Here is a 56811-nt window from a genome sequence, read left to right as displayed (position 1 = left end):
CATTACTTTTGTTAACCATCTTTCTATAGAATTTTTGATTATGACGCTCCATTTATGCTTATTAAAAAATAATCCCTCTAGCTACAAGGAATTAGTCATAGAATTTTTTATCTAAAAAAACTGACAACTGGTTGCTATACGTGATCGCTTAAAACTAGCCACGTAGTTGCTTAGCCTTTTACTTGCAATCAACCTTATAAAGGTTGACTTGAAGGGTGATAGTAAGTAGCCAGTAAAACAAATTAGTACGGCCCATAGTATTAACTAGTTAAATATATCACATTTTTCCTAGATAAACCAAATATTTCACTGAGTATCTGAAAGAGTCCTCTGGCTGACTTCTAAATTGAATTCTATAATTGCTTTATCTTCCTTAGTGTACTTATTGCTGAAATTATGATAGAATTATTTTAATTGTAACAAACACGTATTTTATCAAACAGTTGACTATGTATGAGTACATACTGACAGATTGGAACAAAGACGAGGTTCCATGGCACTATTAACCCAGAGTTATAGTGAGTTTAATAAAAAAAGCAGGTGAATTTCACCTATCTTTCGTGTGTTCAAATTAATATTTGCACGTCTTAACGTGTATAACATATAGGGTTTGCCATAAGATTTGCTAGTCAGATGAATCCTATGGCGCCTAATAAAAAGGAGAAATGATACATGATTTTTAAAGTTTATTACCAAGAAACAAAAACAAGAAACCCAAAGAGAGAGCAAACTCACTCTCTTTATATTGAGGCAGAAACAGACGTTATCGCTCGCCAACTTGTTGAAGACAATACCCCATATAACATCGAACTAGTCCAAGCGTTAGAAGGTAACCACCTAGACTACGAAAAAGAAAATGCTGAGTTTACGCTTACGGAGTTTAACTAAATGAAGCCCACAATAAAAAACAATGAAACAGGTGTTTTTGGGATTGGTGGATTAGGTGAAATAGGAAAAAATACATACGGGGTACAATTTCAAGATGAAATAATTATCGTAGATGCGGGGATTAAATTTCCAGAAGATGATTTACTTGGCATTGACTATGTTATTCCTGATTACAGCTATATTGTCCAAAATATTAAGAAAGTTAAAGCGCTTGTCATTACTCATGGTCACGAAGATCATATTGGTGGCGTGCCTTACTTATTAAAACAGGTCAATATCCCCATCTATGCTGGTCCACTTGCACTAGCATTAATCAAAAATAAATTAGAAGAACACGGGTTATTACGAGATGCTGAGCTTCATGAAATTAATGAAGACACAATCATTAAATTCCGTAAAACTGCCGTCAGTTTTTTCAGAACAACCCACAGCATACCAGATGCTCTCGGTGTTGTCGTAAAAACTCCTTCAGGTAACATCGTCTGTACCGGAGATTTTAAATTTGACTTCACGCCAGTTGGTGAGCCACCAAACTTACAAAAAATGGCAAAAATTGGCGAAGAAGGCGTTCTTTGCATGCTATCTGATAGTACAAATGCAGAGGTACCTGAATTTACTAAATCAGAAAAAACAATTGGACAATCAATTGAACATATCTTTGAAAAAATCGAAGGGCGAATTATTTTCGCTACCTTCGCTTCTAATATTTTCAGATTACAGCAAACTGCTATGGCTGCTGTAAAAACGGGTCGTAAGGTAGCTGTTTTTGGTCGTAGTATGGAAAATGCTATCATCAATGGACAAAAACTTGGGTACATCAATGTCCCAGACGATACCTTTATTGATGCCCGTCAAATTAATAGTGTACCCGCCAATGAGATGCTGATTCTTTGTACAGGGTCTCAAGGTGAACCCATGGCCGCTTTAAGCCGAATCGCAAACGGAACTCATCGTCAGATTCAAATTCAACCTGGCGACACCGTGATCTTCTCTAGTTCTCCAATTCCTGGAAATACGATGAGTGTCAATCGTGTGATTAACTTGCTTTCCGAAGCTGGTGCAGAAGTCATTCATGGCAAGGTCAACAATATTCACACCTCTGGTCATGGCGGACAACAAGAACAAAAACTAATGCTTAGCTTAATGAAGCCTAAGTATTTCATGCCTGTTCATGGTGAATATCGAATGTTGCGAGTTCATACTCAACTAGCTCAAGATACTGGTGTGCCAAAAGAAAATTGCTTTATTTTAGAGAATGGGGATGTCCTAGCCCTCACGGAAGAAAGTGCTCGAGTTGCAGGTCACTTTAATGCAGGTGATGTTTATGTCGATGGCAACGGCATTGGTGATATTGGAAATATTGTCTTAAGAGACCGCCGAATTCTATCTGAAGAAGGACTTGTCTTAGCGGTCATTACCGTTAATTATGATAAACAGCAAATTATGGCTGGCCCTGATATTCTATCTCGTGGCTTCATCTACATGCGTGAATCAGGTGATTTGATTAACCAATGTCAACGAATTTTAGCTCGTGCCGTAAACAAGGCTTTGAAAGAACCTGACTGTAATGAGGCTAAGTTAAAAGAAGTCATTACAAGTACTCTAGATCCTTTCTTAGTAGAAAAAACAGAGCGTCATCCGATGATTCTGCCTATGGTACTAACCGCTGATAATTAATTAAACTAAACAAAGAAGCACTGACAATTTTCCCTAAAATAATTGTCAGTGCTTCTTTTCATTTTAGCCCCCTAACTCTGGATTCTTTACAACTAAAACATTGCACTTAGCATGTTGAACAACATAACTCGTTGTCGAACCAATTATCAAACGATTAACGACTCCTTTCCCTGTCGCACCAATGATTATCAGCTCTATATCATATTGTTCAGCCACAAATGTTGATATACTCGTCTTAGGATTGCCTAACCTGATTATTGGCACAACATTATCAAGATCATGAGATTTAGCCAGTGCCAAGTACTTATCCATTTCTTTCTCAGCAGCCTCCTCCTCTTCTCTGATGATTTCTCCATACGCAAAAGGACTATAAGAACCTGACTGATCGTTGATCACCTGTAAAATGTGTAAAGAGGCATGATTGCGTTTAGCAACTTCTACAGCATGCTTAAAGGCTAATTCTGAATTCTCGGAACCATCAACAGCAACTAAAATCCGTTGGTAATTACTTAACATAGGAAACAACTCCTCTCTTTTGATACTTATAGTATATCACTAAATAGAGAACGGTTACATTTTAAAGTGGAAATCGCCCATCTATTCTCAACAGAACGAAAATAGATGGGCGACATTTACTATTTCTTTTTAATTTTTCCAGTCCAACCGTTATAGCCACCTTTTAAAATATAGATGTCAGTATAACCATTTTTCCGCAAAATATTAGCTGAACGAATGCTCAACGTCTTCTTTTGATCATACAAAAAGACTGGCAAGTCTTTTCTAAGAGACGAATGAACTTGTTTAAAAGTCGAATAAGGAATACTTCTTGCACCCAAAATATGGCCAGCATCAAAAGCATCTTTTTCACGGACATCAATAATTTGTCCCTTACGCATAATTTCTTTAAACTCTGCTTCTGTTATTGTCTTGGCAGATTTTTTCGCCATCAATCGAAGATATAGTTCATTTCCTGCCATCCATAAAATAATGGCAAATAAAATAATATTGATAATTAAAAATGGGCTAATAGTCACGATATTGCTTCCTCTCTAATAAAAAACTTGATTACTTAAATTGCAAAGCCAAAGAACTCGCACCAATGACTCCCGCTTCGTTCCCTAATTGTGCCAACTTGATTTTGGTACTTTCTCTAACCTGAGGGAATGTAAATTGATCAAAATAACCTTGCACTCGACTTCTTAAGAACTCACCTGCAGCAGATACCCCTCCACCAATAACGATATCAGTTGGATTAAGCATGTTTCCAATATTGCCACACGCTAGACCTAAGTAAAAGGCTACTTTATCCACTACCAATAAAGCAAAATCATCGCCTTCCTCAGCAAGCTCAAAGACCGACTTACTACTCACATCCTGTCCGTCATCTATGATATATTTCAATTTAGAATCACCTGAATATTCCTCCGACATAGTTCGAGCAAGACGAACCACACCAGTTGCACTTGCAACTGTCTCTAAACAGCCTTTTTTACCGCAAGTACAATCAAAGCCATTGATTGGTTCAACTGTAATATGACCAATCTCTCCTGCCGCTCCAACAGCACCATGTAACAAGTTCCCTTCGGCGATAATACCGCCACCGACACCAGTTCCCAAAGTAATAAACGTTACCTCTGGACTGTTCTCACCAGCGCCCTTCCAGCGTTCGCCCAATGCGGCAACATTCGCATCATTGTCAATTGCAAATGGAATCCCTAACTCTGATTCAATTTGCTTCTTAACTTCTTGAAGAGTCTTCCAGTTTAAATTATAAGCCCCGATCACGGTTCCAGCAACGCGGTCAACCGTCCCTGGTGTGCCCATACCAATGCCAATAAAATCCTCTGGTTTCATTTTATACAAGTCAAGACGATGACGAATCGACTGAATGATTTCAGGAACAATCAAACTTCCCTCTTCTTCAATATTCGTTTCGATACTCCATTTTTGCTGAACGTCACCCTCTACTGTTAAAATCGCAAACTTAACAGTCGTTCCTCCTAAATCAATGCCAATTAATTTGCCATCCACAACTTGTTCCTCCTTATTCTTCTCACGCGCCGTTTCAATTCTGTGTTCACGTGTTAAAATTAGTTTCATTTGTTGATATACCTTTAATTCTAAGATACCTGCCTCATACAAACTATCAATCTCAATTCCCATCATCTCGATATCCCATAAACGCTTACCAAGATAAACGATAGTTCCATATGATTTTAAGACTTGCTGGACATCATAAAGTGTTTCCATTTGATGACACTTCCTTATCTTAATTTCTCGCTTCACTGACCCTTTCTCACAAAAAAAGAGCCGACAAGAAAAAGTAAGCTAGTGCTTATTATACCTAATAAGAAGGAGCTTTGGCAATGGTTAACCGAAGAATTACTAGAATTAGTCCCTATTTCAGCAGATTGCTCATAAAAAGAAACCTGAATGGCTAACTGACCACTCAGGCTTCCTCTTTTAGGCTTTAGTTGCTTCTGAACTTCGTTCGATAAAAAACTTAATAAGTAACGGTGAAATTAATGTTGAGATAATAATCGCGACCACAATAGCAGAGTAAATACTGCCAGTAATCAGATCTAGACCTCGACCAAGCTGTACGATGATTAATGCCATTTCTCCGCGGGAAACCATCCCAGCCCCAACAATCCACGAACGGTTGGCCTCAATCTTAGATAAACGACCACTGATATAGCCCCCCAATAATTTGGAAAGAACTGCCGCTACCGATAAGATGATAATAAAAATCGCATGCTCCTTAAAAGCAGAAAACTGTAAATCTAACCCAATTGACACAAAGAAAATCGGAATAAATAGAGAATAGCCAATAGTTGACACTCGACTCTCGACAATATGCTTTGAGCTATGTGAGGAAAGTAATAACCCCATAAAGAAGGCACCAATTACATCACTCATTCCTAATTTTTCAGATAATAAGGCAAAAGCAAAACAAAGGACTAAGGCAACAGCTACTTCTGCTTCCGTCGCAATCAGTTTTTTAGCCACTTTCATAATTGGGTTGAGTAAAAACTTAGCAAACAAATAGATGATCACAAAAAATAATAGTTTAGTTCCGAATAAGTCCCAGAAGAACTGCCCATTAAAAGTAATCACACCATTCATGTTGACAATCGTTGAAAAAATACTGACTAATAATACAACCACAATATCATCAACCACAGCAGCACCTAGAATAATAGAGCCTTCTTCCGTATCCAGACGACGATATTCTTTTAGTACTTGGACAGAAATACTCACAGATGTTGCACTGAACACTATACCTAAAAAGATGGAACTAATCAGTGACAAGTTAAATATCGTCCCCACAAGTCCGCACAAAATTAGTGGAAAAAGGATTCCTAAAATGGCAACGGAAATTGACGGCTTTAGATATTTTTTCAATAAATTGAAATCACTCTCCAAGCCCGCCAAGAACATCAATAAAACAACACCAATCTCTGAAAATAAATGTAACGCATCTGTCGGTTGAACCAAATTAAATAAAGCAGGTCCGACTATAATCCCGACTAACAATTCACCAATAACAGCAGGTATCCCAATCCTGCTACACAGATGGCTAGCAACTTTGGTTCCTAAAAGAATCACGATAATAGCAATAATCATTGTTTCAAACATTGTAAAACTCCTTTCTCTACACAAAAATAGACAGTCTGACTTTCTGTTTTCTTCCCGCCCTTTGAAGAAAAAACCTTGAAAGCATAGCTGCCCAACCGAAACGCCTATTTACTTTTTATTTTTATCACTTATTTAGTATGCCATGAAAAATGAAAAATATCAAAATTTTTGCGTGTTTTTTTTCAATTCTATTACAATTATTAAAAAAAACCTTTAACGGCTTCTCTTAAGAAGTCTGTTAAAGGTCATTATTAAAAACCTAACACATCTCTAAATCCATACAATAAACAAAAGACAATCAAGAAAACAAACATCAAACCAAATCTAATTCGCCGATGGATATCATGAGAACTCGCTTCATAATGAGTTCCTTTGAGTGCTGGGATAGAGATCACGAAGCCCAATAAGAATCCTCCTAGCGCTCCGCCAACATGACCTAGTATATCAATCCCACTACTAAATAAATTCATCACTAAATTTAGAATAATTAATGTTAACATTCGTTGAGACATCAATTGGATCATTGGATGATGAGGATATACTCGGCCAAGTGCAACAAAAATACCAAAAAGACCAAATAAAGAGGTACTAGCCCCGGCAGAAATTGAATTAGGATTACCAAAAGCAAAACTCAACGCATTTCCAGCAACACCCGTAAGTAAATAAATAGCTAAAAATCGCCAATGCCCTAATATTCCTTCTAATTGTATTCCAATAAAATAGAGGGTTACCGAATTAATAATTAAATGCATAAAACCAATGTGAACAAAAATCGGCGTAATAAAACGCCAGTACTCATGAAGATGGGTCACCATCACTTTAACCATCGCCCCATGAGAAATCAAAATACTGACATCCTCAGAACCATTAATTCCTAGTCCCGATCCTAACCCAACAATTGTCATCGAAAGAAAAACAATGATTTGAATCCCTAATAACAACCAGACCATCAAGGGCATGTTTTTAATTCTTTTCAACTTCATTTCTGTTTGATAATTCATTAAATCCTCCTTACATCTCTAGCTTATTCTAAAAATAAGTTGGCAACAGCTATATCAAAGCTCCCTGGTTCCCATGCTTGATTAACTTGTTCTTTAAAAACTAAGCTACAGGTTTTACCAGAATAATCAGCCAAGTAACGATCATAATAGCCTGCTCCAAACCCAATTCTGTAACCGTCTAGCCTAAAAGCCACGCCTGGTACAATCAATAAATCAAGATGACTTCCCTCCATTATATCACCTTTCACTGGTTCCTTGACGCCAAAGTTACTTTCTTCATAAATTGTTCCAGAAGTAATCTTAATAAAATCCATTTTCCAATTTGAACCGGTTTTTGGAACCGCAATCACTTTATTTTCTTGCCATCCTTTCTCAATAATCTGCTGAGTCGATAGCTCTAATCCCATACTAAGTGTTACCCCAACACTTTTGGCTTCTTGCCAAATTGGTGATTGAAACAATTGACTAATAAGAGAATTTTCTTGCTGTTGTTTGCTTTTTTCATCTAAACTTAACACTCTTAATTTGCCGAGTACCAATTGGCGAACGCTTGCCTTATCCATATCACACCTACTTTCAAGTTAATGGTAACTTGTAACTACTACGATTATCTATCACAAAGAATATAAAAACAACTACTAAAGATAAATTTCTTTTGCTAGTATTAGTAAAGTAATTGTTTTAGATAACGAAACAAAAAATTATATTCTTGCTTCGCGACTTATCATATAATGGAAAGATAATACTTTTCAGAGTATGGAACAGGAGTGTGTTTTATGATTTTAATAGGGTCATTAGTAAATGGATTAGCTATCATTTTTGGAAGTTTAATGGGGATTGTCTTACGTAATATCCCAGAAACAACAAAAGAATCAGTCACAAAAGGAATTGGCTTAGGTGTGATTGTTTTAGGCATACAAATGGCTTTCAAAACAACGTCTTTTATTGTTATTCTAATCAGTCTTTGCCTAGGTGTGATGATTGGTGAGTTTTTGAAAATTGAAAACCGGATGGAACAACTTGGAATGTTTTTAGAAAAACGCTACGCAAAACCGGGCAATAATTTTGCAGAAGGCTTTGTGACTGCCTCTCTTATTTTTGTCATTGGCTCCATGGGGATTATTGGCGCAATTGAAAGTGCCGTCTCATTCAACCATCAAACATTATTTACTAAGTCCGTAATGGATGGTTTTATGGCTATTATGCTAACAGCAACCCTCGGCTCAGGCGTGCTTTTTTCGGCCTTTCCAGTTTTTCTATATCAAGGAATGATCACATTATTTGCTAGTGTCATTGTTCGATATATTCCAAAAGAATTATTAGATCTTATCATGCTAGAAATTAGTTCAATAGGTGGTTTAATGATCTTAGGGATCGGCTTAAATATTATGAATCTAACAAAAATTAGAGTCTCAAATTATTTACCTGGCCTGCTTATATTAATTATCATTGTCACAGTTAAATTCTACTATTTTTAAATAAGAATGACATGCTCTAACAAACAGAAAACATCACAGATCGACTAAATCAAGCCTCATAATACAATAAGGAGTTATATAGCAGACATGTTAACAATCAAAAAATTACGAACGAAACTACTGCTTATCGTAGTGGTGGGGACTTTATTTTGTTTTACGATGATTGCAATTCCCTTATTTCATCCACAGCAAATAAACAATTTCTTTGCAAATAATTACGGAGCCATCGTTGGAGATAGTCGTGGTGATTGGACAGATTTTGATTTTAAAAAGCAACAAGCATTTAGCTTAACTAATAGTGATATGAGAATTTATTACGCCAAAAATGGAAGTTTCAGTTTAGAACCTGGGCCATATAGAACGGATCACGTCTCTTATGATGTCACTTATCACTCAATCTATGATGACTATTTTAAGCATTTTTCTAACCAGAAAGTTTCTAAATGGGAAATTATTTCTCATCACTATCTCGTTACAAAAAAACTATCTAGTGATGACCTATTAAAAATTTATTTTGATCATGACTACTTGCCTGAAAAAGCCGAGTTCTATACAAATGGACAAGATGAACTATTCACAATAGAGTACCAATTTGTTGAGCAATCAGACTATGATACCGTCCAAGTAGATGAAACAGAAGTAAATGCGGATATATGGGAAAAACTAACTGAAGATTAACTTTTCTCTCTCAAAAAGTAAAAAAGCTAGAAACCTTAATACATAAGGCTTCTAGCTCACTCTTGCAACTAATTATTTTGTTTCACGGTGTAGCGTTACTTTACGCTCACGTGGACAATATTTTTTCACTTCCAAACGATCTGGATTGTTACGTTTGTTTTTATTTGACAAGTAGTTACGCTCTTTACACTCTGTACATTCTAAAGTAATATGAACTCGCATGATATTCCCTCCAAACATTTCAAGACTATGAGTAGATTCTCTCACCTCAAATATCATATCATTTTTTTTTATCAATTACTAGCCTTTTGGGAAAATTTGTTAAGTAGAACTACTTTACAAGCAAAAATCGTAGTAATCAAAACAACTGTCTCATCTATTCTCTTCTAATCACTCAAAAAAAAAGGCAAATCACTAGGATTCACCTCTCATATTGTCACTTATTATTTTTCATAAAAGTCATAATACGCATTTAGAATTTCTGCCGTAATATTTGTATTCAAACGATCTTTTTCATCCTTTATATGAGGAATGATAATCGTCACCGCCACTTTTGGGTCCTCATAAGGCGCATAAGCCACCATTGTGCTATTGATAAGTTCAATTGGATTCTTCGGATCAAGAGGATTTTCTTTTGGTACTTCAGCTGTTCCTGTTTTACCAGCTGCTGTGTATCTTGTCGCAGGCATGCTTGCAGCGGTTCCGCCACCATTAATTACTTGATACATCCCCTGTTGAATAATCGATAACTGTTCCGGTGTCCCAACTGATGTCATCTCTTTAGGCTCAATTTTCTGCTCTAATTCTCCTAACGCCCCGTCTGGATCATTTCCATAAATCCCTTGAACTACATGGGGAGCAACTTTAACACCATTATTAGCAATTGTGGAAATATACTGTGCCACCTGCATCGGTGTATAAGAATCAAAGTTACCATAAGATAAATCGAGTAAGTTACCCATTCTACCTGCTTTCAAATTTCCATCACTGTCAAAGTTTGTTCTAGAAATAAAGCCGGCACTTTCTCCCGGTAAATCAATCCCTGTCAATGTCCCTAAGCCAAAATCTTCATACGTCGTTCGCAAAATATCAAAAACCTCAGGATGCGAGCCTAAAATCATATTTGGCGTATAAGTCTCTCCCATTAAAGCAAACGCAATTTTCATCATATAAACATTGGAAGATTCTCTTAAAGCGTCTATCGCCGTCATTGAGCGTGCGCCATAGGTGAAAACCGATTTCTTAACCGGGTCACCTTGTAACTGAATCACTTCATCAACTAGAGCTTGGTTACCAGAAATAACACCATTGTCATAGCCTGCCATAATGGTTGCTCCCTTAATAGAAGAACCGGGTGTAAAGACGCTGTTAATTGTCCCTAGAGTATCATCTTTCAACTCTCCTGTCTCCTCATCACGCTTCAAGCCAACCATTGCGTTAACTTCGCCCGTTCGAGGATTATTTACAACCGCGTAAATGCCTTCTGAATACTGAGTTTTTCCACTGGCTTCGATAATACTGTAATTTCGACGAAGGATCTCTTCAATCCTTTTCTGAAATTCCATATCAATCGTTAAAACCAAATTTTTTCCTTTTTCTCCTTGATAAACTTTCTTTTCTGATTCAATCGCATTCTTTTGAGTATCAATAATGATTTCAGATTGAGATTTAGTCCCTCTTAAGACCGGTTCATATTCTTTTTCCAAATAGCTAAGTCCAACTCGGTCATTACGCGCATATCCTTTAGCCAGATATTTCTCGCTTTCCTCTTCTGGAAGACCCGTTTTTTCTGACGAAACAATCCCTAAAATACTACTCATAAAGTCACCTTTAGGGTATTCACGTTCCCAATCCATCCCTGTCGAAACGCCAGGGATATCTGTCGTATGTTCGCCAATAATCGCAATTTCTTCTTTAGTCACGTTTTTATTTTTAATATAGACAGGCGTCATCGCATAAGCACCGTTTATTTTTTTAAAGACAGTCGCCGCCTTCATAGTAGCCTCGTCAAATTGAATTTCTTCTGGCTTAACCTTTGCCACTGTATTTTTATAAACCTCTGAATTAGATAACTTAGGATCACTTTCTTTATCTGATAAACGAGATTGAGCTTCCTTCAAATTGGCTTCGTCTGCTAACCAAAAGTCCTTTTTGTCTCGTTCAGTCAAATCCTCTGGCTCAATCACAATGAGTTCAGCAATTTTTCTCGATGCCTCTAGCATCTCCTGAGATTTCATAGTTTGTTTTTTAGTATAAATAATGGCTTGATTGGCTTGATTTCCTACCAGTACTTCGCCTTTAGCATCGTAAATCATCCCCCGAGGCGCATTTCCTTGAACCACTGACTTTTGTGTCCATTCAATTTTTGTCTCAAAATAAGCCCCATTAGCAATTTGTAAATAAGCAAGTTGGACAAGTAATGTAACAAATAACGCAAACACAATGAAAAAGAGAAAGTTTAGACGGAAAGGAATATGTGATTTCCTATTTCCCTCCTTATTAGTAGCTTTTTGTAGTGATTTATTAGATAATTTAAATTGTTTTTTTTGTGTTTCTTTCATAAGATCTTTTTCCTTCCAATCAGATGACTAACTTTATTTAGCATCTTTTATTTTACCTAAAAAGGACGTCAATAAAAAGCCTAATAGAAAAATTTTAAGGCAATTTAAAGAAAAGTTAGACACTCCCAAGAAGTATCTCATTTATTAAGGTAAATGGCAAATAGAAATAGAGCCATTTTCATTCTAAATTAATTAAACGAAATGACGTTCTATCTCTCATTTTTTGTATGACTCAAACACTTAATACGTGAAAATCAATCCAGCAAAAAAACATTAACGGTCACCCCCTCATCCTCAATACTTTTAGTTGTCCTCTCCCCTGTTATCTTTGAAAAATAGAAACCCAAAATCATGCCTGATACTGTCACGCATATAATAACACCTTTCAATCTCGCTTTGTATCATTTAAAAGAACAAATGATCCAATGCGTGAAATCATCACTCATCACTGTTTTTTCACAAACAACACACTCACTAATCGTAACCTTATCGAAGGTTTTCCGCACATTCTAACCTATCCACTTATACCTAAAAGAAACGTTTGAAAAATAGAAACCCAAAATCGTGCGTGATACTATCAGGCATATAATAACACCTTTCAATTTCACTTTATATCATTTAAAAGAACAAGTGGTCCGATGCATGAAATTATCACTCATCACTGTTTTTTCACAAAAATCCTCGTTATATATCCGCTGACTTAGCTAATGTCTTGTTATGACTAAAAATTGTTCATTAATTATAGCACGTATTCTCTTATTTTAGTGACTTTCTGTCAACCTTTCAAAAGTTACACAATCGCCTCTCAGAAACGCCATAGAACTTACTTTCTAGTTCTAAAAACAACGAGTTTGTGCATCATTCAGTATCATACTTTTAAGAATGGAAAACTCTCCTTCACTTTCAATTTGATTCTGCCTATCAAAGTGGTCTGGCTTTTTAATACAAAAAGCATGGTGAGAGTGACTAAATCTAACTCTCACCATGCTTTTATCTTAGCTTTACCCTTGGCGACTAAAGTTGTTAACCTCAGCAACTACACTATCAACAAACATAGATACTGACAATGAATTAGTTTCTTTACTACCATAGCGACGAATATTTACTTCGCCAGCGTCAACTTCTTTATCGCCTACTACTACTTGGTAAGGAATCTTATTTGTCTGAGACGCACGAATCTTATAGCCCATTTTCTCATTACGTTCATCTACTTCAAAACGAAGTCCCTGTTTAGACAATTGTTCTTTAATTTCATACGCATAGTCCATATGCAAGTCATTATTAACTGGAATAATGGTTCCTTGCACAGGAGACAACCATGTAGGGAATGCCCCTTTATGGACCTCAGTTAAATGAGCCACAAAGCGTTCCATTGTTGAAACAATTCCTCTATGAATTACTACAGGACGATGAGAGTTTTCGCCATCCTCACCAACATACGTTAAATCAAATCGTTCTGGTAATAAGAAATCGATTTGAACTGTTGAAAGAGTTTCTTCGATTCCCATCGCAGTCTTAACTTGAACATCTAATTTTGGACCATAAAAAGCGGCTTCTCCCTCAGCTTCAAAATAGTCAATCCCAGCTTCATCAGCTGCTTCTCGTATTAAAGTCTGTGCCTTTTCCCACATCTCGTCATCATCAAAATACTTATCTGTATTTTTAGGATCACGTAAGCTCAAACGGAAACGATAATCAGTAATATTGAAATCAGCATAAACTCCAGTCATTAATTCCAAGGTACGAATAAACTCATCTTTAATTTGATCTGGTCTTACAAATGTATGACCATCATTCAAAGTCATTTCACGAACTCGTTGTAAACCTGATAAAGCACCACTCTTCTCATAACGGTGCATCATTCCCAGCTCAGCGATTCTAATCGGTAACTCACGATAGCTATGAATATCATTTTTATATACCATCATATGATGGGGGCAGTTCATCGGACGTAAGACTAACATCTCACCGTCACCCATATCCATTGGCGGGAACATGTCCTCATGATAGTGGTCCCAATGACCTGAAGTTTTATAAAACTCAACATTTGCCATGATAGGTGTGTAAACATGTTGATAACCAAGAGCTACTTCTTTATCAACAATATAACGTTCAATTGTACGACGGATTGTTGCACCGTTAGGCAACCAGAAAGGCAAACCTGAGCCAACATCAGAGTTAGTCATGAAAATGCCTAATTCTTTCCCTAATTTACGGTGATCTCGTTCTTTCATCTCTTCACGGAATTGTAAATAATCTTTCAACGCTTTTTTATCAAAGAACGCTGTCCCGTATACTCGTTGCATCATTTGATTATCAGAATTACCACGCCAGTAAGCTCCTGCTACTGACAATAACTTAAAGACTTGAATACGACCAGTTGAAGGAACATGAACCCCACGACATAAATCAACAAAATCCCCCTGATCATAAACCGTGATTTCCTCATCAGCCGGCAAATCAGTAATTAACTCAACTTTATAAGGGTCTTCTTTGAATAACTCTAAGGCCTCTTCCTTGGAAACTACTTTACGGACAATTGGGTTATTTTCCTTAACAATCTTCATCATTTCCGCTTCGATTTTTGGTAAATCTTCTTCAGAAATCGGATTCTCGCCATTGTCAGTATCGTAATAAAAACCGGTATCAATTGCTGGTCCAACACCAAAATGAATCTCAGGGTACAAACGACGAACCGCATTTGCCATTAAATGCGCTGTTGAATGACGTAAAATTTGCAACGCATCTTCGTGATCTGGTGTCACGATTTCAATCTCCCCATCTACCTCTAAGGGACGGATCAAATCCACCAGCTCACCATTGTATTTTCCAGCCAAAGCTTTTTTAGCTAAACTTTTGCTGATACTTTCAGCAATTTCAACTGTTGTTGCGCCAACAGGAAACTCCTTTTTAGCACCATCTGGAAATGTAACATTAATCATTGACATCTAACTTCCTCCTTTATTTGACAAGTCTTTTATTGGAATGACTGCTTCACACTTAAAAACTAATCGCCAATACACTCTCTTAACTATTAAAGATACTCCCTCACAAATAAAAAAACGTCCTAATATGCTGCAATTGCAACATATTAGGACGATAAATTCGTGGTTCCACCTAACTTCAGAATAACATCTAATCAGACTTACTCTCTCACTTCGCGATAACGGAGCGACCGACTTAGTTTCAAACTAAATTCTCAAAAGTGGTCAACTTGTATGCTTATCTAGGAAACTTTCAGCTGTGTTTTCCCTCTCTGATTGACAGTTCATAAAGTTGGTGTCTTTCTCATTGATAGTTAATTGGTTGAATTAATTTAAACACGAATTCAGATTAATTGCAAGACTAACGTCATAATAAATTTAATTTGTGACGTCTCCCCCGTGACCATAGTCTTCTTTTTTCATGTCGCTAATCACAATCGTAACAGCCTCTTTCTTAGCACCTGTCGTTCTAACAACTGCTTCGGTCACTTCTTTTATCAAATTTCGCTTTTGCTCAGCTGTTCGACCTTCCATCATTTGAATATTAACAATCGGCATACGCTTTTCATCTCTTTCTATTTAGTATTATCTACAAGTTTACCATAGCCAAGCCACCTCTGCTACAGCTGATTTTTCACTTTACTAACGCCATTCTTTGCAAATTGGACAAAACCAAAGGCGAATGAAACCATAGAAAAAAGAAAGAAAAAAATAACAGCTAGTTTCAAATTAGCAACCGTCGCTAACGTAGTAAAGATAACCGTTGTAATAGGTGGAGTTACTAATAGAAGGGTATTGACTCCACCACTAATTGTTCCTAATTTTTCTACCGGAAATTGACTGATTAATAGAGCATTTAGTTTGGGAGAGGCCGAGCCAATCAACAAACCAAGCACAATTAACAAAAGTAATAATAACCATAATTGCTTACCAAACATGGCTATTGCGATCCCTGTGTTTGCAAGAAACATACCTTGACAAAGGCTGCTCAAAGAAACGGCTGACAACACACGCGGCCCCCACAAGCTTCCAAAAATAACACCTGTGCTGATTAGCCCCTGAGTCAAAGCAAATGTAAAAGCAAAACTTTGAATAACTAATTGAGGATTTTGTGACAACAAAAGGCTTATTAATGGAACCAAAACAGACAGAGCCCCATTAGCAATCGCAAATAATATAATCACTCTAAAAACAGAACGATTTTTGGTTATTTCTTGAAGTGAGCTTACAATTTGCTGAAACAGCCTCCTTAATGAAAATTTTTCGCTTTTTGCTTCACTAAGATGATCTTTTTCAATCATTTCTAATACTTTTTTCATGGAAAGTATTAGGCTAACACTAATAAAAAAAGTGCCACTATTTATCCAAGCTAACACATCATAAGAGACAATACCAATCAAATAAGCGCCAATAAACTGTGCCAATAACCCTACTAAATTAGTCACAGCCCCATTTAATCCTTGTGCTTCTTCAAGTTCATCTCGCTCTACTATAAACAAAATAAATGGTGTCATCAATCCACTTGAATACTTGCCAAGACAATCAGAGAAGAAGTTGAGCAGACAAATCCCAGCTAATAACTGAAGCGATGGCTGAAAACCAATCATGATCCCCACTACCACATACAAAAGACCACGAATAACACCATTAACCATCGTTTTTACTGTTTTATTTCGACTCATATCTGCTAGACTTCCTGTTACAATAAAAAATAAACTTGGTATTGCTTCTGATAAACTAACCATCGAAATTGCTAGACCAGAATTAGTAAACTGACTAGCATAGCTCATCAAAGCCACATAGTACATTGAATCTCCTAAGGTTGAAATAAAATTATTAGTAAGAAATTTACGATAGACCGGGTTCTTTTTTAGTACATTCATTTGGCATCCTCCTAGGCTTAACCACTCACTTTCATGCAAATGGCTAGTTAATAATAGTAAGTCTACCGTGCTTCAATCTGTTGTAGAAAAAAAGTCTTATATTCTGGACCAAGTTTTCAAAATGTATGATACAATTTAACAAAATAACTTAAAAGGACCGCTGACTATGATAAACTACGGCGAGACAATTCGTAAAATCCGTCTAAATAAAGGCTTCTCTCAAAAAGAAATCTATACTGGAATCGTCTCAAAATCATATACAATTGAATTTGAAAAAGGAAAGCATGATATGGGGGTTACTTCTTTTGTCCAAGTTCTTGAACGTCTTTACATTAGCTTTGAAGAGTTTTCTTTCATTCATAATAATTATCAGAGAGAGTCTGAATCTAGCTTCTTATCTCGCTTTGGTGATGCTGCTAATCAAGGAAATTTAGAAGACTTAAAACAAATTGAGAGAGAGTTAGTTAACACTTCTAGCGAGCAAAATCGCCTGATTATGGCCTTAACTCGACTGTCGATTTATTCGATCGAGCATCAAGATGAGGAACTCCTTCAACACTATCCTCCCAAAGAAGTTAAATTGTTACAAGACTTTTTAATGAGGTTAGATTCATGGACTTTTCAGGAGATTATTATCTTCGTCAATAGCGGAGTCTACTTTGACTATGAAGTTCGCTGCCAATTAATGAACACTGTCACTAAAAAAATAACCAAATATCAAGAATTCAACTTATACGGTAAAGCCTTCTCCGCTTTAATTGTTAATTTTTTGAGTGACGCCTTCATGCTTGAGGATCGGATTCACATTACGCCCTATCTAACATTACTTGACGATTTAACCCACGATATTACTTTGTCCTTTCAACGGGATTTTTACCTTTTTTATACCGGGCTATACGATATTTTATGGGGAGACTATGAAGCTGGACTCGCGCTCTGTCAGATGATTATTAGTCATATAGACTGTTTAGGTCATGATTTTTTTGCACGAAGCTTAACCCAACTTTTGGAAAGTATCTGCCGAAAAAAAACTGACTGATACTTTACAATTAAATTGAATAGTCTTATACTTCTTATTAGACAGCTTTTAGTTGCCGGCTTAGCTCAGTTGGTAGAGCATCGCACTCGTAACGCGGAGGTCACAGGTTCGACTCCTGCAGCCGGCATACTGTAATATCGAGCGGTAAAAATTGATTTAGTCCATGATTTATCAAACAAGAAATAATAAAAAAACAAGAATCTCAATAATTCGTAATTTATCGAGATTCTTGTTTTCTATTTTATCACTGCTTTAAAAAATGAATCAGATAAATACTCTTTTCCAGTGGTTAAATCGTATTGAATTAATTGGTAATCTTTAAGAATTTCTTTGGTTTGATCATCAAGTTCACTATAAGCTTTTGCTTGGCCATTAACATAATAAACTTCTCTATTGTATGCCTGTACATGCTTAAATAATTCTTCTAAGACAGCATAATACGCTGATAGCTTAGCACTATTTTGTTGGGCTACTAAATTAGTAAAGAATATAGGACTCACGATAGGAAAATCAATTGACTGACTTCTTCCATGATTGGAATATATAAAGAAGTCTGTACCAAATTTTTCAAAATCATTCATTTTATCAGCGTACTTGCTCATAAATCCAGGAATGTGATCACCATATAACAGTACTGTTACATCATCAGCCATGAGCTCTATTTGATCTAAAAAGTTTTTAGTAGCTTCATCTGTTGCTTTAACCCTATCTAAATAATTATTAAACGTCACCTTATCCTCAGCTTCCAAATTGAAAGCAGGCTCTTCCTTGCTTCGTCTATCGATAAACTCAGTTCCATACGGTAAATGGTTTTGCATTGTTGTCAATTGAATGAATCCAACTTCATCTTTTTTTAGCTCATCTAATGTTTCCTGATACGCCGATTCATCTGTAATATTCACGCCATTATGAGTGTCTGTATAAGTTAAATTGCCTTCATATATGAACTCATCGAAACCAAAATTTTTAAAAACATCTATCCGTTTATACAATCGAGGTGAAAAAGGGTGTATAGCAATTGCTTGATCTCTAATCGAATTTCCATTTTTATAAAAACTCACAACAGTTTCGTCATTTGCCTGACTATGTGCAAATGAAATATAGGCACTAGATATTTGAGGTTGAAAATTAGCCATTGCTAATCCTGTCAAAGCTGCATATTCCGTATTCGCAGTCCCTCCCCCAAGATTTGTAGATAGCATCTTTCCAGAATATGTCTTTTCCATAATTTTATCAATTTCTGGCAGAGGAGAATCGTTCATTTCTAACAACTCAACCTTACTTGGGTTGAACAGACTTTCACTTAAAATATAGACCAGTTTAGAATCTGAAAAATTCCTCTCTCTTGTCAGGTTAATTTGAGAAGCAGCTTCCAAATACTTGGCTTCAATTTCTTTCATCTTTTTTTTAGAATACTCAGGTATTACCGCCATAGGTTTAACTGGCATATTATATAGAAATCCTGTTACGAAGCCATTAACTTGATAATTAAGTAACTGATTGTATCCAACAAATTGGCTAGTATCAGCATTTAGCATCTCAGCAGCCTTGGGTGAGTCATTAAAATTATACGAAAAATATAAAATATACCCTGAACTAATTATTGCAATAAATCTACCCACGGAATAGACGTACTTTCCAATACTTTGTTTTATTTGAATATCCCGCAATCTAAGAATTGTTGCATATTTTTGTAAAAGTACTCTTTTAATTAAAAAGTAATAGATAGTTGTTCCTAAACTAGCCAGAATTAATATATTGACACCTAGTTCAATATATCTAGATTCAATCATTTCTAATAATTCTTGAGATTGGCCAATCATTTGAAGTTCCTGTGGAAACACAGGTTCTTGTCTCAGTTCAACCTTTTGATTATTTGCAAAAACTAGTAAACTCATCAAAAGACTATACCAAACTGTCGTAAAAAAAATTTTCCTGTTAAGCTCCAGAAAAAAATAAATACTACAAAAAGAATCAAAAAACCTTTAAAAACACTCGTCTGAAATTCAGACACGCGCATTTCGATTTCGAAACCAACAAACAAGCTTTTCTGCAAACAAACATTAAAATAAACTGAAAGAGCTAAAGCTACAAATAATTTTATAATAAGTAATAGAAAACGACTAGCTTCATATCCTATAATGCCAGGCGTGATTTTTTGAATCATTAGTCTATTTTCAATTTTTTTTTCTTGCCGATAATTACTGGCTTTTGTTATTTTTTTAGAAAAAAAATAACAAATTTTTCCTATTACATTCTTAATAATCTCTTGTATCTTGATTCTTTTCACCCCTTTTCCCCCGACTCCTTAAGTAACCTCGATTTTTGTTCTTTCTGACTGAAGATTACAATTGGAGTCAATTATAAATTAACATTATTAATATACCATCATTCTCAATATTATCAACCTTTATTTCAAATTAAATTTATATTTATCTCAATTTATAGAATCAACCTCATGGCTCATCATACATAACTAATTCCCTTTCTATTTTACTTATCTAAAAAATATCGCTACTTATTCTTACCTTTCCCCACCCACAGTTTAACAAAAATTTATCGTTTAAATAATAAATACTTCATAACTTTACGCTATTATATGCACATTATACCAGTAAACTACCCCTTACTTTCAGTTTACAAAGGAGATGAATAGATGAAAAAAATCAAAAAATGGCTAATTGGGATAATCATTATCGGTCTCGCATATGGTGGCGTGGTCTTTGGTTTGATTATGAGCGATGTTAAAGAGCAACCTGCTCCCCATGCTGACTCATTAATTATTTTAGGCGCTCAAGTACGGGGGACTCCTGCTAGACCAAGTGCCGTTTTAAAAGAACGTCTTGATGCCGCTTTAAACTATATTGAAAAAAATCCTGAAACGACAATTATCGTTTGTGGTGGAAAAGGAGAAGATGAATCTGATTCTGAAGCTAACGTAATGGCTAATTATCTGATTGACCATGGTGTGGCGGACACTCGAATTATTCGGGAAGATGATTCCACCCGAACTATGGAAAATTTGATGAATGCTGAGCGGAAGACTACCTTAGGGGAAACGGTTATTGTATCAAATGATTTTCATATTTATCGAGCAAAAATGTTAGCCAAGCGTATTGGAATTGATAATGTTAGCGGCTTAGCGGCTAAATCTACCTCTTCTGCCAAATACAAAACCTACGCCAGAGAAATAATTGCTCTCGGATACGGTCTCATCTTTGACTGGTAACTAGATAGTCCTACAAGATAAAAAGAATCTTACTTTTAGTGAGCATTTAATTTTACTTATTATTTGTAAGATTATATACTGTAAAAGTATTAAAAATTCAGAAAAAAAGTAAGGAACTTTCAATTCAGAAAATTGAGAGTCCCATAACACGATGAGGAGAAATTAATCATGACAACATTTATCGACACACTAAAAAACAGACGTTCAATCTACGGGATTGGCAAAGACATTTCTATTTCAGAAGCTGAATTAGAAACATTAATTCAAACAGCCGTTAAAGAAAGCCCATCTTCATTTAACTCACAAACATCACGAGTTGTAATACTTTTGGATGATGCTCATGCTAAATTGTGGAATATTGTTGAAGCTGCCTTAAAACCATTAACACCTGCAGAAGCTTTTCCAAGTACACAACAAAAATTAGCTAGCTTTGCTGCTGGTAAAGGAACTGTACTATTTTTCGAAGATACTGATATTGTGAAATCATTACAAGACCAATTCGAATTGTATGCTGAAAACTTCCCAATCTGGTCAGATCAATCAACTGGAATTGCTCAACACTCTGTTTGGGTAGCTCTTGCTGAACAAAATATTGGGGCAAGTTTACAACATTACAACCCAGTTATCGACGCTGAAGTAGCTGCAACTTGGGATATTCCAGCTAACTGGAAATTAACAGGACAAATGCCATTTGGTTCTATTGAAGCACCTGCTGGCGAAAAAGAGTACATGGACGACAGCGCTCGTTTCCGTACAATTAAATAGGCTGCTGACTCTCTTTACATAAAAGTAAGTGGAGGATGAGGACAATTGTCCTTATCCTCCACTTATTTTACGTCTATTAGGCGAGAATTGAGCTGAAATATCTACTTTTTTCTCCCTGCTTCACAAAATCATTTTACTTAAAAATAGCAAATGAAACAACTTGTCCTTGATCACACGATTTAAACCCATGTTTCTCATAGAAATAACGAGTATCAGGCTTCTCCTCTGTCATTAAAACAATTTGACGAACCGTTTGATACTCATCTAAAATTCGCGTAATCAACTCAGAACCTAGCCCCTGACCTTGAAGTCTTGGTATCACTAAAATATCTTGAATATAAACAATTGTTTGTCCATCTCCAATCACCCTAATTAATCCCACTAGCTGATTATCCTCCCAAGCAGTCACCACCTTCAATGAATTAGCAATTCCCTTTTGCAAAGTAGCTAAATTCTCAGTATACGCACGCCACCCTACACTTTTGTACAATGACAACAATTGTTCAGAATCAATCTGGCTTGTCTCTTGGTAAACTCTAGCCATCTTCTCCGATCACCTCCACATAACCTTCCGAATTAATATTAACAATTTGGCCAGTAAATTGCCGAGCATTCTCTACATAAGCCTCAGCGTTTTTAGTAATCCCAACAATTTCTTCTGCAGATAAATGGCGGATGAATTTCGCTGGACTTCCCATAATCAATGAATTTCCAGGTAGTTCTTTATTTTCAGTTACCAATGAATTAGCCCCAATAATCGTGTTCTCCCCAATAACAGCATTATTCATAATTGTCGCACCCATTCCCACTAAAACATTGTCCTTAATTTGACAACCATGAATGATACAATTATGCCCAACGGTTACATTTTTTCCAATTACTGTCGGACTATCAACATCCACATGTACGACAGCTCCATCTTGAATATTAGACCCTGCGCCAACTTCAATCTCATTATAATCCCCTCTTAAAACAGCTTGAAACCAAACATTACTCGTTGATGCTAATTTTACCTTTCCTACAATATCAGCACTTTTAGCAACAAATATTGACTTATCTATCATTTTTTAGTCTCCTTGTATTCGTAGTGTGATAAAAATTGGCTTTCTAGTTAGAGGTAGCTCATCTTCTTCAATCTCCATCACCTTTTTAATATCCTTTATTTGAATGACACTCATCTTTCCAGAAGCCTTTAATTCAACCGCAAGTATCTTTTTGGCATTCATTTCATCCACTAATTGCATAAAAAGAAGACGAATGGCTTCTTTAGTGTCTCCTTCAGTAAAGTAACGGTCGTTCTCAATCGTTGAAATTTCAATATAATGCAAGATAATCTCTCCTATTCTCATATCTTCTTTATTCTTAGCTATTTCCAGTTACTTGGGCTCCATAAAGAACCATCTAGCTCCCCTTCAAGCTGCTCTTGTCGTTGGTCTTGCTCCAAAACCAGTTCAATAGCCGCCAAAAATAACGCTTTTTGTTTATAATCTCGACTAACCTCTTCCATCTGTTGAAGCTCTGCTACTAACCACTCTGTCACGCTCATCACCTTCTCTTTTTAATACTCATCCAACGTCATTTTCAGCTCTGCCAATGTCGTTTGGCGTTCAGCAATTTCAATAATAAGCGACTCCAAAAGCTCATACTTATCATTTGGCAAATACGTTCTATCTACACGTTCTAATTGATTAATTAACCACGTTGTACGATTATTGAGCGAGCTTGGTTGCTCACCAGTCAAATAATACTGATAATTTACTAATAATCTCTTCTTTTCTCGTTCTGATAAATAGGCGAACTGATGAATGGCTAAAGCAGGCAAATAAGTCATGCCCATATGATTAGCAATCGCCTGATAAGGACGAGTCAGCTCATCAATGGTATAGCCCTCTTTACCACCAGCTCGATAGGCCATTTCATTGATCCCAACCGTAAGTACTAACCCAAAATCCTTTCCTTTCAACATACTTCCTTCTAATTCATAAAAATCCTCTCCTGAAAAAACCACATCTTGCCACTCTTTCAACAACGCTGGAGAACTATACCAATAAAAAGGAAATTGAAAAATGAGACGATCATGGCTTCTTAAAAGCTGTTGTTCAGCTTCTCGATCAATTTTTCCATCTGGATAACAACTCTCTAAATGATGAAAAGTCACTTCTTCAAAATAATTGACAGCATTCATTAAAAATTGTTGACTTCCTGATTCACTTAAATTAGGATGTGACACTATGACTAACGTCTTCATTCTTCTCCGCCTTACTTTCTTAATCTTTCTTCGCTCTATTATAACTCACTTAAAGGAGTTGATGATACTCTTTCGCTTACTTACAATAAAAACATATTATTATCTGCATATCTCCTTGACAGCTATAGAATAAAGGGGCTTTTTATAATATAATCAAGAGTTGTCAGAGGTAGAAAAAGGGCAGCCTAGCTGCCATTCCCTCTTTTTCTACCCACGACAAAAAACCTCTTAGTCAGAGGAGCAGGTTCATATTAGGGTTTTCAGGCATAGAAATAGGCCCAGCAGGATTTTTTAACGTTATACGCTTCTTAATCGAGTCTCTTACGTCTTCACGATTAGCAATTGGTTATACCTGCCAGACCATATTCTGTTAATAAGGAGTTACTCAAATTCCCACGTCCTTTTCAAATTGAAATCATTTAGATTCCGTGAAGCAAGTACTTACACCACTACTAAACTACTTGCTTTAACAGCCACCCACTTTTGAAGCGAGTTTCTTCTAACTGTCCTTTAGGGAATTACTATGACTCCTTATATATTATTTATATCATAATAAGGTCGAAAAAGCAAGCGATTTAATTTAGACAAATAGAATACACAGCAATTATCTGCCAAACATGGTACAATAAATGTCTGATCTCTCACGCAGAGCAAGAAAGACAGTAAGTAGGTGTAAAACATGACTATTAACGAATTTATTGATTACATTGACTCGTTCTTAACGAGCAAAGAGTCTTTCTACAGCAAATCAATGGATGATCAGCTCGCTAGAAATTCTCGCAGGGCACCAGCTAAAAGATGGAATGACGTTAAAATGACCCGAGCAATTGATAAACAATGGAAAGAATTATTAACCAATATCTATAACCAAATTCGACCAAAAATCTCAAAATCCCTGACTCCTGAAGAGGGATGGATTGCTTTTATTAACCAAGAGGACTTTGTTGAGTCACTCAATGAATCGATTTATGAAATTGAATTCGAATAAACGTTTACCATAAGAACCACTCGTTTAAGAATGTCGTTCAAGTAATCTTTACTTCGTCCTCATTCTTTTTTAGTTTATATCAACAGTATAATTCTCCAACTTTTTTATTAAAAAGCCAGAAGAATAAAAGAAAGAAAGCACTAATCTCCTCGGAGATTAGTGCTTTCTTCAATGATCCGTTTATAAACGAGCTTCAAGCTCTTTTTGAAGAGCTTCAAAGCCAGGTTTACCTAAAAGAGCAAACATGTTTTTCTTGTACGTACATACTATTTCACTAGTTGCATTAGTAACAAAAAGCTGATATAACAGCTTTTTTCTCTCTACAAATTGTTTCACCAATTACACATTTTGAATATAGGTACCACCAATAGTACCACCAGCCAATTTTACAATTTCATAGATTGTTCCCCTTGACAAAAGCGAACATACATTCGTATAATTGTTTAACAAAGGAGTGTGGAATTTTATGAAAACGAACCAGATTGGCATTGTAGATAAGATTAGAGTTATTAAGTCGTACCCTGATATGCTAGTACGTTTTACACTTAACACATCAGAAGGACAAATTAATTGTATAGTCACTAAAAAAGAACTAGCACAGCAATTATTGTTTATTGAAAACGGCCAGACTGAGATTGCTTGCTTTGGTCACTACAGCAAACACAATCAGCTAGTGATAGACAAAATGACCATTAGAAATCCTACTTCATTCTTATATGAGTTCGCTATGAAAGTGTAGGTGTATTTATGTGAGGTTTGTCAAAAAACTAGAAGTTGGCGAAGATTTTTTTGCGCCCCGTTACCTGGCTAAACATACGAAGAAATTTAGACGGCTATCTGCTGAAAAAAGAATCATTGAAGATATCCCCTACTATGTCTGGTCTTTTTCTAGTAAACGTATCCCGATAGGTATTGCGTTAATACCTTCATCGAAACCTACTCATATAGTATTACTCAGCTTAGAAAAAACTGAAAATTTTTATACAGCAGATTATCGATTCATTAATTTTTTGAAGATTAATAAGAAAGATATTAATAGTTTAATCCCAGGTCAATCATTGTATGTAGGTATGGATGATTGGGATAAAATTGGAAAGATTTAATTATAGAGGGGTTGTTATGATGGACTTGGAGGATGCAGAAATAATTGAAAAGACGTTGGATCTGATTCTGAGTATTGTTGTTCAAGTTGACGGCTGGAATGTCCTTACTGGTGACTTAATAGAGAGAAAAGAAACTCATCGCTATTGGTCTAAGAGAGAAGCACAAGATGCTGCAGAAAAATTCAGAGCGGCTGCAAGAGACTACTATGAACCAAAAATAAAGGCTAACATACCAGAATTTAAAGAATTAATTAGGCTACAGAAAAGCTAAACTAAATTTAACAGTCTAGCTTTTTTATTTACATTTAAAAAAATGAAATTAGAGATTAATACGTATATAGTATTTGAAGGGAAGTCTTTTCGCCATCCCTCTCCCCTTCAAATATCAAAAGCCTAGCTACTCCCTTCATGAGCGGCTAGGCTTTTTAATTTATGCAATATTACTTAAATTCTAAGTCACGAATCCTTTTAATATCATTTTTTATTAAATGTCTATTTTCATAAAAATACTGGTTTTTTGTACTACTATTTCTGTCCAAAAAATAGACCTCACTCTCATTAATCGAATCAAAATGAAGTTTTTCATTTAACTTCTTTAATTCTACATCATTTTTTTTTAAATGCAATGTAGCAACTTTTTTTTCATCATCAGCATCATCAGAATAAAAACTGTAAGGTATCGGTAGTTCACGTTTATTAAAAACTAAAAGACTAATATTTTTTTCGCTTGTCTTTTTATCGATTAGCACCAAATAAAAAGAAAAATCGGATTTAAAACTTGGATTCACTGCTTGTGGATAAAATTTTATTTTATTTCCTTTGGCTCTCACACTATATTTTAATGACTCTTCTAATTGCGAGTGTGGCTCTTGATTTACATGTTGCATCTTTAAATAATCATTATAGACTATATAAGCACTTTTATAGTTCCCAGTTTTTTTGATTTCAATTAATAAATCAGGAAAAATGACATCGTACTTAGTTATATCATTGCCAACTTCCATTGTAGAACTTGTATCTGAAAAATTTACTTTTTTATAATTTATTAGTTTGGCGTTCACCACTTGATACGATAACTCTGGGGAAATAAATTTATCATAAAAGTACTTTCCACCAAATCCTAATATAGCAAACATAAATCCAACTATTCCTGTAATTATATATTTCCAAGTTTCATATTTAACATCCTTTAAAAACTTTTTTCTAATAGCGTTCATAATCCCACTCCACATATCATTTATAGCAACAATTATAGCATATTTTTTAATTAATACCCATTATTAGTCTTTTTTAAGAAAAAACTAAAAAATAAATACATCTCTTACTTTTATTTAATATGTTATCAATCATTTTAAATATAAACATTCGGTTGAAAAAATTAAAGGTTTATTGTATGATAGTAGAAATAAATCAAATTAAGGAGAAATGTATGGAATATAACTACGATTTTAAACTACAGGAAAAACAAACCAAGAGCAGCATTATGGATACTTTCACTCCTCGTATGAGATCTTCACTTGTACAAGCAGTTAAAAATGCTTATAAATGGGTTTCACTCTGGGAAAAGGACCCCAATAATAAGGTATTAACTGAATACCGTAGTAAGTATATTCGTGGGAATGCTATTATGATTGCTGTAGACTACTATATAATCGAAGAAATAAAACTAGGTAATCTGGACTTGAATTTCTCCTTTGAGTTTAATGAGAATAAATCATACCCTTTCTTAGTATTATCTGATGATGAAAAGACATTCAAACTGACAATAAACCAAGTAATAGGAGTAAAAAGTTTACCTTCTTTTGCAAAAAATCGGGAGGATCGAATTAATAGTTATTACTCAAACTTGTTCATGTCTGAGAATGATATCGAAAAAGAGCTGGCAGCTGAGACATTTCAATTGACCCATGGTTACCAGACTGTTGAACCCGGTTTTGTTGTTTTGGGTATACCTGGTCAAAATAGAAAGTGGCTTGACTTCATTAACATCTTACAAGAACCATTAGTAGTTAGAAACGAGATTAAACTAGCAACAGCTAAAACAATAGCCAAAGTTCCAAATCTAAGCGAAATGCAAGAAAGTATGAATGAGTTGATAAAAAATGAATAACAATTTAATTTCTTTCCCTGATACAATGTCTTTCAGTGGGGAAGCTTTAAAAAAAGCAAGAATTTTTAGAGGAATGACTCTATCAGAACTAGCAACAGAAGTTGACATATCGCTCCAAGTTATTTCAAAGTATGAAAAAGGAAATAGTGTTCCTTCATTTGATATTTTACAAAAGTTAAGTAAAGAACTAGGTTTCCCTGTTCCATACTTTTATAATAAGAGAAGCATTTCTAATAACAATGAAGGTTTTTTTCGAAAAGGTAGCACTGTTTCTAAAAAAAGCAAAGCACGAGTCATTGAACTCGCCTCCTACGCAAATGAAATGTTAAAAGTAATTGAACAACAAGTATTTTTACCTAATTATACTGACCCCGTTGACATAATAAGAACTACAAGATACCAACCTATTGATTTTGATTATATTGAAAGTATAGCTACTAAAATTAGACAAAAATTTGACTTTGGTAATGGACCTTTGATAAATATAACAAACTTTCTTGAATCTTTAGGTATTATTGTTATTTTCGCTAATTTAACCTCCGAAAAGATTGATGCTTACACAATTCACTATGAAAATCATCCTATGATTATATTAAATTCGAGACGAACTTCGAGTAGTAGGATTAGATTTAATTTAGCTCACGAATTTGGTCATATATTATTTCACAGAGACTATGATAAAAAATATGAGAATGGCGGAAAGTTTATTACCATTGAAGATGAAGTAAATTACTTTGCCGGATGTTTTTTGTTACCGGAACAAGGACTGTTACAGGATTTATCTTCGACGAATTTGCAACATTTCATTGCTCTAAAAGCCCATTGGCATGTATCAATTGCAGCCATCATAATGAGAGCTAATCAATGTGGTTTTATTTCAGATTCGCATACACTCCACTTGAGGCAACAAATGAGTAGAAATAAATGGCGAACTAAAGAACCTCTGGATGATGATTTACCTATCGAAAAACCTGTAATCTTGGAACAAGCAATTGAAATATATGGGAACAAGGTACAAGTTGCACCTTTAGATTCAATTGGACAAAAACTAGGTTTTTATCCAGATTTCATTGCTGAGACTCTTTTAGGAAAGTATTCATACGAAGATTCCAAAATTATTAATAATCTGAAGCTTCTATGATAAAAAGCCCGATTCATTTATCTTTGAATCAGGCTTTTTTAAGCAGTATCTTTGTTGATAAAACACCTTGATCTCTGATTAAGAACCGTACAGACCAGACCTCTGCTAATTTCCTAAAGCTACATAATTGTTCTGATTCTTACCGAACATCCTTAATTGTTACTTATTTTTCACGAAAATAAATCTTTATCTATTTCTGATATACTTAATACTTGACCTACAACATTATTATAGATTTTGTCTAATATTGAATACATTGCATCCGTTTCTTCCGTAATGCTAACTACAGAAATATCATCTGAGCCTACATCTGATCTTCCTAGAGAAAAATAATACCTTGTCACATCATACCAATTCTCTTCATCAATATATCTTTTAGCCGAAACACGCCCGATACTGACAATCGAATTATTCCTTCCCTCACGATAGTATGCATCTATAACTTGAGTTTCAGGATTATTGGTATTGTAAAACATACTTTTTTTATCTGGTTGAGCCTTTACCCACATTCCTCTATTAATATGATTGTCTATATCAACACTAATTTTCATTGCAACTCTTTTTAAGGCATCTACTGTCCCTTGATCCATTTATATCATCCCCCTTATTTAAAATTTTTTTCAACCGCAAGCTCTTGTTCAATTTTACATAAATACATATGAATAGTCGAATAATGTTTCTTTATACTTGAAATTGCAAAATGGCTATCTCTCGTATAAGGACCACTTTTACTATTATACTCTTGCTTATACGATGTCTTTATAGTTTCCCATTTATTATCATCCAAATGAATACCATCAACAATTATATCTAGCTTTGTTGACTCTGAAATAAATTTTTTAATATTAGACGAGTAATCTATATGATTGAAAGTCTTATATTGCTCAATATAACTTCTAACCTTACTTAAATTATCATCCATTCTATTTTTAGAAATTTGCCTATCTTTTTCTTCATTTATTATCTCTGCTGTTGATTTCAGTAAAATAATACCCACAATATAACTAAAGACACTTAAAATATTGATGACTAAATCGATAATACCTAATTTATTATGAATTCCAAAATATACTGTCAGTAGAACTAAAACAGATGGTATTCCAATATTGAACAACCATTTATGATCCAATATAAATTTAGAAACATAATTACTAATATTAGTTCTTTTGAGCAAATAAATCCCTCTCCTCTCAATCAGAGAATTGTATATGATTACCATACAAAACACATTTGTATAAAATCCTTTTAAAAATAGACTCTTAAGAGTTTGGTTTTATTATATCATACGAAAGTCATCTCTTAATATTAATAATATTATTAATATGTAAAAGAATGTCTATCCCGTCAAACAATACAAATACTATTAGTCATTTTTAGGCCTATAGTTAATAATATTTTGCCATAAAAAATTCATCTTGATTCTTGTCCTCAATCTTCATAGAAATCTTTCTTATTCCTTCAATAACAAAACCGTTAAGCCTATATAAATTAATTGCTCGTTCATTATGTGACAACACTGTTAACTCAACTTTTTCAATTGAGTTTTCTTTAGCCCACAGATCTAATAAATAAAACAGCTCTTTCGAAATTCCATTACCACTAAAATTGCTCAAAACACCTATCGTAAGATATGCAACGTGTCTATTTCTAACAAATGCCCCTCTCTCAGCTGAGAGATATCCTACCATTTGTTCGTTAAAAAAAGCCACTTTAAGAAAATCTATATTAGTATCCGCTAATGCTATGCTTTCTCTGATTTGGTTTAGACTCTCAGTGTCGTCTTTGCGTTCGTCAGGTTCATACATCATAAAATTTGTTTCTTGATCCAGTTCTTTTTTTAATTGCCAAAATAAGTAATCCTCATCATGGTTAAGATTTCGATAAATAAACGTCATGCCACATCCACCTCATTTTTTGAGCTATATTTCATTGTTATCTCCTCCAATGTATCTGTGTATTTATTAAAACATAAATGAAAAGATAATAATACATCAGATATGAACTATTTAATCTGTAAAAAAATACCGAACTCATAAAAAAAGATTAACTTTAGCGTAATAAACGACTCTCGTATTCATTTCATAGTATAGTAAACTTTGATAATATCAAAATAGAAACTAAGGAGCTGATTCACATGATACTTAATCGCTATGATTTATTCATTTTTGACTTCGACGGAACTATCGCTGACACACTTCCACTTTGTTTTGAATCGTTTAAGGCTGTTTTCTCTAAATTCAACAATGAAATTATGACAAATGAAGATATTGAAAGTTGGTTCGGCCCATCAGAAGTAGGAATAATAGAAAATAACCTGAAAGATCCAAATAATAAAACCGAAGCTGTTGAACTTTACTATACTACCTACGAAGCTCAACACAATAAACTTGTTAAAAACAATGTAGAAATTATTAACATGCTTAACAAATTGAAAGAAAACAACAAAAAAATTGCACTTGTTACAGGAAAAGGGAGACAATCTTTAGAAATATCTAAGAAGAAACTTAACTTGAACCATTTTTTTGATTTAGATATTGCTAGCGAAGACGTTACAATTCCAAAACCTAATCCTGAAGGTATTTTAAACATCCTGAATAATTTTAATATTGATAAAAAGCGTACAGTTTATATTGGCGATAGTGAGGCAGATATATTAGCAGCTAAAAATGCCGGAATTGATAGTATTGGAGTTGAGTGGTTTCTGGAAAAACAGTTTTCGAATTTACCGACACATACTTCTAAAACACCAGATGACCTTTTTTATTGATAGATTGCTCCTTTATTAAATATTATATATAGTAAAAAATCATCCTATATGATGGCACCCCGCCTTTCACTCTCAGTAAAGGCGGTTTTTTTAATTTGTAAAGTTTTAACAACTTCAATTATCAACTCATTATTAAATTGATTGTAAATATAAAGCAAAGACAACTAAATAGTTGTTCGTCGGCCTTTTTTATATAATTTCTAGTAATTTAAAGTAAATAGTCAATTAATTAGTATAAAATTCATTTTCCTTTAATAAAACTTAACACGCATCAGTATTTATCTACATTCTCACTCGAAATAAAATAGTCCCATCATTGAATAGTAGCTATTTACCCTTAACAATAGGGGTGTTTGATGATCACTTATTATCTTTATGTCAATAATTTCATTGACTGATGTTTTGACTTATGATAATATTTTTATAACTCAACCGCGGAGAGTAAAAAATTGGAAAAGTTGGTGTAGTTTATGAAATTAAAAAAATTATTAGTTGTAGCTAGTGTCTTTGCAGTGTTCGGTATATGTTCAAATGTTGAGGCTCAGGTTGACGCTCAGCAAAATGAAGAAACTATTACTGAAGAGTATGTAGATATTGCTTCGTCAATTACTGAAAACGATTTATTTAAAGCATATGAGAAATTGGAAAATACTGAAGGTTTAACCGAGTCTGAAAAAAATATTTTGGCTATGGAAGTTCTTATTGAAACTCATGAAGAAAACACTAGCAACTTGCGTTCACAACGCTATTACAACTCTGGCGGTTCTTCACTCTTGAATAGCGCTGAACAAAAACTTGCCAAATCGCATCCATTCGAAGCGATTCAGTATGGATATACTGCGAAACAAGCTGAAGCAAGAACAATTGAGTTATTTAGAAAAAATGGATTCCAAGACGCTTCTGATGCATTTAGGCACGCCTATTGGAATGCTGCTTTAACAATAAAAATTGGAGCATCAAGAGCAAAAATTTGGACAGATGCGCACGAAGCTACTTCTTCGGGTCTAGATAAACAAATGGACTTATTCAACAATGGAGTGGGACGAGGTCTTGCTTCTGGAAGCAATAGTCTAAATGCTCAATTAGTTACTAAAGTGTTTAATGCAGTTAAATCTGGAAAAATGAGAATAATTGTGAATAATAAGTTAGTTTCGTCAAAATTCTAAGGGTATATTCATGAAGAAATCAATAATTGTGATTACTATCTTAGGAACAATATCACTTTTCGTTCTGCTTTTCTACAAAAGGCCAATACATATCATTCCAAAAAACAATGATATTGCCAGTATATCTGTGACTAAAAATGACACTTCAAGAACCTTAGATGAAAATGAAAGAAAAGAGATTCTTCTCTTAATGAAAGAATCTTATTCCAAATTAATCAAAGGAAAGTCTGTTGATGATTCTCCTAGAGTGCCACAGTTTTATACGATCAAAATTAAGAAAAAAGATGAAGTATCTGATACATTTTATGTTTACAAACATCAATCAAAATATTTTATCGAAAAGCCATATAACGGTATATACTATTCATCTAGTAAATTATATAATTATTTAGAAGATATCCATTCTCAATAATTATATAATAACATTCTGTTATTGGTAATCTATACCAAAATAAAAATATTTCTTCCCTACTTCTTTACGCCTTGCTTTGATACAATATATATCTACAACTTCATTGTTGAATAGGAAATCAAAGCGAGGTAAGAAACATATGATTAAAAAAACATTTGCTACAATAGCGCGTTTTATAAAAAATGATACTACTAAATCTTCAGTTGGAATCATTGTAAGTATTGCCACTATTGCAAATATCTTGATATCTACAAATCAAATTAATAAAATTAATAAAGAAAAACAATATGAACAAAACATTTCATTAGCTGAAAAGGTGTCAGTTTGGAACACTATTTCTCATTCTCCAAACGCATCAATTACCATACAAAATGCCAATTCTCTCCCTATTTATAATGTATTCGTATTGATGACAAGCAATAAAGGCCTCGGAGACTCTCTCGACAATGATATTGAGTTCGCTTTAAAGGGACAGCACTGTATTCATATAGAAACGGTCCCACCAGGTAAATACTCAACTACAATAAATAATCCTGGCAATGCTGCCGGTGGAGTACACGCTATTCCTTTCATTTTTTTTACTGATTCAAAGAATAAAGAATGGGTCAGAACACCCAGTGGATCACTAAGTGAATATAAAAATTATCTTGATACTCTAATTGAATCGGGTCTCACATTGCCCTATGGACAAGCCAAGCTAGAAGAACTAGACCAATAAATACGATTAGAATTAATATACAGGCCAAAATCATTATTTCAGAAAAAGGCTCAATCGAACCATTCTTAAAGATATTAAACCATGTCCAAAAAGCATTAACTAAGCCAATTTCAATTAAGAGAAGGCAAACATACACGCTGAATTCTATTAATATGCAAAAAGCATTCTCAAAAATATTTAGTATATATTTCATATTTTCCCCTTTCAAATATAAAAAAGTAAAATAGCCCTGATCTCAAAAATAAGAGAATCAGGGCCTTACTAATTTATACTCTTAAAGTATTACCTGCATAGATCGTATCACTTTGCAGACCATTCAACGCTTTAATATTTTGAACTGTTGTACCATATTGCAGTGCAATACCGCTAAGCGTATCGCCCCATACAATGTTATGAATTCTAGTTTCTTCTGAAGCTGTTCCACTTAGTTTCAGAGTTTGGCCAGCATAGATCATATCACTAGATAGTCCGTTTAAGGATTTAATGTTTTCTACGGTCGTTCCGTAAGTAAAAGCAATGCCGCTTAATGTGTCACCACATACGACATGATAATTTTTAACTGCTGTTGAATTAGGATCACTAATTGGTTTATCAGCTACATTGATAATCTCGACATTTTTACGATTAATCCATGACCAGATACCACCTAGTAACACTTTATCACCACTGACTTCTTGCACAATGTAAGTATTACCTTTCACCCAATCAGGAATCCCTTCGCCTGTTGCCCATTGAGCAGCAGAAAAATTAACCTTCACACTATCTCCAGCTTTAATTTCTTTCTTAGGCGTTTCATCTGCTTCTTTACCTGCATCAATTGACGGTGTCTCTGTCGTTGGTTCATTTCCCTTTTTATACCCATTATCTGTAATACCAGTCAAGTCAACATTTCCATCAAGTCCCCCGGCAACATAAGTTGATGTAAACTGATAAATAGCAATTCCATCTAATGATGGAAATACATTATAATTTGGTTTAGGTGTTACATTATAATCAGGATAGGCAGCAATCCACAAGCTATTTGGAAACTCTTTTATGATTTGTTGGTAATAAACATTATCAAGCGTAAACGGCTTGTAAGAGTAATACATCGGCGTGTAGCCTGCTTGCTTAATCCTTCGCATACCATATAAAATTGTATCCGTATTAGCTTGCTTATTTCCACCTGCTCCAGACTCAAAATCAAGAGCTACAATGGAGCCTTTTGGTGATTGAATCTTTGGCAGGAAGTAATCCATTGTTGTTTTCGCAATAGACATGCTCCCCCAAGTATCATACCAAATATAGGTGTGGGCTCGTTTCCCTTGAGCAATCGTTGCAGCTACTTGAGTTTTATAGGTCCATTGATCGTACAAGCCCCATTCATTATAGCCACCTATTTGAGAGATAGAGAATTTGTCACTCCCATAACCAAATCGACCATTCTCTCCTTGATAGATGGCCCAGTCTACCCCTTGATCACCTTTAGCAGCAAAAACAGACACGCTAGGAAACACCATACCAACGACAATAACTAAACTAACTAGAAACTTTGAAAATTTCTTCATTATAATACCTCTTTTCATTTTTATATAAAAAATAGCCCTCAAATTAATGAGGACTATCCTTCTCCTTATCAATTCGACGGCTATCAACAAAACCTTCACCGACAATGTAGGCCGACAAAGTTCCAAGTGCAGCAATTAGAGCCACTACCTTTTCGGAGGTTAAGTCATCAACATTAAAAATAACCAATACTGCTAATACAAAACCACTGACTGCCGCCCAGAACTTACGACTAGTTAACTTTAGTTTCCAATCAATTTTCATATTATTTCCTACCTTTCAACTTTTCTATTTGAATATCCTTATCACGACACCACTGTTTGTAATTTTCTTTCTCTGTAGATAATCGAAGGATGTCGTCCTTTAAAACTTGAATTAGCTCATCTTTTGCTGTTAACTCTTTTTTTAATTCCTTCAGTTCCAGCTTTACATCTGCTAATTCGTCATTAATTCGTTTATTACTATCTTTTAATTCAGTGATAAGCCCACTAATTTCTGTTGTATAAATTTGGTCAACACTCGCTTTATTACTTTGAGTTGTCCCTTTATAGGTCAGGTAACTTCCAACTACAGTACCAATAACTGTCCAGACTATGGCTGGGATTTCCTTTACAAGTTCCAGCATCAATAAAATCCCCCTATCAGAGCTTCAAAGACCATTACGATCTCTAAAGCAAAAATTAAAATCTTTATCCCACTTATGAGACACAGACTATTGTCAATTATCTTTACGCTGGACTAGCATCTTTCGTCATAAATGAAACATATATATTTATTTTCACGCCCATACCAAATAAAGCTCCGTTTCCGTTAGAATCTCTTCTCTCATAGGCTTCTACACTGATAACCCCAGCATCAGAAATAGAGATCAACATTTTTCCTAGCTCACCAGTCTCGCTCTCACCTGTAAAAAATTCAATGCGCTCTCCAGAAATGGGTCTATAACCCGTTGGTATTGTCCCTAAAACTAATGGAAGCAATGGTCCATATGTTGTTTTCTTGACAGTTCCTGATGCACATACAACAGCACCATTTCTTCTGACTTTAAGTGTATTTTGTGAGGCGCTCCACCCCGCAATTCCTGCAGCTAACGGCACTGTTGCTTCATATAATTTTGGTTGAACAGATGCTACTCTAGAATCCACCTCCGCTTTTGTATAGGCACCAACATTCCCAGCTGTTATAGCAATATTTGCTGTCCCATTAAATGAAACACCTGCAATTGTTCGTGCAGTAACCAACTTTGTCGCACTCACAGCATTGGCATTCGCATTCAATTTACCATTCCAGTTAGCTCGTTCTGCCGCCGTTAGGTGACGGACAATATCATTATTGTGCGTATTAAATTCTGCTTTCGTAGCTTGTTGAATATTATCAACACTACCTAGCCCAACATGAGTTTTAGTTGTACCATGAGGATTCGATTTATTGTTGGTATGAGTATTTAAATTAGATTGAACAGCAGTTGCTTTAGCCTGTGCACCCGATTCCGTTTCCAAAGGTAAAAATGATGTCCAAGTATCTGTAGGGTACACTCCTAACCTAAATTGTACCGATGTTCCACCAAGATTGGAGGCATACGGTGAATATAGCTGTAACACTCCTCCGCCATTAGAATACCCATTAAAAGTAGTAACTGTTCCAAACGATGGCCAACCATCCTCTTCTTTTCTCACCATGGTTACAGTTACTCCTTTGGTATAAGATGAAGGCTTATCAGTAATTTTTTTTGAATAAACCGCTAATAAGTTGATATCAGTTGTATCGATGTTAATATCTGCAGTACCATCAAATAATTTTCCAGCAATTTTCCTTGCGGTTTGTAGTTTGGTCGCACTCACAGCATTGGCATTGGTATTCATTTTGGAGTTCCAAGTATTCCGTTCAACTGCTGTTACATGTCTAACAGAATCCCCACTATGAGTGTCAAATTCCGTTTTTGCGGCTTGTTTTACATTATCTACATTCCCTAAACTAATATCGACTTTAGAAATGACTACATCACCAGTTCGTCCGTTAACAGTTTTCACAGATTGAAGTAACTTAATTGCCTCATTCACAAGAAAGGGCGTCATATAGCGATTATTTAACGATCCGCTTTGAGCTTCTGTGGTTGAAGCAATACCATAATCTTGAACACTTCCCAAACCAACATGAGCTTTTGTGGTCCCATGCGGATTAGTTTTTGTTGCTATATGATCCTCAGCAATTTTTTTTGCAGAGGCTGCATCGGCTATACCTATACTCCCACGATCATACGCACTTTTAACAGAGTTAGGAGTTGCTGCCATTGTTTTATCAGTACTAACTACTGAGTCCAGAAGTTGAACAATTCCTTTTTGACTCAATCCGGCAATCGGCACACCAAGTACATCCGCCCACTTGTGGGTATGAACTCCTGGAGCTTTTGAATCCCAATTTTCCCTCTCGATTTTTAAAATATGACGAATTGAGTCTTCATTATGTGCATCAAATTCTACTTTTGTTGCTTGTTTCTGATTAATTAAATTTCCTAGCCCTACTTGTATTGCATTAACATCATGAGGATTATTCTTAAGTCGTTCATGAGTAACTAGATCAGAATCTTTAGCAGCTACTTCTTGTAACTCTTTTAAGGCGTAATACGTTCGGCTAAAAAACCAATTAAAATAATCTGCTGGTGGCCGTTGCGATGCCTTCCAACCATCTTTTAATAAATTATCTGGAGGTTGAATACCATCTGCTTCCCATTTAGGTAGCTCTTTAATAAAATTTACCATCTATACAATTTCCTTTCTTAAAGTGGTAGTTTATAATCGTCTGACGGAATGAATACACCTCCCAATGTCCCTCCAACCGACTCTGATAAGTCTGCAAAACCTTCATCACTGATTTCAATTTCTTGATCAGAAAAGTAAAAAGTACCTTCCAAATTGACATAGGCAACGCGCACGCCTCCCGAAGTAATACTTTCAGTTATCTGTAAAAACTGTGAAATCGTCATTCCTGATCTATTTAAATAATCAATTGGAATCTTTTTTACGATAATAGCGGCAGGCTCTTTTTCATCTTCTGTTTCGTTTGACGCAATTATATTTATTTCTGAGGGAGGACAGTTCAATGAGATTGCCAAAGCCTTTATCATGCGATTTATTGTGCCGTCACTACAATTTCTGGCGACCTTCCCTCTAATCAATACCCTGTAGATTTCATCAGATGTTCGGCCTCTTCCTTGTCCTACATTATTTCCAAGTTCATCTAGGGTTAATCCTTTAGCGTTATCAATATCACGCCATAATAGCGTCTTGTTCAAAATTTCAGTAATCTTATTTGTTTGTTCCTCAAAAATCAACAATAGTTTGCTAATATTAGAACTCTCAGTTTTATCAAAAACATCTGGTAACAATTCTATAAACTTATCAAACTTCATGTTTGATCACCACATTTTCTGTAATACATTGCGATGATTCATTTGGTCCAAGCAATACATCTGTTGAATTAACTGAACCTGATGATTTTCCTATTTTAACATCTGCAACAATTATTCCAGGTATCTTATAGAGCTCTGGATAAATATAAGAAAAGCGGACTGATTCTCCCATGGATAAAGAATTTATATATGACAAAACTGCATCAACAACTTTTGAATCCCCATTAGCTTCGTATTTTTCGTTAGTTTTAAGCTTAACCTCAACAAAAATAGTTACCACGTGAGCATAGTCAAAATTCACAATATGTTTAAAACCACCAATATCGGCCACTTCTAATGAAACTTTCCCCACTGTTTCAATTCCAGCGGATACACTTTCAAACAATGCAATGCCTATATCTGTTTGTGAGCCACCTAAAACATAGGCGTGGACAGATTTAGGTGGGTTCCCATAAGTGTCTACTTCCATCGTCTTATTCTCAATTACATTAGCTGTTCTAACACCTGATACGCCAAGTAGAGCAGTCATAATTCCATTAATAGGTGGACCAGGATTACCACGAATTGAAAGTTTTATCCGTTCCCGATAGTCTTTGTCATTTTCTGGTTCTGCACCCCCTTCGGCCTTAGCTACATTGTTAACCGAAAAAAGTTCTTCCGTAGGTTCTACTTGAACCTTAATAGAATTAGCTGGAACATTACTTTCACTGTTCATCAGGACTGAAATTGCAGTACCAACTCCATCGCCATTATCATCAATTGTCACAACATCAATCATTTCAAAAATAATTTTATTCTCTGTAGCAAATTGTACTCCCTCATTAATGATAAATTTAGGCTTGCCTTTAAAAGTTAATTCCACTATAGCAACTGTAGCTGGATTACGTAATATCCCATTATTTGCTCCTAATCTATCCAGAGATACACCAGTTGCTTGACTAAGAAACCCGCTATGATAGACTTTTTCAGCAAGCTCGTAAATTAGTGACATAAACCAAGAAACAATTCTGATGATGATCCCTAAAACAGAATGACTAGAAACATTAACATTATTGCCATAAAGTTCTTTAGCCTTATTACTCATTTCTTCAATCAAATCACTATAACGTTTTCTCTTAAACCCCGATTCATCAAGCATTTAATAACACCTCCATCTGTAACTCCTTATCATCTACTCTCATGAATAGATTAACGTTTAAATGTCGATTTCCTTCTTTCACAAAAAGGATGTTCTCAATACTAGTTATACGTTTTTCTTGAGTTAGTATTGCGTCAGTAATATCTTGTTTTAAATAATCGAAATTCAGCTGTTTACCTAGCAAATTATCATAGGATATTCCTAATTCTTTATCTAACAAAAACTCACTTAATCTAGTTGCTAAAATGATTCTGACACTTTGAGCAATTTCATTGTCAGACTCTACCAATATTAAGTCCTGATCATTAAAAATTAAGTCACCTTGAGAATCAACTTGTATATCTCTCATAAATAGACCCCCATAATAACGGCATCATTGACACTGTGCATTCTTTCAGAGGATAATTTGAAATCACCTGCACCTCGGAAATTATCAATATCTCGATCATTAAAAATAACGGCAACTACTTTCCCTGTAGTGATAGTATCTCTACAATGGTTCATAACAAGGGCCCCCTGAATTAACGCCCTCTTCTTCCCATCAGATTTCAAAGCTAACGGCTGAACATCAGCCTTTTGAGAACTGCTATCATAGTTAACCACACGGCATAGTTGCATGACATTAATAGATTTTTTTAGAGTTTGAATAAACTCTTTATAAAATTTAGTATCATTACTCATGAAATCACCTCACATGTTGTGGATAGACTTGATCCGTTATAACTGTGCGCTCCACTTTTTACATGAAACTTTCCACTTATGTCTTTAGATTTTAAATTTATTGTTGCTGCTGTCGAAATTCGGTGCTGTAATAAGGATTCAATGGACCATCCTTTATAATCATCATTTTCAATTCTAGAGGGTTGGCCCACTAGCCCCGTATCATAATTCACATTACAAATATCGCTGTTTGCCGATTTAATATCCCTAATTAACAATTGTCCTCGTTTATAAAAAAGTGACGAATTACACGCTTTTACAACCTCTTCCAATACATCCATAGCACTACCATCTGCTGTATAACCAGAACCATAAACTTTATTTGTCTTAAGTGAGATTGTAGAAATTGGTATTTTTGCTGTATTTGCTACCCGTTTTATAATCGTTAAAGCCGATGTTCCTTTAGAAAAAGTGATATCTACCTCTTTCTTTTCTGAATAGTCAGTCCCTTCAAGAAATGTGAACGTCGTTTGTCTATCAACACCAACCAAAGTTGTCGGTTGTAAATTAGTAATAGTGCCTGACGAAAGTACTCCCACATCTCCTTTATATCCAGCTGTTACGGTTACCTTAGCACCTTTAGTAATCCGGTTAATGCTAGCCTTGTTCAAATTAAATAATGACACGGTCCCCTCTGAAGGGATAGGATCATCAGAAAACGGAATATCAAATTGTATTTCAAAGTTATTTGTTGCACCTGGTTTCGTGGCAAAAGAAGCTTTTTCTTTACCATTGTCAATAGTGACAGAGACATCTCTTAACCACATTTCTGTCATAAAGCATGCACCTCATTTTCCAGTTTTGGAGTATCCATATCCGGAGGTAGTGTGTCTAAATAAAGAAAAACTGTCTTACCAAAGTTTTCATACGTAATTATTCTTGCTTCGCCACTTTCATCCATCGGTATTATGTCCACAGCTGGCAACTTATCTGATATGATATCCGCCCACAACATTTCGTTAATAACTAGTCGTTCACCTATTACAATAGAGTTATGATTAAGATCAAATAAATCTACAGTAAAAATATTTTCTGACTGATTATAATCAACTCCAAATAAAAAAGATTGACCGGCAAGATCAATCTCAAACAATTCTGGTAATTGTTGCTTTTCAATTGGAATATAGCTTCTTAATGACATAAGATAGCCTCCTTTTATTTCACTCTTGCACGTTTCCCAATAGGAATAAACCGATCTGGCCACTTGTTCCAATTACGCAAAGTTTGAATCGGCGTTCCATACTGTTTCCACCATCCCCAATAAGTATTTCCTTTTTTTACCGTGACATAAACGGCCGTTGATTTGGGTGGTGTTGGCTGCTTCTTGCCACTGTTAGGTACTTTTGACCATGAAGTTTTAGCCTTTCTGATAGGAGTAAAAGAAAGACTAATTCCAAAACCATTCCCAATTCGATCGTAATTTCGACTAACACTGTCTATCACAATATCTTTAATATATATTCGACCTCTAAATTCAATCAAATAACCTTTCTCTTGCCAATCAGACAATGTTTTATAACTTTGTTCTGCAGTGCTACCAAGTAAGAAACCCGTCATTTGGACAGTCTTCCCTTGAAACTGAGTATGATCGGAAACTGGAGCTCCTTCTTCAACTGGGTATTGTGTAACAGTTGATGAACGACTTTCACTCTCCGTCGAGTTCACCACTTTAATTATAGTATTACCATATTTAATTTCTCCCACTACACAACCCCCCCTGCATTGAATAGGTTAATAAGCTTGGCATACATGTTCTCCATCGCTTCATCAACTGCTTTCTTTACGTCGCTAGCAACACCTTTATCAGAAGATTCCACATTAATTGTTATATTCGGACTGAAATCAATTGATGGCGCGCTATTACTAAATAACCCTCTAGTCTTATCGTAAGAATGAACTGTTCCTGCAGTATCGGCCTCAAATAGCTCTGGTCCATTTTCGCCTACTAGTACTGTTTTTCCTACTGCTGGGCGACCTCCTTTTTCATAACCATGTCCATGACCAATTACGCCCAACATCCCACTAGCACCATACCGATTTTTCGCATAGTTAATAGCAGCTAATGAGTTATCATACCCTTTAAAAATATTACCAAACCCTGAATGCTTATACGCGTTAAAAGTGGCTGATATCGTTTGTAACAGCCCTTTAGCCAAATCACCACTAAGAGTATTTACATCTGTATAACCACCCTGAACCGCTTTCTCGTTACCACCTGACTCGCTTTGAACTTGTCTTAGCCAAGCATTCGTATAAGTAGGGTTTGAAGGTAGTCCATTCTTCGCTAAAGCTTTCATGATCGTTGGTCGCCATCTTTCGACACCTGAGCCACCTGGTGAACTTCCGCCAGAACTTGCCTCAGCTCCGTAAGTATAAGGATCAACTGCCGTTCCATTAATTCCACCTTTACGTAATTCGTAATGAACGTGAGGGCCTGTACTTTGTCCCTCATTACCAACTTTGGCAATAGTCTGTCCTGCTTTAACATTCTTACCAGTACTAGTCAAAACCTCTGACACATGCCCATAAATAGCATGCAAATCCTTAGCGACTTCAACTACAACCCATTTGCCAAATCCTTGAACACCTCCACCAGCTGCAGAAACAGTTCCTGGGTTCTGAGCAGGTATTGGTGTACCTATAGGCGCTCCAAAGTCGATCCCTTGGTGAGTTGTTCCCCATCGAGCTCCTCGTTGGGAAGTTAAAACAAACGGTGGCCCAAAATGTGGGGCATACGCACCGGGGCCGCCTACTTCGCCATCCATGGAAATTGATTGTAATTTTTCGCTTACCCAGGTCTTAGCTCCTTCGCCTAATTTAGAAATAACTCCAAATCCATAATTATCAATCGAAGCACTAGACTTCTTTTTAAATGGATTAAGTGCGGAAATGATTGAAGATACTTTCTCTATAGGATCAGCTAGCCATTCAGAAGCTATTTCAGCAATATCGCTACCAACATCCTTAGCCCCTTGAACAACATTTCCAACAAGCTCTTTCCCTTTATCTATCCCTGAAGAAAGAAAATCTTTTCCCGAAGCTCCCGATGTTCCACCATCAAAACCAGGTAATACAGACCCTTTACCATAGCCACCATTTAGAACTTTCATAGTTTCGCGATTATTTAAGATTCGTTCTCCAGAATTAACATGAGTCATCTCAGCACCATTTGAACCTAAAATTCTCATGCTAGATGTCGATTTGTTGTAAGCTAATTCCGGACCTTCTTCTCCAACTAAAGCAGGCCCATGATAATTACCTGTCGAACCTTTATATCTTGTTGGATATGCTTTTGATGATCCGACATAACTACCAGAACTTTGCGCCTTACTTTTTGGTTTCCAACTTGGGATCGATGGCAGCTTAAAGAAATCCATGACTTTATTTATTCCGCCAATCATATCATCCCATGCAGTTGCTAATCCATTTTTAAATTGATCCCATTTACTTAATGACTGCCCCGTCTCCCAATCTACAGATTTCAAATGCCCTTCGGCTTGTTTCTGAGCCTGAGTAACAACCCCATCGTGAAGCTCTTCTGCAACCTTAATTCTTTCATCACGATTGGTCTGAGCCTTTTCAAGTGCCTCCTCATACTGTTTCTTTGTAATAGTTTTATTGATACGGTATTCTTCATCCAGTAAGCGTTTAGTTTCTTCATACTTTTCTGTTTCTTCTTTCTTAACGCCTTCCTTTGCTTTATACGAATTCGCAACAACTTCAGCTGCTTGCTTGGCTGAGATTTTACCAGCATTATCTTTTAAATTCCCTAGAATTATTATTTGTTCTTTTGCAGAGGCAGACAATGCAATAGCCGCATCTTCGTTTTGCTTCGTCTGAATTGCAGTTATTTCCTCGCTATACTTCCGACCAATCCCTTTACGATTTGCCGCACCAACGGTTTCAGCCCATTCAATCTTTTTAAGCTCATCCTCAGTAAGTTCCCGATTTTCTCTACGAGCTTTTTCTTTAATCGCATTGATTGCATTTTCTTGTTTCTTAGTCTCTTCGAGTAACTCATTATCACGTTTGCCAATAACTTCTTTTAGTTTATTAGCACCATCTTCATAACGACTTTTTCTTATTCGGTTCATTTCGTCGCCAGTACGTTTAGCAGATTCCACTACCTTTTGATCAATAACACCCAAATCAGATAATTTATCAATATTTTTAGCAGATTTATCTTTTTTACCATCTAATGATTTATTAACTTGAGACTGCATCTTATCAATAGATGCTGTACTTTTGGCAGAATCTTTTTCATCAAATTCCCCTGTAATTGCAATATTAGCATTTTGGGCAGTAAGGCTTTCGCTTTCCCCCATATACTTGTTCCATTTTTTTGCAGTTCCTTTAGACAACCCTTTGCCTGATTTCACTTTGGTTTCAAAGGGATCTGCAAAGAACTCAGAAATTTTATCTTTTGCACTAGAATAGCCATTTTTAATACCTTTTACTAATTTCCCACCATATTCTGCACCTTTGTTTATCCATTTAACTGGTGCACCTAGGACAGGATGTTTATCCAACCAATTAGAGTCAGACCATTTTTTCCAATTCTTTTGAATTGATTCCCCTAATGAGGAACCAACAGTGAGTCCTACCACAGTCCCAAGCATTCCCCCAACCGCTGTACCTATTGGTCCAAAAACAGTTCCCGCAGTCGCTCCAAACTTAGCTCCTGCAACAGCTGCCATTTTACTACCAATAGCTCCACCAAGCAGAGTTCCAAGTGATCCCCCAATTTTATCTCCAACATTATCTTTTTTCATACCAAGCAAATTTATACCAGCAGTTAGCATCGATAACCCAGGAGTGGCTTTAGCTAATGATGTGGTACCACCAATTAACTTAGAGCCAATACTAGCTTTGCCAGCATGTCTCGGTACTTCTGTGGCAATTGTTTTTGCTCCTGTAAAGAACCAACCGGCTCCACTTTTAGCCTTAGAAGGAACACCTTTTAATCCAGTCATAAATTTAGATGGTTTTTTAATATACTTAGCGCTTCGACTATTAATTAAATCTCCAACATCGTTTGTAAAAGCTTGATTATTAGCCGTTTCTCCTATCGAAGCAATAGAAGTGTTAGCTTTTGCCGAACTAATTGCCGCCGTGGGCCCGATACTTGCTAGTTTGACAATTAGTTTATCAATTGCCCTAGTACCAAACTTTACAATTCCAGATACTTTATTAAATGCATAAAAGCCCGCTGCACCAATGGTTGCATACTTAGCAATGTTCTTCATTCGTTCTGGATGTTCTTCTGAATAATCTTTAAGCCACAATATTGGTGGTTTAACAACATTATCAATTACCCAGCCAAATCCCTTAAGTGCTGATATGCCACCTTCTAGAAATCCCGGTCCCATTGTTTTTCCTAACTCAAATAAAGTAGGCATAAAATCATTTTTGATAAAATCCTTACCACTTACAAACACTTCTTGAGCTGGTGCCCAAGCAGGAGCAAAGAACTTAGCTGATGCTGACACAATGTCAGGCAACTTTTTAAATTGCTCAGAAAACCACTTCATGCCTTCCTGTATTTTAGGTACAGCTGGCTCTATTAAGGTCGCCATTGTAGAAGTTACTGAAGATTTCATGGAGTCTAACGACCCTTTCCAAGTCTTCTTCAATTTCTCCATCACGCCACCCAAAGCTTGCGTTTGTCCAGCCACACCATTTGTTCCTTCGGCAATCCCTTTGACCAACCCACTTATGGCAGTTTTAGCAGATACTTCCCCGGCTGCAATCCTCTTTTGAATTTCTTCAACGGAAACTCCTGCCTGATTGGCTAAAATCTTTAGAGCTGGTACTCCAGCTTCTGTAATTTGAGTTAGTTGTTCACCAGAAGCCTTGCCAGAGACCTGCATCTTACCAAAAGCTGATGCCAAGCTATCAATACCTTCTGAACCTTTACCAGAAGCTGCTGACAAATCTCCAATAGCCCTTAAAGTTGGAACTATATCATTTTGATCCATACCATACGCAAATAAATTCTTGGCAGAAGTTGATAATTGTGTAAAAGCATAGGGAGTAGTCTTTGCAAAATCTAAAACCTCATCCATGAAACCTTGAGCTTTCTTAGTATCTCCCCCCATCATAACTTCCATGGACATTTTCGCATCTTCGATTGAACTTAAACGATCAATTCCGGCATTAAATAGGCTACCAGCTCCGGCAACACCTGCCGTTGCTAATAGACCTGTCAAAATCCCTTTTGCAGCACTTAATGGTTTGTTTAATCCCGTTTCAATTGAGCCTGCAATCTTATTTGAGGCACCACCAACACCATCAGCCATGTTACTAAACTTACTAGATAAATCAACAACATTATTCTTAGCTGATGACAATGTAGACTTGATTTTATTACCCGCTACTGATGCTTTAGATCCTGATTGCTCTATCTCGCGATTCATCTGAACAACATTATTCTTCGCGCTTGTAGCCCCTTGCCCGGCCTGATTAAACGCACTCTTTGAATTACGCTCAAACTGGACAACATTATTGGTACCATCCTTTGCGGACTGGTTATATTTGCCCATAGAGCCTGTAGCATTATTAATGGCAGATGCAGACTGATTATAACCACTCTCCATACGTCCGGATTTAGCTATAATTTTGTCTGTTTCTTCATTCGCACGTTGAAGGGCACTGTTATTTACTTTCCAGTCTATCTCTATCGACGTTTTACGTAAGGCATCTGCCATCTAAATACCACCTCTCATTAATTGAATCTTTTCACTCGCTACTTCACAGAGAATAGCTAGTTCATAAGCTGTTGCTATTTCTACCTCTTCCTTTGAGGCAATACCAGCAATAACGGGAAGCCAAAAATTAAAATCTTTTTTGACTTCTCGCTCTACTTTAAGTTGATTTGGTCTAGCTAAGCATTCTACCAAGAAAGTTATCAGCTAATGCCATAACCTCACGATAGCCATCATTCTGATCCCAATAATCCCAATCAGTTTTAGGCTCAACAATAATAGTTTCCATTAGTTGAGTGTTATAGGCTTCGTCATTAAAAGCCCCATTTCCCATTTTGGAAGCATCCAAAATGCGCTGCGCTACCCGAATACCAGGAAACTGAAATGTATACTCGATATCATTTACAGTATGCTTTTCTTGCTTACCGAATTTCTTCATAGGTTTCTTTTCAACTTCTGGAATATTATTTTTTTTCGCCACTTCTTTTACAGTTTCATCTTTTGACATGCTTGTTTCCTCCTAAGATTTGTTTGAATGATATAAAGAAAGCACCTAAATATTACCTAGGTGCTTAAGTGAATTCATGTTTGTAATCAATAGCTTTAATTGTGTACGAACGTGTTGGAACTCCTTTACCGAATGAACCATCAGGCGTTTTTTCAATGAAAGCACGAGTAGCCCAAGCCATTTCTGACTGATGCTTGACACTTATAGGGAACTCTTTACGAGAATTCGCCAAATTCATCAGGTGCTTATTACAAGGACTATTCTGAGACAAATTAATTGTAAAAGTCCCTAAATTATCGTTATTTTTAGCTGCCGACCCTTGTCCCTGAGCATCTGTTTGAACTTCGATATAAGAATTATCTTTACTAAAAGAAACCATATCTCCATCTTGAAACCCAAACATCACTACATCATCAACGATTGTTGCTACTTCTTTTGCATCATAAGTTGTCATCATATCCATATGCTTATTTCCTCCTAAACTTCAATTTTTCCAGTGACATCCACTGAATGAATGGCACCAGAACGTTTGTATTCAAACGAAAGCCCCTTATAGTTCCGACGTGCAATATCTTCCGGATCTAAATCCGACCGTTGTAAAGCACTAACTGAATAATTTCCAGCACCAGTGTCATCGATCATATCAATGATCCCATTAGTAAAAGCTGTCTGCATGATATTAGAAACTGTACTGTTTAACAATGCGATACCGTTGGCGTCGAAAGTCAATTTATCAGTAGTTGATAGTAAACGCTGAATCTTAGACTCAATGTTAGACTTAACCCAATGATCGCCATGCAATGCATCAATAAACTCACCTCCAACAGTTTTACCTTCTGAGGTTTGTGGAATACCGGCCTTTTTAACGTAAGCCATACCACCTGCTTCATGGATAGCATTTAATTCTGACACAGTCAGTTTATTTTCTTTAACTCCAACTAAATTCGGACGACCTTTCCAAGTAACAGATCCAACTGGCAAGCTGGCTGTGTTCCCTACCAAAGCGGCATCAATTGCCTCATCTAAGGTGTGGACAATACCAATTGTTAGGTTATTGCCATCAAATTGGACTAAATCAGAAACATTCGCCACCTGAACGACTAAAAACTTGTACTTTTGTTCTTCAATCACATTAGAAATAGCTAACGCATCAGCTGCTTCATATTCAGCTAATAAAGCAAAATGCCACGATTCAAAGAAATAGTTTTCAGCCGCCTCTTTGATTTTTCCTTCTTCAAACGTAACTACTGCGACTGTACGAGGTTTATTACTTTGATTCCAGATAGTATTAACCTTCTTAAATACAGCAGTTGTGTCATCGTACGCCTTTTTAAGCGTCTCAATGCTTTCATACTCCACATATGCGGCAGCAGTCCCTTTAACAAAGATTGCGGGATTCCCCAAACCTACAATTGGTTGAGGGTTTTGAATATCAATCGTTACTGTAACATCTGTAATTTTTTCTAAAGCCATCTTGTTACCTCCTATATTTCTACATTTTCTATTTGCGGACGATTCTCCACATAGTTATCCTTGACTCTTATCCTAATATCAAAACCAGCTGTTCGTTCATACTCTATGCTAATCAGGTTATCTCTTTTAGCCACACCCGTTAGTGAAACTAAAACAATATCATTTTCTTGAAGTAAGTATTTGGTCTCAGTGAGACGCAAGTATTTATTAAGTTGCATTGCAGAATTCAAGACTCTCAAGCCTGATAAGTCATGACCCGTTAAAGAGACCACACACTCAAAAACTTCACCTTCCACTACATCATGAGTGACAGATAAATATGGTGAAGTTAAAGTATATGTCCAAAACGGATACTCAGGCTGTGGTCCATTAGAATTACTCTCAATTAATTGATTATTATTAGCTGTTTGTACAATAATACCTAGAAGTTTGGCTAATTTTTCATAATTATATGCTGACAATGTTTTCCACCGCCTTGCATCCATATTGAATAACATTAGAATAATCTGTATAATCTACAGCATTTTCTACTGAATAAACTCGCCCATGATGCTTAACAATCGATTTCATTGGTACAACATGAGAAGAGTACCAAATCATTTCATAATCCTCAAAACGACCACCATCTTGATAATTAAGTTCAATCGGTAACTGAGTAGCTAATGACGATGGTATAAATGGTTCACTTAGATCAAGAACTTCATCGCCTGTCTTCTTAACCCACTCGCCATTTACATATTCACCACCTTCATCTTTTTTTACTACAACAGTAATAGGAGTACCAAATGATGATAATAGTGATAAAAAATCAAGCTTTTCCATTAAGCACCCACCACCTTCCATACAACTGACTGCCTTAATCTACTAGAATCTATCAACGGATTATTAGAGCCCTTTCTTGCTACAGTAGCACCTGCATTGCCGGGCTCTGACATGGTTTTAATAGTTCGTTGAACATCGCGTTGTATTCTGCCCCCAAGTCTTTCATATAATTCTCTAGCACTCAAACTTCCATTGATTAATTTACCTATAAGTAAATTGAAATACTCACTCCAACTTTTTTCCTGCTCATCAAAAGTTGATCGTATAAAAGACCGTTCAGGTATAACTACTTCTTCAACCAAATAAAACATAACAGTTAGTTTGCCACGTTTGTTAGCTATCGCTAAGATATTTTTGCCCTTTGGCTTAAATAACCCATCAATTTCTCTAGCTTTCTTTTTACCTGCCGCTTTGGTTGGTATCGTAAGAAACTTGCCTTTTGGCTTAATAGTCATGCCAAACTCATGAACACTAGCTAGCATCGCCATAAATGAATCATCATCTCCAAATACACCAATCTCCAATGAATAGCTATTAAGGTGTTTTAGTTCATTAGCAACATCATTAGAACGATTATCATCAATCACACGCACCTATATCACCACCAAACTTGTCCCATTTCCTTTTGTATACTCTTTAAGCAATCTTGCATACTCCTGACCGTATACTGTGCGTTTTAAGTCTGTGTAAGTGGAGTGAAAACCAGAATACTCGCGCTCCAAAGAACCAACCTTCTCTCGTTTAGTATTCTGATTATTTAAAACGGCCAAATGACAAGCTAGATAACGGTTGGCCTGCTCCTCAATATCCTCTGGAAACTTTTTACGACTAACCTCATTCCACGCATCATAAATAAACAACAAAATGGCTGCATCATCAACATTAGCAACTTCTTTAGCTGTCAATTTGACATTCTCAACAGTTGTTTTAGTCATAATAAAATCCTCCTAGTCTTCCGTATTAACTACAGAGTCCGCAGGAGGATTTTGAATACTTTCAATTTGTTCTTCGATAGCTTTCTCAACTGATTTTCGTGGTTTAGGTTTAGCTTTCTTTTCATCATCGGCCCATTGGCTCAATAAGGATAAATCGAACGTATCGGCTATCAAAATTAATGCTTCATCTGCCTTCATATCACTTACTGAGTTAACCACGGCACCTTTTACTTCTGGCAATACTAGTTCTTTACCAACTAAAGCTTTATCTAGCGAGTTACTTTCAATCGCTTCCTGAAAAGCTTTAGTTTGTTTTTCATCTAAATTATTCGCTCCAGGTATGATCATTACATCTCCTATATGACGAATAAAGTTCCCCTTATTTTGTACGATCATATTTAAATCCTCCTTTTCTTTTTTAGATACCATCCACACGAAGAATAGCATATGGAGTTCTAATCAATGCTCCACCACAGCGCTCTTCAAATGGCACTTTCCAGTTAGGATATGCCCATTCTTGTTCAAAACGAGTAATATCCATCGGTAGTAAGATTTCACAAGTAGATGAACGCGTGTCCATGATAATAAGACAATCCGTACCACCAGTACCAGCACCATCAAGGTCATATACAGGAGTAATTGACTCAAACCAGTTATTCCCTTCAATTACTTTTAAAATAGTTCGAGCATCGTAATCACTATAGCGACGGTTCAACTCTTCGTATTGTTGCGATGGCACTAACATCTTAAGGGAAGCCGTCCGATAACCAGGAATAGTTGTGATTTTAGCTCTAGCCTTTCGGATTTCTTCTACAATTTCATCGCTGGTAGAAGTAGCCCATGTTTTTGGTGCATTGATAACTTGGATACCATCAGCATTAACAACACCTTTAACATCCACTTTTTCATCGCCTGTAAAAATAAAACTATTTTCTTTTTCTGCAATAGCACGTCTAGCTGTTTCTGACTTCGTTGCATCAACTGACTGGCCCGTTAATTGAGCTTGTCTAATTTCTTGTACTCCAAATTTAATACCTGCAGCAATCGTATAAATCGGCTGTTGGAATCGTTTCATGTCTGTATCAACTAACGGTAGATCATCTGCTCCATTAGCAATGATTTTAGCTGCTCCTGAGCGAGTCATGACGTTATAGCCATATGTTTCCGCTCCTGGATGAATATCCGTTTTAATATTAAAAATTGATCGTGCTACCAGCTCCTCTTTCGGCGCTTCATAAATCACTTTATCAATTGCTTGTAGGTCTCTAGCTTCTAATGTTGCTGTTACTTGACTTGGCATGTGTTTATTTCCCCTTTCCTATTACGGTAAATTAATTTGTAAGATAGCTAAGCCATCTTGTTGGGCAGTACTTTGGAAAACACCAATTACGGTATCCCCTGTTGCGGCAACATCAAAATTCCCTGTTGACGTTACTTTAGCCTGTTCGCCTTCCTTGACATCATTGTCCACCTTTACCCAAATAGATCCTTTACGTAAAACTGGAACCATCTCACCTTTTCGGTACTCACCGACTTTAGTATCATCATTGAATTTAATCTCATCAACAAAGTTTTTGGCAATCGCTACACCAAAAAAGACACCAGTTGAATAAGGCTTAGCCACATTCTCTGCAACCTCAATACCTTGCCCAAATAGAACTTTATCAACACCAATTACTTTCGAATCGGATTGAGTACCTTGATAATTAGCAAGCTTGCCAATCCCAAGCTCTGGCTGCATATATTTTGTAGGTAATGGAATAGTCATAATTAGTTATCTCCCTTCTTATTCATGTTCAAGCGTTTATTCTTCAATTCTTCAATTTCTTCTGCTTTTTCTTTGTCATTATCCTTAGCATCACTAAATACTGCTCCTTGAGTGAAGCCTTTATGACCAGATACATCAGCCATAGCATCGAAAAAGGCATTAACGTAATCGTCTGATTTACCATCACCCTTAAAATCCTTGTTAACTGTCTGAATCACAGCTTCTTTCACTACTCTGTCGGTTTTACCATCAAATTCGAATGAATCTCCAAGCAATGGCTTAGCCTTCCCTACGAGCTCAATACGAGCTTGTACGGCTTTGTCAATTGCATCAGAGGTCATTGTATTAGCCTTTGCTTCTGCTAATTCTGCTGTCAAACTTGTTACTTGCGTTTGAAGAGCATCACGTTCCCCCGAAATAGTATCAACGTTAGCCGCTTTATTAGTCGCTGTTTCCAACTGAGCCTCTAATGTATCAACCCGTGCTTTCCCCACTGGATCTACTTCATAATCTTTACTATCAATTTTTAATACTGGCATTGTATTACCTCCACTCTTATATTTTTCTACATCGTTTGAATCTATCATAAAAGCTGAATCAGCTCTTATAGCAATTGTAGGACCCGCTCTACCTTCATCAACCACAGCTATATGGTTAATTTTCATATTACGTTGTACTGAGTCATAACGTTCTCCATTATAGGACCCTGTTTCCTCTGAGACATCAGCCTCAAATCCTATTGAAAGCTCACGTTTTCCATTCCTTATCTTCTCAATAGTAGATGAGTCAGTTACTGTAAATGACACTACTAATTTGTTGTCTTGAACTTTTGCATCAGTATGAGTCATTCCTTTGCTGTACTTTGAATAGTTACTAGCTGTAACTGGTTCATTAGGATGATCATCAGTAATTGGTTTAGCATTTGCGCTATCAATGGTAATTTGCTTAAAAAGTTCATCAGGAAGTTTTGCCTCCATAGCCACACCACCATCACGCCGATAAGGAAACACACCAGGTCTAGTAACAGGGCATGCTGTAATCGTCAAATAGCCCTCATCCGTCTCTTTAAAGTCGAGGATAAGAGCTTTATCATATCGTTGTTGCACGGGCATTTGATCACCTACTTTCTACTATCAACTGATCTCCAACTTCTACCTTATCAGTGATATCATTTAAAACTTGCAGTCGTTTAAGCGATAAACCATATCGAGTGGCAATATCTGCTAAAGTTTCTGTTTCTGCAACAATATGAATAGTTGCACCTGGTTCTGGAATTGGTTTTTTAGATCCTTTTTTAACTTCTGTAATTTCGACAACCTTTTCTGTCGTCTCTTCTTGTTTTTTATCTTTTTTTGTCATCATTAATCTCCTTTCAATTTTTGGGCACAAAAAATAGCCCTTGCCTAATTTGTAATTAACTAGGTAGGTACTATTTTTTGTTTAATAACCTTTTTAACTCTCTTTCAAACTGCTTATCTTTAACTTGAGCAGCTTTGATTTCCTCATCCGACATATTTTTATCATATCCCAAACTTGTCGGAATCGGATTATCATGCCACCTAGGGTGAGAGTACGGTTCCATTTTTTTCTTATTCCCAACCATTATACCTCCTCCAATACTATATATGGTTTACTTTCAAATAGATATCTATCAACAACTTTAAACTTAGTATTTTTACTAAACAGTACTTCTTTTTCATTTTTATTAAACGAGCCTAAATCTTTACCATTGGTTGAGTTAAGTATAACAAATCTGACATCATCTGTCTCACTATACACGGTTTTAGTCGTAGAAAAATACTCTTTAAATTCATTGATCTTACCAATTTTAAAATCGCTGACAAATGATATGACTTCTTTGTCATCATTAAAGAAATACGACCTTGTAAGTTCTCCATTATAGTTTGGTAATTTATCAAGTGCATTATCTAATTGTTCCATAAATTCCCTATCTTTTTCCGTTAACTCATAATCGTTTCGCAGTTTATCATTTATGATATACGAATCCGAGCTCACATATTTATTAACTGCATGCTCTTCATTTGGAGTTAGGCCAAATTCAAGATTTTCCTCTTCCAGCTCGTCTTCGTCAACAGGCTCACCACCACATCTGCAACCATAATCTTCTCCAGGTAATAAAGGATTATCTGCATAAAAATAAATTTTTCCATCACGCTCAACATGACTATCTCTAACTTTATTATCTCCACTGTCTGACCATCGAAAAGCTTTAATACCGGAACGTTGATGTCTTTCCGCGTTTAATTGGCCTAACAGTCTGCCAACTTGGTCACGAGCAACAAATTCCGCTTTATTTACTGACATATCTGAATATTTAAGAAGCTCTTTGCGTATTTCAGATGTAGACTGACCACTTGTAACTCCACGTAAAATTGCTTGTTCAATATTCTGAGTATAGTTATCACGAATGGAAGTTATATAACTGACATTTTCTTGAACTTTGGCTTCTAAGAATAGTTTTAACCATTGCTCAGTCTCAATCGGGTTAGTCCCCTTAACCTTGAGTTGAGTATTTACATTAGCTTTATTAGTCGTACTAACTCCCTTAACAAACTTATTCGCAATCCTCTTCGCGTAAATATTTGGAAAAGCTCCTAATGCTAAGACTTTAATTTTCAAAATAGCATTACGAATATTATCCATAATTGAATCATTTCGTTGACTATCAGTGACCATTCGATGAGCTGCTATCAAAGGTACAACAATATTATCAAATTCATACAAAACTAAATCAGACAATTCAGAACTCAATTTGTTTATATTGTTAGCATATGAACGCTCAATGTTAAATGGATAGCGTGTTTTTGGCATCCTAACCATTTGATCTGTCCTGCTTATACTTATCGTATACTTCTTTAGCAATCAGACTTCTTTCGTCCTCAGATAAGCTATCAGCATTAAATTTAGAGCTTTCCGTCACGCCAAATCTGCCAAACCGAGCTTCTTCTACTTCCTCTGGATCAATTACGCCACGATCAATATAAATAGCATCTGTTTCAGCTGTCAACTTACGTATTTCAGCATCTGTTTTACTATCCACATTCCATAACGGGTTAAACTCAATGGACCATTCTTCACTATCAGGATCCATACGACCACCACATTCATCACTAGCATACATAAGCAACCGAACTAAGTACTCTAATTGCGGTCTAAGCTCATTCTCTTGCATACTCGCAATCCGAGAATAATAATTCATCACATCGTACTGAGCTCCCGTTACAGTGCCAGCCTCTTGGCCTTTAAGAACTGTTTTGGGCATTCTTGCAGCCCCTGACAGATAGTCCCACACA

67 protein-coding genes, 1 tRNA gene, 1 pseudogene and 1 other annotated feature (1 of these 70 cut by a window edge) are annotated in these 56811 nt (G+C 35.9%); of the genes and pseudogenes, 18 read left to right on the top strand and 51 right to left on the bottom strand.

Annotated elements, in window-relative coordinates:
* Positions 1-672 precede the first annotated feature (672 nt).
* Positions 673-888, top strand: a complete 216-nt coding sequence (locus AC5KOD_RS22135) for a DNA-directed RNA polymerase subunit epsilon (protein WP_496916761.1) — start codon at positions 673-675, stop codon at positions 886-888.
* Positions 889-2565, top strand: coding sequence for a ribonuclease J1 (gene rnjA, locus AC5KOD_RS22130; protein WP_496916760.1), 1677 nt, complete (start codon positions 889-891; stop codon positions 2563-2565).
* A 63-nt stretch (positions 2566-2628) separates the two neighbouring features.
* Here rnjA and AC5KOD_RS22125 read toward each other — a convergent pair whose 3' ends face one another.
* The 6 genes from AC5KOD_RS22125 to AC5KOD_RS22100 form a co-directional block, all read right to left on the bottom strand.
* A complete protein-coding gene (locus AC5KOD_RS22125; protein WP_496916759.1) occupies positions 2629-3081 on the bottom strand; it encodes a universal stress protein in 453 nt (150 codons plus the stop codon).
* Positions 3082-3200: 119 nt separating this feature from the next.
* Positions 3201-3542, bottom strand: coding sequence for a rhodanese-like domain-containing protein (locus tag AC5KOD_RS22120; protein WP_496916786.1), 342 nt, complete (start codon positions 3540-3542; stop codon positions 3201-3203).
* 88 nt (positions 3543-3630) lie between these two features.
* Positions 3631-4815, bottom strand: coding sequence for an ROK family glucokinase (locus AC5KOD_RS22115; RefSeq protein WP_496916758.1), 1185 nt, complete (start codon positions 4813-4815; stop codon positions 3631-3633).
* 213 nt (positions 4816-5028) lie between these two features.
* Entirely contained in the window at positions 5029-6204 is a 1176-nt protein-coding gene (locus tag AC5KOD_RS22110; protein WP_496916757.1) for a cation:proton antiporter, read from the bottom strand.
* A 48-nt stretch (positions 6205-6252) separates the two neighbouring features.
* Positions 6253-6301: a sequence feature (sodium ion sensor (DUF1646 type); this cis-regulatory element may regulate processes involved in with the transportation of sodium ions), on the bottom strand.
* Between the two features lie 154 nt (positions 6302-6455).
* Positions 6456-7205 carry a rhomboid family intramembrane serine protease gene (locus AC5KOD_RS22105; RefSeq protein ID WP_496916756.1) on the bottom strand — a complete coding sequence of 250 codons (750 nt, stop codon included), beginning with the start codon at positions 7203-7205 and terminating at the stop codon, positions 6456-6458.
* Positions 7206-7228: 23 nt separating this feature from the next.
* Positions 7229-7768, bottom strand: a complete 540-nt coding sequence (locus AC5KOD_RS22100; RefSeq protein ID WP_496916755.1) for a 5-formyltetrahydrofolate cyclo-ligase — start codon at positions 7766-7768, stop codon at positions 7229-7231.
* Positions 7769-7981: 213 nt separating this feature from the next.
* On the opposite strand from AC5KOD_RS22100, the gene AC5KOD_RS22095 reads away from it, so the two are divergent.
* Together AC5KOD_RS22095 and AC5KOD_RS22090 are read left to right on the top strand one after the other, a co-directional pair.
* Positions 7982-8683 (top strand): DUF554 domain-containing protein, encoded by a 702-nt coding sequence (locus AC5KOD_RS22095; RefSeq protein WP_496916754.1) that lies wholly within the window; start codon positions 7982-7984, stop codon positions 8681-8683.
* A gap of 87 nt (positions 8684-8770) precedes the next feature.
* On the top strand, positions 8771-9361 hold the full coding sequence (locus tag AC5KOD_RS22090) for a hypothetical protein (protein ID WP_496916753.1): 591 nt from the start codon (positions 8771-8773) through the stop codon (positions 9359-9361).
* A gap of 72 nt (positions 9362-9433) precedes the next feature.
* Here the strand turns inward: AC5KOD_RS22090 and rpmG are convergent, their stop codons facing one another.
* The 5 genes from rpmG to AC5KOD_RS22065 all read right to left on the bottom strand — a co-directional run bounded on the left by rpmG (position 9434) and on the right by AC5KOD_RS22065 (position 16789).
* Positions 9434-9583 carry a 50S ribosomal protein L33 gene (gene rpmG, locus AC5KOD_RS22085; protein WP_023606847.1) on the bottom strand — a complete coding sequence of 50 codons (150 nt, stop codon included), beginning with the start codon at positions 9581-9583 and terminating at the stop codon, positions 9434-9436.
* A 221-nt stretch (positions 9584-9804) separates the two neighbouring features.
* Entirely contained in the window at positions 9805-11922 is a 2118-nt protein-coding gene (locus tag AC5KOD_RS22080; RefSeq protein WP_496916752.1) for a penicillin-binding transpeptidase domain-containing protein, read from the bottom strand.
* Between the two features lie 1001 nt (positions 11923-12923).
* Positions 12924-14870 (bottom strand): threonine--tRNA ligase, encoded by a 1947-nt coding sequence (thrS, locus tag AC5KOD_RS22075; RefSeq protein ID WP_496916751.1) that lies wholly within the window; start codon positions 14868-14870, stop codon positions 12924-12926.
* Positions 14871-15284: 414 nt separating this feature from the next.
* Positions 15285-15464: a 2-hydroxymuconate tautomerase gene (gene thmT, locus AC5KOD_RS22070; protein WP_496916750.1), complete on the bottom strand. Its 180-nt coding sequence runs from the start codon at positions 15462-15464 to the stop codon at positions 15285-15287.
* Between the two features lie 62 nt (positions 15465-15526).
* Entirely contained in the window at positions 15527-16789 is a 1263-nt protein-coding gene (locus tag AC5KOD_RS22065; protein WP_496916749.1) for an MFS transporter, read from the bottom strand.
* A gap of 166 nt (positions 16790-16955) precedes the next feature.
* Here AC5KOD_RS22065 and AC5KOD_RS22060 point away from each other — a divergent pair, with 166 nt between their 5' ends.
* Together AC5KOD_RS22060 and AC5KOD_RS22055 are read left to right on the top strand one after the other, a co-directional pair.
* Entirely contained in the window at positions 16956-17828 is an 873-nt protein-coding gene (locus AC5KOD_RS22060; RefSeq protein ID WP_496916748.1) for an Rgg/GadR/MutR family transcriptional regulator, read from the top strand.
* A 54-nt stretch (positions 17829-17882) separates the two neighbouring features.
* Positions 17883-17955, top strand: a tRNA-Thr gene (locus AC5KOD_RS22055).
* 109 nt (positions 17956-18064) lie between these two features.
* Here AC5KOD_RS22055 and AC5KOD_RS22050 read toward each other — a convergent pair.
* Positions 18065-19726 (bottom strand): LTA synthase family protein, encoded by a 1662-nt coding sequence (locus AC5KOD_RS22050; protein WP_496916747.1) that lies wholly within the window; start codon positions 19724-19726, stop codon positions 18065-18067.
* Complete coding sequence (locus tag AC5KOD_RS22045) at positions 19726-20118, bottom strand: hypothetical protein (protein ID WP_496916746.1); 393 nt, start codon at positions 20116-20118, stop codon at positions 19726-19728. The genes AC5KOD_RS22050 and AC5KOD_RS22045 overlap by 1 nt, the downstream gene beginning before the upstream one ends.
* 366 nt (positions 20119-20484) lie before the next feature.
* On the opposite strand from AC5KOD_RS22045, the gene AC5KOD_RS22040 reads away from it, so the two are divergent.
* On the top strand, positions 20485-21057 hold the full coding sequence (locus AC5KOD_RS22040) for a YdcF family protein (protein WP_496916745.1): 573 nt from the start codon (positions 20485-20487) through the stop codon (positions 21055-21057).
* Between the two features lie 168 nt (positions 21058-21225).
* Entirely contained in the window at positions 21226-21822 is a 597-nt protein-coding gene (locus AC5KOD_RS22035; protein ID WP_496916744.1) for a nitroreductase family protein, read from the top strand.
* A gap of 133 nt (positions 21823-21955) precedes the next feature.
* Here the strand turns inward: AC5KOD_RS22035 and AC5KOD_RS22030 are convergent, their stop codons facing one another.
* The 5 genes from AC5KOD_RS22030 to AC5KOD_RS22010 are packed head-to-tail and all read right to left on the bottom strand — an operon-like array spanning position 21956 to position 24070.
* Positions 21956-22366: a GNAT family N-acetyltransferase gene (locus AC5KOD_RS22030; RefSeq protein ID WP_496916743.1), complete on the bottom strand. Its 411-nt coding sequence runs from the start codon at positions 22364-22366 to the stop codon at positions 21956-21958.
* The gene (locus AC5KOD_RS22025; protein ID WP_496916785.1) at positions 22359-22883 is read right to left on the bottom strand and encodes a gamma carbonic anhydrase family protein; all 525 of its coding nucleotides are present in this window, start codon (positions 22881-22883) and stop codon (positions 22359-22361) included. The genes AC5KOD_RS22030 and AC5KOD_RS22025 overlap by 8 nt, the downstream gene beginning before the upstream one ends.
* Positions 22884-22889: 6 nt before the next feature.
* Positions 22890-23150 (bottom strand): hypothetical protein, encoded by a 261-nt coding sequence (locus tag AC5KOD_RS22020; protein ID WP_496916742.1) that lies wholly within the window; start codon positions 23148-23150, stop codon positions 22890-22892.
* 38 nt (positions 23151-23188) lie between these two features.
* Complete coding sequence (locus tag AC5KOD_RS22015) at positions 23189-23368, bottom strand: hypothetical protein (RefSeq protein ID WP_496916741.1); 180 nt, start codon at positions 23366-23368, stop codon at positions 23189-23191.
* A gap of 12 nt (positions 23369-23380) precedes the next feature.
* Positions 23381-24070 carry an NAD(P)H-dependent oxidoreductase gene (locus tag AC5KOD_RS22010; protein ID WP_496916740.1) on the bottom strand — a complete coding sequence of 230 codons (690 nt, stop codon included), beginning with the start codon at positions 24068-24070 and terminating at the stop codon, positions 23381-23383.
* A gap of 679 nt (positions 24071-24749) precedes the next feature.
* Here AC5KOD_RS22010 and AC5KOD_RS22005 point away from each other — a divergent pair.
* Positions 24750-25058, top strand: a complete 309-nt coding sequence (locus AC5KOD_RS22005) for a hypothetical protein (protein WP_496916739.1) — start codon at positions 24750-24752, stop codon at positions 25056-25058.
* Positions 25059-25238: 180 nt separating this feature from the next.
* On the opposite strand, the pseudogene AC5KOD_RS22000 reads toward AC5KOD_RS22005, so the two are convergent.
* Positions 25239-25316: pseudogene (locus AC5KOD_RS22000) on the bottom strand (glucose-6-phosphate isomerase); the annotation flags it as partial.
* A 208-nt stretch (positions 25317-25524) separates the two neighbouring features.
* On the opposite strand from AC5KOD_RS22000, the gene AC5KOD_RS21995 reads away from it, so the two are divergent.
* From AC5KOD_RS21995 to AC5KOD_RS21985, 3 genes are read left to right on the top strand one after another with little or no spacing between them, the layout of a single operon-like run.
* Positions 25525-25797, top strand: coding sequence for a hypothetical protein (locus AC5KOD_RS21995; protein ID WP_496916738.1), 273 nt, complete (start codon positions 25525-25527; stop codon positions 25795-25797).
* Positions 25798-25807: 10 nt separating this feature from the next.
* Positions 25808-26161, top strand: a complete 354-nt coding sequence (locus AC5KOD_RS21990; RefSeq protein WP_496916737.1) for a hypothetical protein — start codon at positions 25808-25810, stop codon at positions 26159-26161.
* Positions 26162-26177: 16 nt separating this feature from the next.
* A complete protein-coding gene (locus AC5KOD_RS21985) occupies positions 26178-26432 on the top strand; it encodes a hypothetical protein (RefSeq protein ID WP_496916736.1) in 255 nt (84 codons plus the stop codon).
* 169 nt (positions 26433-26601) lie between these two features.
* Here the strand turns inward: AC5KOD_RS21985 and AC5KOD_RS21980 are convergent, their stop codons facing one another.
* Positions 26602-27378 carry a hypothetical protein gene (locus AC5KOD_RS21980; RefSeq protein ID WP_496916735.1) on the bottom strand — a complete coding sequence of 259 codons (777 nt, stop codon included), beginning with the start codon at positions 27376-27378 and terminating at the stop codon, positions 26602-26604.
* Positions 27379-27590: 212 nt separating this feature from the next.
* On the opposite strand from AC5KOD_RS21980, the gene AC5KOD_RS21975 reads away from it, so the two are divergent.
* Both AC5KOD_RS21975 and AC5KOD_RS21970 read left to right on the top strand, forming a co-directional pair.
* A complete protein-coding gene (locus tag AC5KOD_RS21975) occupies positions 27591-28271 on the top strand; it encodes a hypothetical protein (protein WP_496916734.1) in 681 nt (226 codons plus the stop codon).
* Positions 28264-29412: a helix-turn-helix domain-containing protein gene (locus AC5KOD_RS21970; RefSeq protein ID WP_496916733.1), complete on the top strand. Its 1149-nt coding sequence runs from the start codon at positions 28264-28266 to the stop codon at positions 29410-29412. Before AC5KOD_RS21975 ends, AC5KOD_RS21970 begins: the two co-directional genes overlap by 8 nt.
* Before the next feature lie 170 nt (positions 29413-29582).
* Here the strand turns inward: AC5KOD_RS21970 and AC5KOD_RS21965 are convergent, their stop codons facing one another.
* From AC5KOD_RS21965 to AC5KOD_RS21955, 3 genes are all read right to left on the bottom strand, one after another.
* A complete protein-coding gene (locus tag AC5KOD_RS21965; protein WP_496916732.1) occupies positions 29583-30002 on the bottom strand; it encodes a hypothetical protein in 420 nt (139 codons plus the stop codon).
* Between the two features lie 14 nt (positions 30003-30016).
* Positions 30017-30586 (bottom strand): hypothetical protein, encoded by a 570-nt coding sequence (locus AC5KOD_RS21960; RefSeq protein ID WP_496916731.1) that lies wholly within the window; start codon positions 30584-30586, stop codon positions 30017-30019.
* A gap of 211 nt (positions 30587-30797) precedes the next feature.
* The gene (locus AC5KOD_RS21955) at positions 30798-31307 is read right to left on the bottom strand and encodes a GNAT family N-acetyltransferase (RefSeq protein ID WP_496916730.1); all 510 of its coding nucleotides are present in this window, start codon (positions 31305-31307) and stop codon (positions 30798-30800) included.
* Between the two features lie 239 nt (positions 31308-31546).
* Between AC5KOD_RS21955 and AC5KOD_RS21950 the strand changes: the two genes are divergently transcribed.
* The 4 genes from AC5KOD_RS21950 to AC5KOD_RS21935 all read left to right on the top strand — a co-directional run bounded on the left by AC5KOD_RS21950 (position 31547) and on the right by AC5KOD_RS21935 (position 34475).
* Complete coding sequence (locus tag AC5KOD_RS21950; protein WP_496916729.1) at positions 31547-32179, top strand: HAD family hydrolase; 633 nt, start codon at positions 31547-31549, stop codon at positions 32177-32179.
* Between the two features lie 470 nt (positions 32180-32649).
* Positions 32650-33345 carry a DUF6973 domain-containing protein gene (locus AC5KOD_RS21945; protein WP_496916728.1) on the top strand — a complete coding sequence of 232 codons (696 nt, stop codon included), beginning with the start codon at positions 32650-32652 and terminating at the stop codon, positions 33343-33345.
* A 10-nt stretch (positions 33346-33355) separates the two neighbouring features.
* Positions 33356-33757 carry a DUF5301 domain-containing protein gene (locus AC5KOD_RS21940; protein WP_496916727.1) on the top strand — a complete coding sequence of 134 codons (402 nt, stop codon included), beginning with the start codon at positions 33356-33358 and terminating at the stop codon, positions 33755-33757.
* A gap of 139 nt (positions 33758-33896) precedes the next feature.
* Entirely contained in the window at positions 33897-34475 is a 579-nt protein-coding gene (locus AC5KOD_RS21935; RefSeq protein ID WP_496916726.1) for a hypothetical protein, read from the top strand.
* A 266-nt stretch (positions 34476-34741) separates the two neighbouring features.
* On the opposite strand, the gene AC5KOD_RS21930 is transcribed toward AC5KOD_RS21935, so the two are convergent.
* The 28 genes from AC5KOD_RS21930 to AC5KOD_RS21795 all read right to left on the bottom strand — a co-directional run.
* Positions 34742-36022: a LysM peptidoglycan-binding domain-containing protein gene (locus AC5KOD_RS21930; RefSeq protein ID WP_496916725.1), complete on the bottom strand. Its 1281-nt coding sequence runs from the start codon at positions 36020-36022 to the stop codon at positions 34742-34744.
* 43 nt (positions 36023-36065) lie between these two features.
* The gene (locus AC5KOD_RS21925; protein ID WP_496916724.1) at positions 36066-36284 is read right to left on the bottom strand and encodes a hypothetical protein; all 219 of its coding nucleotides are present in this window, start codon (positions 36282-36284) and stop codon (positions 36066-36068) included.
* Position 36285: 1 nt separating this feature from the next.
* Positions 36286-36645, bottom strand: a complete 360-nt coding sequence (locus AC5KOD_RS21920; protein WP_496916723.1) for a hypothetical protein — start codon at positions 36643-36645, stop codon at positions 36286-36288.
* 103 nt (positions 36646-36748) lie between these two features.
* Positions 36749-38779 carry a phage tail protein gene (locus AC5KOD_RS21915; RefSeq protein WP_496916722.1) on the bottom strand — a complete coding sequence of 677 codons (2031 nt, stop codon included), beginning with the start codon at positions 38777-38779 and terminating at the stop codon, positions 36749-36751.
* 17 nt (positions 38780-38796) lie between these two features.
* Positions 38797-39429, bottom strand: a complete 633-nt coding sequence (locus AC5KOD_RS21910; protein WP_496916721.1) for a hypothetical protein — start codon at positions 39427-39429, stop codon at positions 38797-38799.
* Positions 39419-40567: a baseplate J/gp47 family protein gene (locus AC5KOD_RS21905; protein ID WP_496916720.1), complete on the bottom strand. Its 1149-nt coding sequence runs from the start codon at positions 40565-40567 to the stop codon at positions 39419-39421. The genes AC5KOD_RS21910 and AC5KOD_RS21905 overlap by 11 nt, the downstream gene beginning before the upstream one ends.
* On the bottom strand, positions 40560-40916 hold the full coding sequence (locus AC5KOD_RS21900; RefSeq protein ID WP_496916719.1) for a contractile injection system sheath initiator: 357 nt from the start codon (positions 40914-40916) through the stop codon (positions 40560-40562). The genes AC5KOD_RS21905 and AC5KOD_RS21900 overlap by 8 nt, the downstream gene beginning before the upstream one ends.
* On the bottom strand, positions 40913-41248 hold the full coding sequence (locus tag AC5KOD_RS21895; RefSeq protein ID WP_496916718.1) for a hypothetical protein: 336 nt from the start codon (positions 41246-41248) through the stop codon (positions 40913-40915). The genes AC5KOD_RS21900 and AC5KOD_RS21895 overlap by 4 nt, the downstream gene beginning before the upstream one ends.
* Entirely contained in the window at positions 41245-42063 is an 819-nt protein-coding gene (locus tag AC5KOD_RS21890) for a phage protein (protein ID WP_496916717.1), read from the bottom strand. Before AC5KOD_RS21890 ends, AC5KOD_RS21895 begins: the two co-directional genes overlap by 4 nt.
* Positions 42060-42428, bottom strand: coding sequence for a phage baseplate plug family protein (locus tag AC5KOD_RS21885; RefSeq protein WP_496916716.1), 369 nt, complete (start codon positions 42426-42428; stop codon positions 42060-42062). The genes AC5KOD_RS21890 and AC5KOD_RS21885 overlap by 4 nt, the downstream gene beginning before the upstream one ends.
* Positions 42429-42442: 14 nt before the next feature.
* Positions 42443-42991 carry a LysM peptidoglycan-binding domain-containing protein gene (locus tag AC5KOD_RS21880; protein WP_496916715.1) on the bottom strand — a complete coding sequence of 183 codons (549 nt, stop codon included), beginning with the start codon at positions 42989-42991 and terminating at the stop codon, positions 42443-42445.
* Positions 42991-47994 carry a peptidoglycan DD-metalloendopeptidase family protein gene (locus AC5KOD_RS21875; RefSeq protein ID WP_496916714.1) on the bottom strand — a complete coding sequence of 1668 codons (5004 nt, stop codon included), beginning with the start codon at positions 47992-47994 and terminating at the stop codon, positions 42991-42993. Before AC5KOD_RS21875 ends, AC5KOD_RS21880 begins: the two co-directional genes overlap by 1 nt.
* Positions 47995-48186 (bottom strand): hypothetical protein, encoded by a 192-nt coding sequence (locus AC5KOD_RS21870; RefSeq protein ID WP_496916713.1) that lies wholly within the window; start codon positions 48184-48186, stop codon positions 47995-47997. It abuts the gene before it with no gap.
* Positions 48167-48499 carry a hypothetical protein gene (locus AC5KOD_RS21865; protein ID WP_496916712.1) on the bottom strand — a complete coding sequence of 111 codons (333 nt, stop codon included), beginning with the start codon at positions 48497-48499 and terminating at the stop codon, positions 48167-48169. Before AC5KOD_RS21865 ends, AC5KOD_RS21870 begins: the two co-directional genes overlap by 20 nt.
* Before the next feature lie 64 nt (positions 48500-48563).
* Complete coding sequence (locus tag AC5KOD_RS21860; RefSeq protein WP_496916711.1) at positions 48564-48962, bottom strand: phage structural protein; 399 nt, start codon at positions 48960-48962, stop codon at positions 48564-48566.
* A gap of 14 nt (positions 48963-48976) precedes the next feature.
* Positions 48977-49972 carry a DUF3383 family protein gene (locus tag AC5KOD_RS21855; RefSeq protein ID WP_496916710.1) on the bottom strand — a complete coding sequence of 332 codons (996 nt, stop codon included), beginning with the start codon at positions 49970-49972 and terminating at the stop codon, positions 48977-48979.
* An 11-nt stretch (positions 49973-49983) separates the two neighbouring features.
* Positions 49984-50433 (bottom strand): phage neck terminator protein, encoded by a 450-nt coding sequence (locus AC5KOD_RS21850; RefSeq protein WP_496916709.1) that lies wholly within the window; start codon positions 50431-50433, stop codon positions 49984-49986.
* Positions 50420-50794 (bottom strand): hypothetical protein, encoded by a 375-nt coding sequence (locus tag AC5KOD_RS21845; RefSeq protein ID WP_496916708.1) that lies wholly within the window; start codon positions 50792-50794, stop codon positions 50420-50422. Before AC5KOD_RS21845 ends, AC5KOD_RS21850 begins: the two co-directional genes overlap by 14 nt.
* The gene (locus AC5KOD_RS21840; protein WP_496916707.1) at positions 50794-51387 is read right to left on the bottom strand and encodes a hypothetical protein; all 594 of its coding nucleotides are present in this window, start codon (positions 51385-51387) and stop codon (positions 50794-50796) included. Before AC5KOD_RS21840 ends, AC5KOD_RS21845 begins: the two co-directional genes overlap by 1 nt.
* Entirely contained in the window at positions 51388-51729 is a 342-nt protein-coding gene (locus AC5KOD_RS21835) for a DUF4054 domain-containing protein (protein ID WP_496916706.1), read from the bottom strand.
* Between the two features lie 12 nt (positions 51730-51741).
* Complete coding sequence (locus AC5KOD_RS21830; protein WP_496916705.1) at positions 51742-52125, bottom strand: hypothetical protein; 384 nt, start codon at positions 52123-52125, stop codon at positions 51742-51744.
* A 22-nt stretch (positions 52126-52147) separates the two neighbouring features.
* Positions 52148-53029: a DUF2184 domain-containing protein gene (locus AC5KOD_RS21825; RefSeq protein ID WP_496916704.1), complete on the bottom strand. Its 882-nt coding sequence runs from the start codon at positions 53027-53029 to the stop codon at positions 52148-52150.
* 21 nt (positions 53030-53050) lie between these two features.
* Positions 53051-53497: a structural cement protein Gp24 gene (locus AC5KOD_RS21820; RefSeq protein WP_496916703.1), complete on the bottom strand. Its 447-nt coding sequence runs from the start codon at positions 53495-53497 to the stop codon at positions 53051-53053.
* A gap of 2 nt (positions 53498-53499) precedes the next feature.
* Positions 53500-54609, bottom strand: coding sequence for a DUF2213 domain-containing protein (locus tag AC5KOD_RS21815; protein WP_496916702.1), 1110 nt, complete (start codon positions 54607-54609; stop codon positions 53500-53502).
* 4 nt (positions 54610-54613) lie between these two features.
* Positions 54614-54856 carry a LysM peptidoglycan-binding domain-containing protein gene (locus AC5KOD_RS21810; RefSeq protein ID WP_496916701.1) on the bottom strand — a complete coding sequence of 81 codons (243 nt, stop codon included), beginning with the start codon at positions 54854-54856 and terminating at the stop codon, positions 54614-54616.
* A 70-nt stretch (positions 54857-54926) separates the two neighbouring features.
* On the bottom strand, positions 54927-55100 hold the full coding sequence (locus AC5KOD_RS21805) for a hypothetical protein (protein ID WP_496916700.1): 174 nt from the start codon (positions 55098-55100) through the stop codon (positions 54927-54929).
* Positions 55100-56338 (bottom strand): minor capsid protein, encoded by a 1239-nt coding sequence (locus AC5KOD_RS21800; protein ID WP_496916699.1) that lies wholly within the window; start codon positions 56336-56338, stop codon positions 55100-55102. The genes AC5KOD_RS21805 and AC5KOD_RS21800 overlap by 1 nt, the downstream gene beginning before the upstream one ends.
* Positions 56331-56811: the final stretch of an anti-CBASS protein Acb1 family protein gene (locus AC5KOD_RS21795; protein WP_496916698.1), read on the bottom strand. 905 nt of this gene lie beyond the right edge of the window; the window shows 481 of its 1386 coding nt (coding positions 906-1386); its start codon lies beyond the right edge, outside the window — the gene reads right to left on this strand; it ends in the stop codon at positions 56331-56333. Before AC5KOD_RS21795 ends, AC5KOD_RS21800 begins: the two co-directional genes overlap by 8 nt.

It is taken from the genome of Vagococcus sp. WN80Y (genome assembly GCF_059621045.1).
Note: the sequence above shows the minus strand (reverse complement) of the source record. Positions and strands in the feature narration are given on the sequence as shown.

Bases quoted from the DNA above. Each gene is read 5' to 3' on its own strand.
- rnjA (WP_496916760.1), top strand. From the start codon at position 889: ATGAAGCCCACAATAAAAAACAATGAAACAGGTGTTTTTGGGATTGGT.
- AC5KOD_RS21810 (WP_496916701.1), bottom strand. From the start codon at position 54,856: ATGACAAAAAAAGATAAAAAACAAGAAGAGACGACAGAAAAGGTTGTC.
- AC5KOD_RS21865 (WP_496916712.1), bottom strand. From the start codon at position 48,499: ATGTCAAAAGATGAAACTGTAAAAGAAGTGGCGAAAAAAAATAATATT.
- AC5KOD_RS22120 (WP_496916786.1), bottom strand. From the start codon at position 3,542: ATGGCAGGAAATGAACTATATCTTCGATTGATGGCGAAAAAATCTGCC.
- AC5KOD_RS22015 (WP_496916741.1), bottom strand. From the start codon at position 23,368: ATGAGCGTGACAGAGTGGTTAGTAGCAGAGCTTCAACAGATGGAAGAG.
- thrS (WP_496916751.1), bottom strand. From the start codon at position 14,870: ATGTCAATGATTAATGTTACATTTCCAGATGGTGCTAAAAAGGAGTTT.
- AC5KOD_RS21925 (WP_496916724.1), bottom strand. From the start codon at position 36,284: ATGAAAATTGATTGGAAACTAAAGTTAACTAGTCGTAAGTTCTGGGCG.
- AC5KOD_RS22005 (WP_496916739.1), top strand. From the start codon at position 24,750: ATGACTATTAACGAATTTATTGATTACATTGACTCGTTCTTAACGAGC.
- AC5KOD_RS22040 (WP_496916745.1), top strand. From the start codon at position 20,485: ATGAAAAAAATCAAAAAATGGCTAATTGGGATAATCATTATCGGTCTC.
- AC5KOD_RS22125 (WP_496916759.1), bottom strand. From the start codon at position 3,081: ATGTTAAGTAATTACCAACGGATTTTAGTTGCTGTTGATGGTTCCGAG.
- AC5KOD_RS22115 (WP_496916758.1), bottom strand. From the start codon at position 4,815: ATGGAAACACTTTATGATGTCCAGCAAGTCTTAAAATCATATGGAACT.
- AC5KOD_RS22010 (WP_496916740.1), bottom strand. From the start codon at position 24,070: ATGAAGACGTTAGTCATAGTGTCACATCCTAATTTAAGTGAATCAGGA.
- AC5KOD_RS21940 (WP_496916727.1), top strand. From the start codon at position 33,356: ATGAAGAAATCAATAATTGTGATTACTATCTTAGGAACAATATCACTT.
- AC5KOD_RS22050 (WP_496916747.1), bottom strand. From the start codon at position 19,726: ATGAGTTTACTAGTTTTTGCAAATAATCAAAAGGTTGAACTGAGACAA.
- AC5KOD_RS21995 (WP_496916738.1), top strand. From the start codon at position 25,525: ATGAAAACGAACCAGATTGGCATTGTAGATAAGATTAGAGTTATTAAG.
- AC5KOD_RS21920 (WP_496916723.1), bottom strand. From the start codon at position 36,645: ATGCTGGAACTTGTAAAGGAAATCCCAGCCATAGTCTGGACAGTTATT.
- AC5KOD_RS21845 (WP_496916708.1), bottom strand. From the start codon at position 50,794: ATGGAAAAGCTTGATTTTTTATCACTATTATCATCATTTGGTACTCCT.
- AC5KOD_RS21860 (WP_496916711.1), bottom strand. From the start codon at position 48,962: ATGGATATGATGACAACTTATGATGCAAAAGAAGTAGCAACAATCGTT.
- AC5KOD_RS21825 (WP_496916704.1), bottom strand. From the start codon at position 53,029: ATGCCAAGTCAAGTAACAGCAACATTAGAAGCTAGAGACCTACAAGCA.
- AC5KOD_RS21800 (WP_496916699.1), bottom strand. From the start codon at position 56,338: ATGGTTAGGATGCCAAAAACACGCTATCCATTTAACATTGAGCGTTCA.
- rpmG (WP_023606847.1), bottom strand. From the start codon at position 9,583: ATGCGAGTTCATATTACTTTAGAATGTACAGAGTGTAAAGAGCGTAAC.
- AC5KOD_RS21970 (WP_496916733.1), top strand. From the start codon at position 28,264: ATGAATAACAATTTAATTTCTTTCCCTGATACAATGTCTTTCAGTGGG.
- AC5KOD_RS21900 (WP_496916719.1), bottom strand. From the start codon at position 40,916: ATGAGAGATATACAAGTTGATTCTCAAGGTGACTTAATTTTTAATGAT.
- AC5KOD_RS21975 (WP_496916734.1), top strand. From the start codon at position 27,591: ATGGAATATAACTACGATTTTAAACTACAGGAAAAACAAACCAAGAGC.
- AC5KOD_RS21955 (WP_496916730.1), bottom strand. From the start codon at position 31,307: ATGACGTTTATTTATCGAAATCTTAACCATGATGAGGATTACTTATTT.
- AC5KOD_RS22080 (WP_496916752.1), bottom strand. From the start codon at position 11,922: ATGAAAGAAACACAAAAAAAACAATTTAAATTATCTAATAAATCACTA.
- AC5KOD_RS21835 (WP_496916706.1), bottom strand. From the start codon at position 51,729: ATGACTAAAACAACTGTTGAGAATGTCAAATTGACAGCTAAAGAAGTT.
- AC5KOD_RS22110 (WP_496916757.1), bottom strand. From the start codon at position 6,204: ATGTTTGAAACAATGATTATTGCTATTATCGTGATTCTTTTAGGAACC.
- AC5KOD_RS22095 (WP_496916754.1), top strand. From the start codon at position 7,982: ATGATTTTAATAGGGTCATTAGTAAATGGATTAGCTATCATTTTTGGA.
- AC5KOD_RS21890 (WP_496916717.1), bottom strand. From the start codon at position 42,063: ATGACAGAAATGTGGTTAAGAGATGTCTCTGTCACTATTGACAATGGT.
- AC5KOD_RS21895 (WP_496916718.1), bottom strand. From the start codon at position 41,248: ATGAGTAATGATACTAAATTTTATAAAGAGTTTATTCAAACTCTAAAA.
- AC5KOD_RS22035 (WP_496916744.1), top strand. From the start codon at position 21,226: ATGACAACATTTATCGACACACTAAAAAACAGACGTTCAATCTACGGG.
- AC5KOD_RS21905 (WP_496916720.1), bottom strand. From the start codon at position 40,567: ATGCTTGATGAATCGGGGTTTAAGAGAAAACGTTATAGTGATTTGATT.
- AC5KOD_RS21935 (WP_496916726.1), top strand. From the start codon at position 33,897: ATGATTAAAAAAACATTTGCTACAATAGCGCGTTTTATAAAAAATGAT.
- AC5KOD_RS22135 (WP_496916761.1), top strand. From the start codon at position 673: ATGATTTTTAAAGTTTATTACCAAGAAACAAAAACAAGAAACCCAAAG.
- AC5KOD_RS22090 (WP_496916753.1), top strand. From the start codon at position 8,771: ATGTTAACAATCAAAAAATTACGAACGAAACTACTGCTTATCGTAGTG.
- AC5KOD_RS21930 (WP_496916725.1), bottom strand. From the start codon at position 36,022: ATGAAGAAATTTTCAAAGTTTCTAGTTAGTTTAGTTATTGTCGTTGGT.
- AC5KOD_RS21980 (WP_496916735.1), bottom strand. From the start codon at position 27,378: ATGAACGCTATTAGAAAAAAGTTTTTAAAGGATGTTAAATATGAAACT.
- AC5KOD_RS21875 (WP_496916714.1), bottom strand. From the start codon at position 47,994: ATGGCAGATGCCTTACGTAAAACGTCGATAGAGATAGACTGGAAAGTA.
- AC5KOD_RS21985 (WP_496916736.1), top strand. From the start codon at position 26,178: ATGATGGACTTGGAGGATGCAGAAATAATTGAAAAGACGTTGGATCTG.
- AC5KOD_RS22060 (WP_496916748.1), top strand. From the start codon at position 16,956: ATGATAAACTACGGCGAGACAATTCGTAAAATCCGTCTAAATAAAGGC.
- AC5KOD_RS21830 (WP_496916705.1), bottom strand. From the start codon at position 52,125: ATGATCGTACAAAATAAGGGGAACTTTATTCGTCATATAGGAGATGTA.
- AC5KOD_RS22105 (WP_496916756.1), bottom strand. From the start codon at position 7,205: ATGAATTATCAAACAGAAATGAAGTTGAAAAGAATTAAAAACATGCCC.
- AC5KOD_RS21945 (WP_496916728.1), top strand. From the start codon at position 32,650: ATGAAATTAAAAAAATTATTAGTTGTAGCTAGTGTCTTTGCAGTGTTC.
- AC5KOD_RS21965 (WP_496916732.1), bottom strand. From the start codon at position 30,002: ATGGATCAAGGGACAGTAGATGCCTTAAAAAGAGTTGCAATGAAAATT.
- AC5KOD_RS21910 (WP_496916721.1), bottom strand. From the start codon at position 39,429: ATGAAGTTTGATAAGTTTATAGAATTGTTACCAGATGTTTTTGATAAA.
- AC5KOD_RS22065 (WP_496916749.1), bottom strand. From the start codon at position 16,789: ATGAATGTACTAAAAAAGAACCCGGTCTATCGTAAATTTCTTACTAAT.
- AC5KOD_RS21885 (WP_496916716.1), bottom strand. From the start codon at position 42,428: ATGTCATTAAGAAGCTATATTCCAATTGAAAAGCAACAATTACCAGAA.
- AC5KOD_RS21815 (WP_496916702.1), bottom strand. From the start codon at position 54,609: ATGCCCGTGCAACAACGATATGATAAAGCTCTTATCCTCGACTTTAAA.
- AC5KOD_RS22030 (WP_496916743.1), bottom strand. From the start codon at position 22,366: ATGGCTAGAGTTTACCAAGAGACAAGCCAGATTGATTCTGAACAATTG.
- thmT (WP_496916750.1), bottom strand. From the start codon at position 15,464: ATGCCGATTGTTAATATTCAAATGATGGAAGGTCGAACAGCTGAGCAA.
- AC5KOD_RS21805 (WP_496916700.1), bottom strand. From the start codon at position 55,100: ATGGTTGGGAATAAGAAAAAAATGGAACCGTACTCTCACCCTAGGTGG.
- AC5KOD_RS21950 (WP_496916729.1), top strand. From the start codon at position 31,547: ATGATACTTAATCGCTATGATTTATTCATTTTTGACTTCGACGGAACT.
- AC5KOD_RS22100 (WP_496916755.1), bottom strand. From the start codon at position 7,768: ATGGATAAGGCAAGCGTTCGCCAATTGGTACTCGGCAAATTAAGAGTG.
- AC5KOD_RS21820 (WP_496916703.1), bottom strand. From the start codon at position 53,497: ATGACTATTCCATTACCTACAAAATATATGCAGCCAGAGCTTGGGATT.
- AC5KOD_RS21915 (WP_496916722.1), bottom strand. From the start codon at position 38,779: ATGGTAAATTTTATTAAAGAGCTACCTAAATGGGAAGCAGATGGTATT.
- AC5KOD_RS21855 (WP_496916710.1), bottom strand. From the start codon at position 49,972: ATGGCTTTAGAAAAAATTACAGATGTTACAGTAACGATTGATATTCAA.